Genomic DNA, 57,671 nt, shown 5'->3' with positions numbered 1-57,671 from the left:
GCCTACGAGGCGCGCGTCGAGAACGAGGACGACGCCCTCAACCGGCAGGGCGCGGGCGACCAGGGACTGATGTTCGGGTACGCCAACCGTGAGACCCCCGAGCTCATGCCGCTGCCGATCAAGCTGGCGCACTCGCTCTCCGAGCGCCTGTCCGAGGTCCGCCGCAACGGCACGGTGCCCTACCTGCGCCCGGACGGCAAGACCCAGGTCACGGTCGAGTACGAGGGCCAGACCCCGGTCCGCCTCGACACCGTCGTCGTCTCCAGCCAGCACGCCGCCGACATCAACCTCGACGAGATGCTCGCCCCGGACGTGCGCGAGCACGTGATCGAGCCGGTCGTGTCCGCCTTCGGCCTGGAGGCCGACGACTACCGGCTGCTGGTCAACCCCACCGGCCGCTTCGAGATCGGCGGCCCCATGGGTGACGCCGGTCTGACCGGCCGCAAGATCATCGTGGACACCTACGGCGGTTACGCCCGCCACGGCGGCGGCGCCTTCTCCGGCAAGGACCCGTCGAAGGTGGACCGCTCGGCCGCCTACGCCACGCGCTGGGTCGCCAAGAACATCGTCGCCGCCGAGCTCGCCGAGCGCGCCGAGGTCCAGGTCGCCTACGCCATCGGCAAGGCGCACCCGGTCGGTGTGTTCATCGAGACCTTCGGGACCGAGAAGGTCGCCCCGGAGCTGATCGAGAAGGCGGTCAAGGAGGTCTTCGACCTACGGCCCGCCGCCATCGTGCGCGACCTCGACCTGCTGCGCCCGATCTACGCCAAGACCGCGGCCTACGGCCACTTCGGCCGCGAGCTGTCCGACTTCACCTGGGAGCGGACCGACCGCGCCGCCGCGCTGCGGTCGGCTGTCGGCGCCTAACGTCGCACGGGTGGATCCCCTTCCGACCTGGAAATATCACACATTGCGACATACTATGTGCGCATAGTGATTCTGGTTGTCGGAGGGGGATCCGTCATGTCCGTGTTCACGGCGTTGTCAGCCGGGGGGCTCTCGGCTCTCCTGATGGTGCCCGTTCCGGGGGCCGACACACTCCACGTCGTGGTGGAGGCCGTGGTCGAGGAGGAGCCCCTGCGTGAGGGAAACACGGTCGACCTCACCATCCGGGTCCGCAACTCCGGCGGCGACCACCTTCCCGAGGCGCAGGTGGTGCAGTTCGTCCCGCCGACCATGACGATCACCTCCACCTCGCCCGAGGCCGCGGTCGAGGACGGGCGGCTCGTCTGGTCCGGTTCCCTGGAGCCCGGGGAACGCGCGGTACTGACCGCGGTCGGCGAGATCACCGGGGTCCCGGACGGGAACCGTTCGGTCACCACCGTGTGCGTGCGCCCCGCCCCCGACGCCACACTGGCGTCGTGCTCCTCGGCGGTCCACACCCTGCGCGGTCCGGTCATCGCGCCGTGGGTCGCCGGGGGCGCCGCCCTGACGGCGCTGCTGGTGGCGGGCGCGGTCGGACTCCGCCGACTCCTGCGGCGATCCGGGCCCGCCCAGGCGGAGGAACCCGCGCCGCCCGGGCCGGAGCCCGAGGAGACCGCCGAGCCCGCTCCCGCGAACGTCTACCACCTGGACTCGCGCCGCTGAACGCCGCGGCGGCCGGACCCGCGGGACACGACCGGTACGGGGGATGTACCCGTCAGCCGAGCGGCAGCAACACGCGGAACAGCGTGCCCTCCCCGGGTTCGCTGACCACCTCCAGGACCCCGTCGTGCGCGGACACGACGGCGGCCGAGATCGCCAGCCCCAGACCCGCGCCGCCCGTGTGGCGCGAACGGCCCCCGTCCGCCCGGAAGAACCGGTCGAACAGGCGTTCCCGGTCCTGCGCCCGGATCCCGGGGCCCTCGTCGTGCACGCACACCGCGGCCACACCCCGCACCTTCGACGGCAGCGCGCCCACCCGGACGCCTCCTCCGACGGCGCCCACCGGTCCGGGGCCTCCAGCACCTCCACCCACACCCGGACCGGGGTTCCGGGCGGTGTGTGCACCTGCGCGTTGCCGATCAGGTTGTCCAGCACCTGTCGCAGGCGCGGTCGGTCGCCGACCACCCGGACCCCGGGCACCGCGCCCGACGCCGCCCGGTCCGGCGCGTCCCCCTCCCGGGCCCGCGCCGCCGCATCCAGTCGTCCGCCACCGGGTCGGCCGAGAACCGACCGCGCTCCCGCCCCAGCTGGAACAGCTCCGCGAACCCCCGGATCGACGCCAGGGGGTGCGCAACTCGTGCGAGGCCTCGGCCACGAACCGTCGCATCCGCTCCGCCGTGGCCTCCCCTTCCCGCAACGCCTCCGACAGCCTTCCCAGCATCGTGTTGAGCGCGGCGCCCAGGCGCGCGGTCTCGGACGCGGAGCCGTGTCGACCGTCCTCGGGAACGCGTGCCGCGAAGTCACCGCCGGCGATGGCGTCGGCGGCACGCTGCATGCGCGCCAACGGGCGCAGCTGGACACGGACGATCGCGACCGTTCCCGCGGCCAGCGCCAGCAGCACCACCGTGCCCGCGCCGACCTGCACCCACGTCAGCAGGGCCGGTGTCGTGTCCACCCCGGACAGGGACTGCGCCACCATCGTCACGGTCCCGTCCGGGGGCGGCCTCTCGCGCTCGACGGACGGTGCCGCCATCCGCTCCAGCCGCTCGTCCACCTCCGCCGTCAGGGACCGGCGCAGCAGCACGGACCCGGCCACGCCGAACACCACCATCGCCACCGTGGTCAGCACCAGTACCGACAGCACCAGCCGTCCCACAGGCTCGCGGGCGGCAGACGACGCCCACGCTCAGCCACGGTCCCGGCTCCGCCGCAGGCTGTACCCCACACCCCAGACGGTGTGGATCAACGGCGGCCCGCCCACGTCCACCCTGCGCCGCAGGTAGCTGATGTAGGTCTCCACGGCCCGGCTGTCGTCGCCGTCCGGGAGCATGACGTCCACGACCGCCAGCGCCGGTCCGTGCGCCCGCCGCGTCCCCGGCCCGGACCACGGTGAAGCCGTCCAGTTCCAGGGAGGCGGCCAGGAGCTCGCGGATGTTCGGTTCGTCGTCCACGACCAGGACGGTCGGTGACGGCGGGGCGGGGTCGGGCATGCGGACCTCGGAGCGCGTCGACGGGCGGCCGGTCCCGGTACGGCCCCGGACCCCCTCCGTCGTCACCAACACGGGCGGGCCGCGCCCCCCGTCGGGGGACACGGCCCGTCGTGCCGAACCGTCAGCTCAGCTCGCTGAGCGCCTTCTCCGCCTCGGCCAGCCAGGAGCGCCGCGCCTGCAGGGCGTCCTCGTGCTCCTTGACCCGCCGGGCGTCGCCGCGCTCGCGCGCCTTCTCCAGCTTGGCCTCCAGGTCGCTGATCGCGGTCTCCAGCTGCTCGACCGTGGCCTGGGCGCGGGCCCGGGCCTCGGGGTTGGTCCGCTCCCACTCGGCGTCCTCGGCGCGGCGCACACCCTCCTCGATCTGGCGGAAGGCGCCCTCCAGCTGGTCGCGTACGTCGCGCGGCAGCTCTCCGGCCTCCTCCCACGCCTCCTGGAAGTCGCGCAGGCGCGCGCGGGCCCGGCGCGGGTCGGAGATCGCGGAGATCTCCTCCCTGGCCTCCGCCAGGATCCGCTCCTTGGCCTCGGCGTTGACGCGCAGCTCGGCGTCACGCTCGGCGAAGACCGCGTTGCGCGCGTCGAAGAACGTGTCCTGGGCCGCCTTGAACCGAGCCCACAGCCGGTCCTCGCTGGCCCGGTCCGCGCGCCCGCTGTTCTTCCACCGCTGCATCAGGTCGCGGTAGGCGCGGGCCGTGGGGCCCCAGTCCTGCGAGTCCGACAGGGCCTCGGCCTCGGCGACGATGCGCTCCTTGGCCGCGCGGACCTCCTCGCGCTGCTGGTCGAGGTTGGCGAAGTAGGCCTTGCGCCGCTTGGAGAAGGAGTTGCGCGCCGCCGACATGCGCTTCCACAGCGCCTGCTCGGTCGGGCGGTCGGCGCGGGGCGCCTTCTTCCACTCCTCGATGAGCTGGAGCATCCGCTCGCCGCCGGACTTCCAGTGCGTCGTCTCCACCGCGACCCGCTCGGCCTCGGCGACGATGCGCTCCTTGATCTCGCGGGCGTGTCCGCGCGCCTGTTCCTGGGCGTGCTTCTGCTCGACCTTGCGCTCCTCGGCGCGTTCGGCGAGCGCGTCCAGCCGCCGGGAGAGGGCGTCCAGGTCACCGACCGCGTTCGCCTCGCGGACCTGGGAGCGCAGCTTGTCGATGCTGGACATCGCCGACGACGCGGACAGGTCGGTGCTGCGGAGCCGCTTCTCCAACAGCTCCACCTGGGTGACCAGCGCGTCGTACTTCTGGCGGAAGAAGGCCAGGGCCTCCTCCGGGGCCCCCGCCTGCCACGATCCGACGACCCGCTCGCCTTCGCTCGTGCGCACGTAGACCGTGCCGTCGTCGTCTACGCGGCCCCAAGGGTCCGTGGTCACCGTGTCCTCCTGCTGTCGTGAGCCCGGCCGTAGGCGGGTTCGGGTCGTCGCGGCGTTCCGCACCGGTTCGTGACGGGTACCACCGTGCTCAGCACGATATCCATACGATTGGGTGGGCATCGACGCGCCGTGGTTCACACTTGCGCAGATCACCGTGTCTGCGGCGGCGCCCTCGTGCGTCCGGCCGGGCCGGGGACCCCGCCGTGGAGAGGCGCTGGTCGGCGGACGCGGCGCACACGGCACCGGTGACCAATATGGCATTACCACGCGGTTTGGCAAAGAGGCCCGACGCGTGCGGTGATCGAATGGTGATCAAAGCCGCGCACCCCCTCACGGGCCGGTTCGCCGTCCCCGCGCGCGTCGGTAGGCTCTGTACTCGTAGGGTACGTCCGCCCGGTCAGTCGCGACGGGCGGATCGCGTGCCGGGCGGCGCCCCGCCGGCCCCGCACCCCGAACCCAGCAACCGGAACCGACCGAGGACAGGACGACGCCGTGCTCATCGCCGCACTCGCCACCGGGCCCCTCGCCGCGAACTGCTACGTGCTCGCTCCGGCCCCGGGCGGTGACTGCGTCCTCGTCGATCCGGGGCAGGACGCCACCGAACAGGTGGGCAAGGCCCTGGCCGAACACGGCCTGACCCCGACCGCCGTCCTGCTCACCCACGGCCACTTCGACCACGTGTGGTCGGCCGCCGAACTGGCCGACCGGTCGGGCCTGCCGGTCCACCTGCACGCCGCCGACCGGCGTCTGCTCACCGAGCCCGCCGCGGGCGTCGACCCCGGCTTCGCCGCGCAGCTGTCCGCGCTGCTCGGCCCGGGCCCCTTCCGCGAGCCGGAGAACCTCGTGGCGGTCGACGGCGGTGACACCCTCCCCCTCGCCGGACTGGAGTTCACCGTCGAGCACACCCCGGGCCACACCCCGGGGTCGGTCGTCTACCACCTGGCCGCCGGCGCCGGGCAGCCCCCGGTCATGCTCGCCGGGGACCTGGTCTTCGCCGGTTCCATCGGCCGGACCGACTTCCCGGGCGGCGATCCGGCGGCGATGAACGCCAGCCTCTCCTCGGCCGTCCTGGCGCGCGCCGACGACACCCAGATCCTGCCCGGCCACGGACCGGCCACCACCGTCGGACGCGAGCGGGCCACCAACCCCTACCTGCGCGCCCTGACCGGGTGACGTCCCCGGCCCGGGGCGTTCTCGGCCGGGCGGCCCGGCCGAGCCGTTGGCGGTAGGATTCCAGATGTCAAGGGGCATGCCGTGCCTCCAGTCGGGCCCGCCTCCGGGAAACCCGGCATCCTCGCCCAGCCGTGTAGTTAGTGGACTTGGTAACTCATGCATCGTTACAGGACTCATTCGTGTGGTCAGCTCCGTAAGGAGCACGTCGGGCAGCAGGTGCGCCTTTCGGGCTGGGTGCACAACCGCCGTGATCTCGGTGGGCTGCTCTTCGTCGACCTGCGCGACCACTACGGCATCACGCAGCTCATGGCGCGCCCCGAGTCCCCGGTGTTCGAGCAGCTCAGCCGCATCTCCAAGGAGTCGGTGATCCAGGTCACCGGCCGGGTCGCGGCGCGCAGTGACGAGAACGTCAACCCCGGGCTCCCCACGGGGGAGATCGAGATCGAGGCCACGGAGATGGAGGTGCTGGGCACCACCGAGGAACTCCCCCTCACCGTCTTCCCCGAGGACAACACGTCCGAGGAGCGTCGTCTCACCTACCGCTTCCTCGACCTGCGCCGTGAGCGGATGCACCGCAACATCATGCTCCGCTCCCAGGTGGTGGCCTCGATCCGCCAGAAGATGACGGACCTGGGCTTCAACGAGTTCCAGACCCCCATCCTGACCAGCTCCAGCCCCGAGGGCGCCCGCGACTTCCTGGTGCCCTCGCGGCTCCACCCGGGCCAGTTCTTCGCCCTTCCCCAGGCGCCGCAGCAGTTCAAGCAGCTCCTGATGATCGCCGGGTTCGACCGCTACTTCCAGATCGCGCCCTGCTTCCGTGACGAGGACAGCCGCGCGGACCGCTCGCCCGGTGAGTTCTACCAGCTCGACGTCGAGATGAGCTTCGTCGAGCAGGAGGACGTCTTCGAGGTCATCGAGAAGGTGATGACCGACGTCTTCCGGGAGTTCTCCGACGGCTGGGAGATCACCTCCCCCTACCCCCGCATCGCCTACCGGGACGCCCTGGAGTGGTACGGGACGGACAAGCCCGACCTGCGCGTGCCGATGAAGATGCTCGACGTCACCGCGCTGTTCGACAAGACCGACTTCCGTGCCTTCGAGGGCAAGAAGGTGCGTGCCCTCGCCGTGCCGCGGGTCGGCGACAAGCCGCGGAAGTTCTTCGACGGCATCGGCGACTTCGCGGTCGAGCAGGGGGCCAAGGGGCTGGCCTGGCTCAAGGTCGGAGAGAACGGCGAACTCACCGGTCCCATCGCCAAGTTCGTCACCGAGATCAGCGACGAACTCCTGTCGACCCTGGGCGCCGGCCCCGGTTACGGCCTCTTCTTCTGCGCGAGCGAGGACGAGGCGGAGATCAACCGCATCATGGCGCCGGTCCGCGTCGAGGCGGGTAAGCGCGCGGACCTCTTCGAGGAGAAGGCCTACCGCTTCTGCTGGATCGTCGACTTCCCGATGTTCGAGATCAACGAGCAGGGCGACGTCGCGTTCAGCCACAACCCCTTCTCCATGCCGCAGGGCGGTATGGAGGCCCTGAACACCCAGGACCCGCTGGACATCCTCGCGTGGCAGTACGACATCGTCTGCAACGGTGTCGAGCTGTCCTCCGGAGCGATCCGGAACCACTCGCCCGAGATCATGTACAGGGCCTTCGACATCGCCGGATACGACAAGGAGGCCGTCGAGGCCGAGTTCGGCGGCATGCTCAGGGCCCTGAAGTTCGGCGCCCCGCCGCACGGCGGCATCGCGCCCGGCATCGACCGGATCGTCATGCTCCTCGCGGACGAACCCAACATCCGCGAGACCATCGCCTTCCCGCTCAACCAGAACGCCCAGGACCTGATGATGGGCGCGCCCTCCACGGTCTCCGACCAGCAGCTGCACGACGTGCACATCCGCACGGTCCTGCCCCCCGAGCACCAGAAGAAGCAGTGACGGCCGGACGCGGGTCAGGCCCACGGCGGTGACCGCCGAGCAGGGGCGGTGGGTACCGGGACGGCGATGACGGTACCCCGGGGGCGGTGCGCGACGCGCACCGCCCCCTCGTCCTCGGGGACCGCGGACGCCGCGCCGCGCGGTGCGGGGGCGGCGCCTCAGCGCTTCATCGCTCCGCAGTGCTGGCAGCAGATGTCCTCGTCGTCGGGGTTGCTGTGGTTGCAGAGTCGGCAGGTCCAGTTCCAGGTGGTGCCGTGGGCGGCCAGGTCCACGACGGCGGCCTCGCGTACCGGGTACATGAATGCGTCCTTGGGGCTCCGGCGAGTTTTCGAACCTGACATGTTCGGTGCCCGGATTCGCGCGACTTTGAACCTGCCGTATTCGGTCACTTGGCGATATTCGGGGATTATTCGGAGTAACCTTGGTGCGGGAATTGTGACCGGTCTCGGTCTCCGCCGCCCGTGGTGGGCCGCTACGGATGCGGCGGGCACCCTCATCCCCTACGGTTGGGGGCGAATCACCCTTTCCGAACCGCGGTTCGCACGTGTTGTGGAGTGAGCACGGTGAAACGGTGGGTCCGCCCACTTTCGCGGTCGGGTCGGTGGCCGAGCGCATTGTGCGCCAATGAGTCACACGAGCGTAACGATTTACGCCCTGGGGTCGGTCAAAGCCCCACCTCAGGCGGGGTCGGCAGCTCCCCCTGTTCCCAGCCAGCCGTGATGCGCCGCGCCTGCCCAGGTCACGCGGGTGGTGAGGGGGTCGACCGGCGGCCACGGCCGTCGGTTCCCCACCTGAGGCGCCCGGTCCCGGACACTAGAATGGGCCGAATGGGAACGTTCCGGGGGTACCGCGTCCGGGCGCGGGTGTGACGTCCGAGACGACATGAGGATGAGTCATACGTGAACGGAAAACGCGCCTCAGGCGATGGCTCCGAGTACGCGCTCGCGGGGGCGTTCTCCCACGCCCCCGAACCCATGGTCCTCACCCGGGACGACGGCGCGATCCTGCACGCCAACCTGGCCTTCGCCGAGCTGGTCGGGCTCGACGCCGCGGAGTTGGCCGGGCGCGCCTGGTACGACCTCCTCGACGGTGACGACGCCGCCCGTGGGGCGCGGGCCCACGCCAGGGCCCTCGACGGGAGCCGGACCGGGCGGATCCACCTGCGCCTGTCCCCCGACTCCGCGCGCCCCCACCTGGTCGAGGTCGACCTGCGGCCGGTGCCCTCCGCGGGCGGCCATGCGCCGGAACCCCGTGTGGTCGTGCTCCTGCACGTCCTCTCCGCCGACGACGCGGACCTGCGCGTGGTCGGCGAACTGCGCACGGACAACTCCGACTCGGTGCTCTGGAGCCTGGACCTGAGCACCGGGCGCCTGCGCGAACTGTTCGGGCCCACACCCCTGGGCGACCTCCTCGCGGGCGGGGAACGCCAGCTCGAACACATCCTGGAGCGCGTGCACCCCGACGACATCGCCCGGGTGCGCGACGCCATGTCGGCCGCCTTCCGCGGCCGCGACTACGAACAGCGCTTCCGCGTCTTCGACCGCCTCGGCGACGAGCGCTCCCTCCACGTGCGGGCCCGCTTCGTTCCGGGACGCCCCGACCGGCTCGTCGGCATCGTGGACGACGTCACCGAACACGTGCAGCTGGTCCGCCGCCTGGCGGACCGCCGCCGCACCGAGGCCGAACACGGCCGCCTGGTCACCGAGCTGTCGTCCAAGCTCGTGTCGGCCACCACCGTCGACAACGTCATGGACCTGCTCAGCGAGGAGTTCCTGCCGATCTTCGGCGGGATCAACGCCGCCGCCCTCTACGTCGAGGACGGCCTGCTGCGCACCTCGCCCGGGGCCCGCACGCGCGGGGGCAACATCGAACAGCTCGACGGCCGCCGGGCCGACGACACCGACTTCCCCATGGGCGCGGTCATCCAGGACCGCCAGCCCCGGTTCTTCGAGAGCCGCGCCGAGATCATCAGCCGCTTCCCCGCCGCGGTCGAGCTCATGCGCAACGTCAGCGGCCAGGCATGGGCGACCGTCCCGATCTTCGGCGACGGCAAGGTCGCCCTGGGCGTGTGGCAGATGACCTGGGACCGCCCCCACCACGCCAGCCGCGACGAGCGCGCCCTCATGCTCACCTTCGCCGGACTGGCCGGTCAGGCGTTGCAGCGGATCAAGGCCCAACAGGCCGAGCTCGAACTCGCCGACGCCGTCCAGCGCCGCATGCTGCCGCGCCAGGTCGCCAGCTTCCCCGACATGGCCATCGCCACCAAGTACCTGCCCTCGCGCGCCGACTGGCGCATCTGCGGCGACTTCTACGACGTCATCGAACTCCCCGACAACCGCGTCGGTCTGCTCGTCGGCGACGTACAGGGCCACGGTGTCGAGGCGGCCGCCGCCATGGGGCAGATCCGTGTCGCCTTCCGCGCCTACGCCACCAACCAGTCCGACCCCGGCGTGGTCCTGGGCGAGACCAACCGTCTGCTCACCGAGACCGGCGAGATCGTCTTCGCCACGTGCGGCTACCTGGTCCTGGACCGGGAGACGGGGGTCATGCAGGCCGCGTGGGCGGGGCAGCCGCCCGTCGTCCTGGCCTCCAAGGGCAGCTACGAGCTCTGGGAACCCGAGACCGGGCCGCCGCTGGGCGTCCTGCCCGACACCGAGTACGCCGTCACCACGCGCACCCTGCCGCCCGGCGGCACGCTGCTGCTCTGCTCGGACGGGCTCGTGGAGAGCTCGGAGCTGCCCATGAACGAGGGGCTCGCCCTGGTCGGGGAGGCCCTGGCCGAGCACGGTGAGGACCCCGAGGCGGCCGCGCACGTCCTGGCGGAGATGGCACCCGCCGGCCGCGGGGACGACATCGCCCTGCTCATCACCCGCATCAGCGAGGACGCGGACGCCGAACCCGGCACCGACCCCGACGGGGCGAACCGGCCGGTGGCCTGACCCGCGTGCCCTACCCTGGGTGGGTGTCCGAAACACTGTTCGACGACGCCGGAGCCGAAGCCGCCCGGGGACAGGAACCGCTCGCCGTGCGTATGCGGCCCCGCACCCTGGACGAGGTCGTGGGCCAGCGCCACCTCCTGGGCGAGGGCAGCCCGCTGCGCCGCCTGGTCGAGGACGACGCGCCCATGTCCGTGTTCCTGTGGGGTCCGCCCGGAACCGGCAAGACCACCCTGGCCACCGTGGTCAGCCACGTCACCAAGCGCCGCTTCGTGGAGCTGTCGGCGGTCAGCGCCGGGGTGAGGGACGTGCGCGCCGTCGTCGACGAGGCCCGACGCCGGCTGGGGATGCACGGCACCCGGACGCTCCTGTTCGTCGACGAGGTGCACCGCTTCAACAAGACCCAGCAGGACGCCCTCCTGCCGGCCGTGGAGAACCGCTGGGTGAGCTTCATCGGCGCCACCACGGAGAACCCCTTCTTCTCCGTGGTCAGCCCCCTGCTGTCCCGTTCCCTGCTGCTGTCGCTGGAGTCCCTGGACGACTCCGACGTGCGCGCGCTGCTCGACCGGGCGCTGACCGAGGAACGCGGTCTGGGCGGTCGCTACACGCTCACCGACGAGGCCGTCGAGCACCTGGTCCGCCTGGCGGGGGGCGACGGTCGCCGTTCCCTGACCTACCTGGAGGCCGCGGCGCTGGTGGCCGGAACTGCGGGGCCCGAGCCCGTCACCGTCACCGCCGAGCACGTCGAACGCGCCGTCGACCGGCACGCCGTCCGCTACGACCGCTCCGGGGACCAGCACTACGACGTCGTCAGCGCGTTCATCAAGAGCATGCGCGGCAGCGACCCCGACGCCGCCCTGCACTACCTGGCGCGGATGATCGAGGCGGGGGAGGACCCCCGGTTCATCGCGCGGCGCCTCGTCGTGCACGCCAGCGAGGACGTGGGCATGGCCGACCCGACCGCCCTCCAGACCGCGGTGGCCGCGGCGCAGGCGGTCGACCTGGTCGGTCTGCCCGAGGCGCGGATCAACCTCGCCCAGGCGGTCATCCACATCAGCCTGGCGCCCAAGTCCAACGCCGTGATCACCGCCATCGACGAGGCGATCGGCGACGTGCGCGCGGGCAACGCCGGCCCGGTCCCCGTCCACCTGCGCGACGGCCACTACAAGGGCGCGGCCGAACTCGGCCACGAAGAGGGCTACCGTTACGCCCACGACTACCCGGGCGGGGTCGCTCCCCAGCGGCACGCCCCCGACGGGCTGGTCGACCGCGAGTACTACCGGCCCACCGGACACGGCGCGGAACGCCGGTTCGGCGAGGTCCTGCGCCGGATCAAGGACGTGCTGCGCGGCGTCAGTCCGTGAACAGCTCCGTGACCGCGACGATCTCCCGGGGCTCGTCCTCCCCGCCGCCCTCGGCGAAGGTGACCTCGACGATCATCACCGGACCCCACGACAGGTAGTCGATGAAGTCGGAGCCGGTGAGCTCCCAGGTGCCCCGCCCGTCCGCGTCGATGAACAGGTGGTCGGGGGCGGCGCAGAACTTCGCGCACAGCACCTCGGCGTCCTCCCGGATGACCGCCTCCCGGGGCTCGCCCGCCACGTCCCACTGCTCGGCCCACTCCTCGTGGGTCGGCACCCCCTGACCGCGCACGGGGTCGTCCTCGCGGTCGACGGGGGTGAACACCCACGGGCCCTCCACCGGGTCCTCCTGCTCGGCGGGGTCGAACCGGACCACCAGGGTCAGCGGTTCGGCCTCCTCGCTCGGTGAGGGCGAGGGCTCCTCGGCCACCTCGGAGACCAGTGCCTCCTCGGGCTCGTCGTCGGAGAACAGGCCGGTGAGGACCCACCCGCCGCCGCCGATCATCCCGAGGGCGAGCGCCACCGTCCCGGACAGGAACAGGGCCCGGCGCGGCCGGTGCCGGGACAGGCGCCCCTCCAGCCGTACCACCTCGGGCACGCGCGCCGGCGGTTCGAGGGCCTCCCACTCGTGCCCCAGCAGCCGCAGCAGTTCCGCGCGGTCGGGGGCGGGGCGCCCCACCGTCCCGCCGTCCTCGCGTTCCTCGTCCTCCTCGGCGGCCGCGGCCGCCGCGAGCTCGGCCGTCCACACGTCCAGTACCGCCTCGACCGCCTCCGCCACGGTGGGACGGCGGTCCGGATCCGGGTCCAGCGCCCGGGAGACGATCGGACGCAGACCCGCGTGCAGGTCGCCGAGGTCGAAGCGGCCCGCCGCGGCGCGTTCGGCGATCTCCTCCGGCTCGCGGGAACCGAAGGGCAGGCGTCCGGTTCCCGCGAACGCCACCAGGGCGCCCCAGGCGAACACGTCCGCCGCCGGGGCGGCGGCACCGCCCCGGGCCCGCTCGGGGCTCGTCCAACTGGCCGCCGTGTGGCGCAGGCGCTCCGGCGAGGCCGCCACGGCGCACTCCATCACCCGAGGCCCGTCCGGTCCCACCACGATGTCGCTGGGGCGCAGCGACCCGTGGGCGACGCCGCGCGCGTGCAGCGCGGACAGGGCCTCGGCCAGGCCGACGGCCAGGGAGATCAGCTTGCCGCTGCCGAGGCCGCCGCGCCTGGTGACGTAGTGCGACAGGCGTTGCCCGCCGACGTAGGGCATGGCCAGCCACGGGGGGTTGGCCTCGGAGTCGAAGGTCAGGGGCGTGACCACGCGTGTCGAGTCGACCCCGGACAGCGCGCGCAGGCGCCGGTCGAGGGCGGGGTAGACCTCGGGCTCGTCCAGTTCCGGGCAGACCAGTGTCTTCACGGCGACCAGGCGGTCACCGGGGGACGGCGAGGTCACGTCGACGGCGGCGTAGACGGTACCGGTGGCTCCCTGGCCGAGTCTGCCCAGGACCAGGTAGGGGCCGATCCGCTCGGGATCGGCGGGGTACAGGGGAGACAGGTCCGGGGGTACCAGTACGGAGATCTCTCGGGGAGGACGAGCGCTCATGGGGGTCCTGTCGGTGCTTCCAGCGCGGGGGAGTGTCTGGACTTCATAGGGAAGATCCCATTCTGTAGTGATTCTCCCGGACGAGTGGGCGACCGTCGATCCCCCACCGTGCCCACCAGCGGATTGGTGATGCACCCGTGACCGTTCCGTCCCGAGGCGCGCGGTGGTTCCCTCCGCCGGACGGCGGCCGGACGCGATAGGGTCAGCCGAAACCGGCGAGCTCCGACCCACCCCGGGGCCCCGGTCACGATCCCGGCGGCCCGACCCGGCGCAGTCGACGCCCGCACCCGGGAGCCCCCCTCGACGCCCCCGCGTGAGGGACCGTTCACACCCTCGAAGTCATCCTCTATCTGCTCACGGAGCCCGCATGCTTACCGGAGGAGAGGTCGCCGCGCTCGTCGCCGCGGTGGTCTGGGCGGTGCTGGCCACGTTCATGTGCGTGGCGCTCGTCAAACTCATCAAACTCATCAACGCGGCCACCGCGGTGGTCTCGGAACTGGGGGACCGGACCCCGCCGTTGCTGGAGGACGTCGCCTCCACGGTGGAACGGACCAACTCCTCGCTCGAACGCGTCGAGGAGATCACCGCCAACGTGCAGGCCACCTCCGAGGACGTGTCCACGATGACGGCGCTGACCCGCTCGGTGGTCACCGGGCCGCTGGTGCGCGTGGCCTCGTTCACCTACGCGGTGCGCCGGGTCATGGGGCAGCGCCGAGCCCTGGCGGTCGTGCGCTCCCGCAGGCGGAAGGAGAACCGGTGATCGGCAGGCTGTTCTACCTCGCGGCGGGGGCCGCGCTGGGCGGGTACGTCGTGCATCGGGTCAACCGGGCGCGCCGCGCGCTCACCCCCGGCGGGATCGCCGAACGGGTCGAGGGCCAGGTCACCGAGTACCGAGGGGCCCTGCGCGAACTCAACGAGGACCTGGCCGAGGAGGTCCGGGAGCGGGAGGCCGAGCTCCTGGCGCGCTACGCGCCCATGAGGGGGCGTGCGGCGCTGCCCGCGCGGCAGGAGGCGCCGGAGCGTCTGCCCGGCCGGTGACGGGCACCGGGTCGCGCACGGTGCTCCCCGTGCGCGACCCGTACTTTTCGTGATTCGTCAGGAACACTCAGTAGGGTTCTCGGGTCCCGATCCCACACCACGAGAAGGTACGCAGTGAACCCCAACCCCTCGCAGGGGCAGTTCCCGCACGAGCCGGGCCCCGTGCCGCGGCCCCCGCGCCAGTCCGGCCCCGCCCCTCACGCCGGACCCCCGGCGTACGCGGGACAGCCGGTCCATCCCGGCCGGGCTCCGGCGCCCGGCCACGCGCCCCAGCCCGGTTGGACACCCGTCCCGGGGTACCAGTACCCCATGTCACCGCGGGTGCCGGGAGCGGTCAAAACCGTCCAGGTGCTCCTGTTCGTCTACGCCGGGCTCAGTCTGCTGGGCGGAGTCTTCGTGCTCCTCACGGCCCCGCTGGCCCCCGACGACATGCCCGCGGAGGTGTTCGTCAGCACTCTCGTGGGGGCGGTCGGGGGCATCGTCCTCGCGCTGGTCGCCCTCACACTGGGGTTCCTCGCACGCCGCCGTGGCCCGGTCGTCAGGTGGTCCCTCGTGACCTTCTTCGCCCTGGGCCTGATCCTCATGGTGGTGACGTTCGCCCTCAACGTGGAGGCGGGGCTGGATCCGCCTGGTGAGACCGGGCCGGTCACAGTGTTCTGGCTCCTGAGTCTGATCCTCGTTCTCCTCCCGTCCACGGGGAGCTACTACCGCAAGGCGTCGGAGCGGGCCGCCCCGGCTCCGTGGGGACACGGACCGGCCCAGCCGCACGGCGGACACCCGGCCCACCCCCAGCCGCCGATGGCCACTCCCAACGGCCACGGTCCGAGGTAACCCCCACCCCCCACACCACGGACCGCGGCGGCTACCGGCTTCGCCCGGCGGTCACGGGCCGCCGGGCGGATACCCGTGGTCGTGACGACGGCCGGGACCGTGATGATCGTCGGAGCCCTCCTGGAGCTGCTGACCGCCGGGGCGTACGGTTCGTACCTCCTCCATCCGGGCAGCGCCTTCCTGGCCGGTGTGGAAACCGATCCCCCCACAGGCGCTCGTCGTGCTCCTGGCCACGTCGGGGTGGGGGATCACCTCCGGTTCCCCGGCCTCCCCGCTCAGGGGCGGCGGGCCGATCGTGCGCTGGTCCGCGGTCGCCTTCCACGCCCTGTCGATTCCGTTCGCGCTGCTCCTCGCTGTGCTCGGCTTCCTCCCGGCCGCCACCTTCGGGTTCTTCGCCATCCCGGCCGTCGCGCTCCTGATGACCTCGGACGGTCGCGCGTACTTCCGCCGAGGCCGCCGGGGACCCGCGCGGTAGCCAGCGGCGATAGCCTTGGACCAACACCCGAAGCCTTGGAACAACCAGGCTGCCGCCGTTGTCGTCATCAGCACGGGCCCCGGCGGCCACCGCAGACCACGCGCGCGTGCGGTGCGGTCCCCTCTACGATGGGCCGGTCACCAGATCACGCGTCACGACGGTCCCGAGGGACCCCCACGCCGCCCCGGGCGGCGCAGGCAAGCACAGGAGGGCATCAATGGAGACGGCAGAGATCGCGCGCCGCTTCCTCAGTTTCTTCGAGAAGAACGGACACACCGTCGTGCCCTCGGCAAGCCTGATCGCCGAGGACCCGACCCTGCTGCTGGTGCCCGCAGGCATGGTCCCGTTCAAGCCCTACTTCCTGGGCCAGCGCACGCCCCCGTACTCCACCGCCGCCAGCGTCCAGAAGTGCATCCGGACCAAGGACATCGAGGAGGTCGGCAAGACCTCCCGACACGCGACCTTCTTCCAGATGCTCGGCAACTTCTCCTTCGGCGACTACTTCAAGGAGCGGGCGATCCCGCTCGCGTGGGAGCTGGTCACCACACCCGTCGAGGACGGCGGCTTCGGTATCGACCCGGAGCGGCTGTGGGTGACCGTCTACCTCGACGACGACGAGGCCGAGGCCATCTGGCGGGACAAGGTCGGCGTCCGGCCCGAGCGCATCCAGCGCATGGGCATGGAGGAGAACTACTGGTCCATGGGCGTCCCCGGACCCTGCGGCCCGTGCTCGGAGATCTTCTACGACCGCGGCCCCGAGTACGGCGCCGAGGGCGGTCCCGCGGCGGACGACAACCGCTACATCGAGATCTGGAACCTCGTCTTCATGCAGTACGAGCGGGGTGAGGGCGGCGACAAGAGCGGCTTCCCGATCCTCGGCGAACTGCCCAAGAAGAACATCGACACCGGTCTGGGCCTCGAACGGCTCGCGGCGGTCCTCCAGGGCGTCGACAACATCTACGAGACCGACATCATCGGCCGTGTCCTGCACCGCGCCGCCGAGCTCACCGGCACCCGCTACGGCGAGAACCACGACGACGACGTGATGCTCCGCGTGGTCGCCGACCACGTCCGCAGCGCCGTCATGCTCGTCGGCGACGGCGTCAAGCCCGGCAACGAGAAGGCGGGCTACGTCCTGCGCCGCATCCTGCGCCGCTCCGTCCGCAACCTGCGCCTGCTGTCCGGGGAGAGCGACACCCTCTTCCTGCACGAGCTGACCGACGTCAGCATCGACGCGATGAAGGACATCTACCCCGACCTGCTGGACAAGGCGGAGGTCATCCACGGCGTCATCGACACCGAGGAGCGCAACTTCGCCGACACCCTGCGCGCGGGCACGGCCCTGTTCAGCCGGGCGGCCGAGCGCACCCGGGCGGGGGGCGGCACCGTCTTCTCCGGCGCGGACGCCTTCCAGCTGCACGACACCTACGGCTTCCCCATCGACCTCACCCTGGAGATGGCGGCCGAGCAGGGCCTGAGCGTCGACGAGGGCCAGTTCCGCGAGCTCATGCAGCGCCAGCGCGAGACCGCCAAGGCCGACGCGCGAGCCAAGAAACTCGGCAACGCCGACATCTCCCTGTACGCGAAGCTGCACGAGAACGCGGGGGACACCGACTTCCTCGGCTACACCGACTCCGAGAGCGAGTCGCTCGTACGCGGCATCGTGGTCGACGGCGAGGGCGTGCCCGTGGCGCGCGCCGGACAGAAGGTCGAGATCGTCCTCGACCGCACACCGTTCTACGCCGAGAGCGGCGGTCAGATCGCCGACACCGGCACGCTCACCGTCGACGGTCGCGGCGTGGTGGAGGTCGAGGACGTCCAGAAGCCCCTGCCGGGCCTGTTCGTACACCGGGGCACCGTGCGCTCGGGCGAGGTCGTCCTGGACGACACCGTGCACGCGGCCATCGACACGGGCCGCCGCCACGCGATCGAGCGCTCCCACTCGGCGACCCACCTCATCCACTCCGCCCTGCGCAACGCGCTCGGCCCCTCGGCGGGCCAGGCGGGGTCGGAGAACCGCCCCGGCCACCTGCGGTTCGACTTCACCGCCGACAACCCGCTCGGCGGGGAACGGCTGGCGAGCGTCGAGGAGGAGGTCAACCACGTCCTCTCCGGCGACATCGACGTCCAGACCGAGGAGAAGAGCCTGGACGAGGCGCTGAGGATGGGCGCCCTGGCCATGTTCGGCGAGAAGTACGGCGACCGCGTCCGCGTGGTCGAGATGAGCGACTACTCCATCGAGCTGTGCGGCGGCACCCACGTCGGCTCCACCGGCAAGCTGGGCATCGTCAAGCTGCTCGGCGAGTCCTCCGTCGGCTCGGGCGTGCGCCGTGTCGAGGCCGCCGTCGGCGTCGACGCCTTCCGCCGCCTGACCAAGGAGTCGGCCCTGGTCGGGCAGCTCTCCGAACAGCTCAAGACGCCGCGTGAGGAGCTGCCCGAGCGGATCGACGCCATGGTCTCCCGCCTGAAGGCCGCGGAGAAGGAGATCGAGCGTCTCCGTGCCGCCCAGGTGCTCCAGGCGGCGGGATCCATCGCCGACGGCGCGCGCCGCCACGGCTCCGCCCGGGTGGTCGCCACCCCGGCGCCCGACGGTGCGAGCGCCGACGACCTGCGCAAGCTCGTCCTCGACGTGCGCGGGCGGCTCGGCGAGGACGAGCCCGTCGTCGTCGCCATGACGTCGGTGCCCAAGGACCGTCCGGTCGTGGTGATCGCGGTGAACAAGGCGGCGCAGAAGTCCGGGATCAAGGCGGGCGAACTGGTCGGCCTCGCGGCGCGCGCGCTCGGCGGCGGCGGCGGCGGCAAGCCGGACATCGCCCAGGGCGGCGGCAGCGACCCGGGCAAGGTCGACGAGGCGCTGCGCGCGGTGGAGGCGCGCGTGGCCGCCTCCTGAGGTCCCAGGGGTCTGACGTTCGGACGCCGTTCGGGGTGCCCGAACACGGTCCGAAGCGCGGCGGAGGACCACGACGAACACGACACGCCAGGCGGGTGCGGAACCGGTTCCGCACCCGCCTTCGCGTTCCCGTGTACCAGCGCGTGCCGGGCCACCACGGTACGTAGTGGAACACTCCGTCAGAAAGCGGCCTGCCCGGACATCCCACGTGGGTGGCATACACTCGGACGGGACATGCGGGCCGCCGGAACCGCTGCCCGTGTGGGCGAGACCGCGGTCTCCGCTCCACGGGGAGCCGCCGACCGGTCACCACCTGCGAGGCTGCGCACTGTCACCGAATCGGGCATACTGTGGCGCGTCACAGCCGATCACGCGGCTGTCCACGCGGCGATTCCCGCGATCCAGCTGACGAACAGGACCACCGTGTTGAGGATTTCCCGACCGCGGTGCCGCGCCGTTCATGGCGCGGCCCGCCCGTACGCCGTCCCCGGTCCGGGGGAGACACGCCCTTGAGGCACGGTGTACGCCTGGCGATCGACCCCGGTAACGCCCGTATCGGCGTCGCGGCGAGCGACCCGAGCGGCGTGCTCGCCAGCCCGGTGGAGACCGTCCGACGCGGCAGGGGCGACATCCGTCGCATCGCCCAGCTGGTCGTGGAGCGTGAGGCACGCGAGGTCGTCGTGGGCTACCCCGCGTCGCTGTCCGGCGAGGAGGGACCCGCCGCCCGGTCCGCCCGCGAGTTCGCGACCGCACTCGCCGCGACCCTTCACCCCATCCCCGTACGCCTGGTCGACGAGCGCCTCACCACGGTGACGGCCCAGGCACAGCTGCTCTCGGGAGCCGCCTTCGCCAAGAAGGGCGCCAAGGGTGGCAGGGCGCGCCGGTCGGTGATCGACCAGGCCGCGGCCACCGTGCTCCTCCAGAGCACCTTGGACCAGGAACGGTCAACAGGCCACCCCCCGGGCGAGATCGTCCGCTCCAGCCAGGGAGAATCATGAACGACAGGGATTCCTACCCCGACGATCCCTCTCGTGGACGCGTCGACCGCGGTTACGACTACGATCCGCTGACCGACCCCGTCCCCACCCAGCCGAGGCCGCGCGGACGCCGGGCCCGCCCCGAACCGGAGACCCCGAACGAGCGGTTCGACGGCGACGGCCGCCCCCAGCCGCGCCGCGCCGCGGGCGACCCCCGAGCGCGGGGTGACCGTCGAGCTCCCGGAGAGCCCCGTACGCCCGGCCGCGCTCCCCACGGTGGTGCGGCCGAGGACCCCCTGGGCCCCGGTGCCCCGGCCCCCGGGCGCCGCCGCAAACCGGGCCCTCCCCCCGGTGAGCCGCCGCGCCGCGGCGGAGCCGCCGACGCCCTGCGCGGCGGACGTGCCGCCCGCTCCGCCACGGGCCGCCCCCGGGGACTCGAGGCGGACCGCCCCCAGCCGCCCGGCACCCCCGACCACCAGCCACCCGCTGCCGCCGAGCCCCGACGCGGGGCCGCCGACCCGACCCGGGACGCGCTCGCCGCCCTGGCCGACCTCGGCGGTCAGAACCCCCCGACGGCACCCTCCGCGCCGCCCGAGGACCCGCCCCGACGCGGTCGGCGGGCCCGTCCAGCCGAGGAGCCCGGCTCCCCGTCACCGCTGTGGGGCGAGGACGACGGCCCCATGCCCTCCTTCCTCGCCGACGAGCCCGAGGAGGAGCGCCGTCCCCGGCGTGGCCGCCGCAAGCGTGAGGCGCCCGACGGCCCCCCGGCCGCCGGACGCGGTCGGCGGCCGGCCCCCGACCCCCCCCAGGAGGAGGCCGGACCCCCCTCCGAGGCGTTCGACGGCCCCGCCACGGGCCCCACACCGGTGGTCGACGGACCCCGCCGTGGTCGGCGCAGGCGTGCCCGCCAGGAGGAGCCGCACACCCCGCCGCCCGCCGAGGAGCCCCCGGGCCGCCGCGGTCGGCGCCGGGCCTCCCGGGGCGCGGCCCCGGAGCCCGCCGCCGAGGAGACCGGTTTCCTCGCCGACGTCCCCGCCGACACCGCCGCCCTGGCCGCGTTCGGAGCCGGGGAGGAGGCCCCGTCCGACCCCCGCCGCGACGAGGGCCGGACCGACGCGTCCGCCGATGACTCCGCGGCCTACGACGCCTACGAGGACCACGACGCCCGCGACGACACCGCTGCGGCCGAGGAGGAGGCGTCCGGCGACGACGAGCCCGCCGGCCGTCGGGGCCGCCGGCGCCGACGCGGTCGCGGCGACGAGGAGCCCGCCGGCCGTCGGGGTCGCCGCAGGCGCGGCGGTCGGCGCGCCGCGGCGGCCGCCGAACCCGAGCCCGCCGACGAACGGTCCGACGCGGTGGACGACGAGGACGACGGGTACGAGGAGCCCAACCTCAACGACATCGCCGAGGCCTACGGCGGCAGCCGCAGGAAGCGCAAACAGCTCAAACAGGCGCAGAAGTCCAGGCGTGCGGGCGGATCCAGGGGCCGCGGACGCCGGAGCGGGAAGCTGACGGCCGCCGCCGTCGTGCTCGTCCTCGTCATCGGCGCGGGCGGCTACGGAGCGTTCCGCTACCTCGTGCCCGCCGACTACAGCGGGGAGGGGACGGGCGAGGTCGTCTTCGTCATCGAGAGCGGCCAGTCCGGCTCCGCCGTCGGCGAGGCCCTGGTCGAGGCCGGTGTGGTCGCCAGTGTCCGCGCCTTCACCGAGGCGCTCGGTGACGCCGAGGCCGAGGGCGGGGGCGGGCTGGAGCCCGGCACCTACTCCCTGGCGGAGAACATGAGCGCGGAGAGCGCCGTGGCCGCCCTGCTCGACGACACCAACCGCCTCGGCGGACGGGTGACCGTGCCGGAGGGGCTGCGCGCCCAGGCCGTCGAGGGCGGTGACGGGATCCTCCAGAGCCTCTCGGAGCAGTTGGGCATCCCGGTCGCCGACCTGGAGGCGGCCTACGCCGACACCGACTCCCTGGGGCTGCCCGAGTACGCGACCCAGGGCCCCGAGGGCTACCTGTTCCCCGAGACCTACCGGTTCGACCCCGGGGCCGAACCGGGGGCGGTCCTGCGCACCATGGTCACGCAGTTCCGCCAGGTCGCCGAGGAGGTCGAGCTGGAGCGGCGCGCCGAGGCGATCGGGTACGACCCCAACCAGGTCATGGCGATCGCCTCCATCGTCCAGGCCGAGAGCGGTCGGGAGGAGGACATGGCCAACATCTCCTCGGTCGTGCACAACCGTCTGGACCAGGGCATGCCGCTCCAGATGGACAGCACGTGCTTCTACGTGCTCGGCACCCACGGTCTCGCCCTCACACAGGAACAGCAGATCGCCTGTGAGAACGACCCGGGGGAGTACGGCACCTACGGCAGGGTCGGTCTGCCCGCCGGGCCGTTCGTGGCGCCGGGGAGGGCCGCCATCGAGGCCGCGCTGGAACCGGCTGACACGGACTACCTCTACTTCGCGCTCATCAACCCCGAGACCGGGGAGACCGGGTTCTCCAGGACCCTGGACGAGCACACACAGATGGTGAACGAGTACAGCGACAGCTGGTAGGGAAGGGAGACGCCCGTGCGCGCCGCGGTCCTGGGTTCACCGGTGGCCCACTCACTCTCACCGGTCCTGCACACCGCCGCCTACGCGGCGATGGGCCTGGACGGGTGGTCCTACGGCCGATACGAGTGCGACGAGGCGGGTCTGGCGCCCTTCCTGGGCGGACTCGGACCGGAGTGGGCCGGGTTGTCGTTGACCATGCCGCTCAAGCGCCGCGCCCTGGACCTGGCCGACGGCGTCAGCGACCTGGCCCGCCGGGTGGGCGGGGCCAACACCCTCGTCCGTGCCGACGGGGGCTGGCAGGCCCACAACACCGACGTCGAGGGCGTGGCCGCAGCGCTCGCCGAGGCCGGGATCGGCGCGCCGCGCGAGGCGGTCGTCCTGGGGGCGGGGGCCACGGCGGCCTCCGCGCTCGCGGCGCTGCTCCGGATGGGCCTCACCTCGACCGTCACCGTCCTGGCCCGGGACACGTCCCGCACCGGCGAGGTCACCGCGGCGGCGGAGCGGCTCGGGCACCCCGTGCGGGTCGCGCCGCTCTCCGAGATCGACGCCCACCTGGACGTGGACCTGGTCGTGTCGTCCCTGCCCTCGGGGGCTGCCGACCGCCACGCCGACCTCCTGTCCGCCTCGCGCGCCGACCTGTTCGACGTCGTCTACTCGCCGTGGCCCACCGCCGCCGCCCGTGCGGTGGCCGGACGCGGCGGTCATGTGGTCGGTGGCTTCCCGATGCTCCTGCACCAAGCGGTCGCCCAGGTCCGGTTGATGACCGGGATCGCCGACGTCCCCGTCGCGGCCATGCGCGCCGCGGGTGAGGCGGAACTGGCCCGCCGCTCGGAGACCGCCGCGTGACCGAGCACCCCGGGCGTGGTGCTAAAGTGGTGCAGTATCGACTTGGTCCGGTGTGCGCGCACACCGGAACCGCAAGCGGAGAATGATCCTCCCACCTGCCGGGCTCGGTCCGTGTGGGTTCCGGTTCGATGACAGGCAGCCGCGTCGTGCTCGCCGGGGTTCCCCAGGGGATCCGGCGCACATGCGTGCCCGTTGTCGGGAACATCGGTCGGATCGCCCCGCTTGCACATGCTGGCGGGGTTTTCGCTTTTCGAGGACCCCGACGAGGCCGGGAGGCCCGACGGGTTCGGGCACCTCGGCCGCACAGGCCGTCCTCCGCCCGGCGGACGGCCGGTCCCAGGTAATCCGAGAAAGCTAGGGAGGGGTCTCATCAGCGCCGAGCCCCGCATCAATGACCGCATCCGGGTGCCCGAGGTCCGTCTTGTCGGACCCAACGGTGAGCAGGTCGGCATCGTCTCCGTGCAGGACGCGCTGCGTCTGGCCCAGGAGTCCGACCTCGATCTCGTCGAGGTCGCGCCGACCGCCCGCCCGCCGGTCGCCAAGCTGATGGACTACGGCAAGTTCAAGTACGAGTCCGCGGTGAAGGCGCGCGAGTCGCGCAAGAACCAGTCGAACACGATCATCAAGGAGATCAAGCTCCGCCCGAAGATCGATCCGCACGACTACGAGACCAAGAAGGGTCACGTCGTCCGGTTCCTCAAGAGCGGGGACAAGGTCAAGGTGACGATCATGTTCCGCGGGCGCGAGCAGTCCCGGCCCGAACTCGGCCGTCGGCTGCTGGCGCGGCTGGCCGAGGACGTCCAGGATCTTGGCACGGTCGAGTCCCAGCCCAAGCAGGACGGCCGCAACATGGTCATGGTGATCGGTCCGCACAAGCGGCGGTCCGAGCACAAGGCCGAGGCCCGTGCAGCGGCGGGGGACAGGACCCGCCGCCAGCAGCGCGAACAGGCGTAGCGGCGTCAGGGGAAGTCCCCCACCGCCCGGTCGCCGTGTGAACGGAAGCCGGGTGGTGGGGTGGGCTGTGCGCGAACGGCCCGGACGCGTCGGTAGGACGGCGTGCTGGGGGCCCGCCATAGCAGCGGAAGAACCGCGTCACCAGCCCACCGCTGGTGGTGCGCCGACGGAGTAGGAGACGACGGCGACATGCCGAAGAACAAGTCCCACAGTGGAGCCAAGGACCGCTTCAAGGTCACCGGTTCCGGCAAGATCATGCGCCGCCGTGCCAACAAGAACCACATCCTTGAGCACAAGACCTCCAAGCGCAAGCGCAAGCTTGGCAACGAGGCCGTGCTTGCTCCCGCCGACACCAAGAGCATCAAGAAGCTCCTCGGCAAGTAGGCCGAACCCTTCCCCCTCCCGCGGGAGTGCCCACGCGCCCGGCGCGACGACGGCACCCGGAGGGGGACCACCTGAAGCGAACACGGCCGCCGGGCTCGTCCGAGCCGGGCGCCTCCGTGCGCCGTGCGCGCCGGAAGAGACAACGAGGGAGTCACAGTGGCACGCGTGAAGCGGGCTCTCAACGCCAAGAAGAAGCGCAAGGTCGTCCTCGACCGCGCCAGTGGTTACCGCGGTCAGCGCTCGCGCCTGTACCGCAAGGCCAAGGAGCAGATGCTCCACTCGATGACCTACTCCTACCGGGACCGCAAGGACCGCAAGGGGCAGTTCCGTCGTCTGTGGATCCAGCGCATCAACGCCGCCTCCCGCGCCAACGGCCTCACCTACAACCGCCTCATGCAGGGCCTGAAGCTGGCCGGCATCGAGGTCGACCGTCGCATGCTGGCCGAGCTGGCCGTCAACGACGAGGCCGCGTTCGCCGCCCTGGTGGAGAAGGCCAAGCAGGCCCTCCCCGCCTCCGCCGCGGCCTGACGCCCCTGGGAGACGACGCGATGGCGAGCCACGAGTTCACGAGTATCCGTTCACCCAGGATCAAGGGGGTTCGGCGGCTCGCCAAGCGCACCTTCCGCCAGCGCGAGCGGCGCTTCCTGGCGGAGGGGCCGCAGGCGGTACGGGAGGCCCTGGCCGCCGCGGCCGACGGTGCTCGGTCCCCGGAGGGGCCCGGCGCCGGGGTGGTCGAGGTCTTCGCCACGGCGGAGGCCATGCAGCGCCACCTCACTCTGGTGGACGCCGCCCGGGAGGCCGGTGTCCCCACCCACCGGGTCAGTCTCGACGTGATGTCGGAGCTGGCCCAGACCGTGACCCCCCAGGGGATCATCGCGGTCTGCGAGTTCGTCGACGTGCCCCTCGACCGTGTCGGCGACGTCCGCCTGGCGGTCGTGCTCTCCCATGTGCGCGATCCCGGCAACGCGGGCACCGTCCTGCGGACCGCCGACGCGGCGGGGGCCGACGTCGTCGTCTTCACCGACGCCTCCGTCGACCCCTACAACGGCAAGTGCGTGCGCGCCTCCGCCGGGAGCCTGTTCCACCTGCCGGTGGTCGTCGGCGTCCCGGTCGCCCGTGCGGTGGAGTTCCTGCGCGAGCGCGGCGCCACGGTGTGGGCCGCCGACGGGGGAGGCCCCCGCGACCTGCACGAGGTCGCCGACGGCGGCGACCTCGACGGTCCCGTCGGCTGGGTCTTCGGCAACGAGGCATGGGGACTGCCCGAGGAGACGGTGCGTCTCACCGACGGAGCGGTCAGCGTTCCGATCTACGGCGGGGCCGAAAGCCTGAATCTGGCCACCGCCGCGGCGGTCTGTCTCTACACCACCGCCCGTCAGCAGCGACGATCCCCGAACACGGTGGTCTGACCAGGACGTACCCCGACCACGGGGTGCGCCCTCACTCTCCGTGTCCTCCGGAGTCCGCGCGGGCCGGACGTGCGCGCGGTCGGTCGCGCGTTCCACCCGAAACGCACATCCTCGGACGGCCGGTGCCGATAGGGTCGTCCTCGGGCCACGGAAGGCCCATGCGGATTCCGCGTAGGCGGCCGCGCGCCCACCCGCGTCACGGGTGGGCGGTGGGGTGAACCGTCGTCGCCGGGCAGGCTTGACGACACCGTGTGAGCACGCGCCGCGCCAGCCGGACGGAGGATCCCCGTCCACGGAGGGTGGGGTGCTCGGGGAGTGCTTGTACGCTCGTCTACCGTCGGACGGCCCGATCCCGGTCCACAAGGCGTACCAGGTCGGAGTGCAGGGTAGACAACCTGCGGTGGTGCCCGCGGACGTGGGGCGGACACCGCCGGTCAGCGGTCCTCGGCCCGGCGCACGTACGGTCGTGGATCTTCAAGGGGAGCGGGGAGAGGCGTGGGCAGCGGCCGGCAGGCGGATCACCCGGCGGAGGACTCAGGCGGTGGAACCGGGCACACCACGGGGGACCCCGGGCGGGGGGCCGAACCAGCTACCGATATTCCCGTTGATTCGGAGAATACGCCCGATTCGGGCGTTCGTTTCGCCCGTGCTCCGGAAACGGACACCGCCGCCCTCTGGGAGGTCGACGGAGTCTCCGGCGGACCCGGTGGCGCCCCCCTGCACGCCGACGACCTCCCCGACGGCGTGGTCGTCGCCGACGCGCGTGGTCGTGTCGTCCTGTTCAACGCCCAGGCGTCCCATCTGACCGGCACCCCGGCCCGTTCCGCCCTCGGCCGCGACTTCCGCGAGGTCCTCCCCCTCATCGGTCCCGACGGCCACGACTGGTGGGAGGCCAGCGACCCCTACGGCGGTGACCGCGAGCGCGTCCGCCAGGCCGAACGCTCCCTCTACCTGCCCGACGACCGCGAGATCCTGGTGGCCGCCCGGTACGTGCGCGCCCGGCCCGGCGGCGACCTCGTCCGTCTGGTCATCACCCTCAGGGACGCCGCCACCAGCGCCGACCGCAGCCGCGCCGACCTCGTCTCGGAGGTCGCCCACGAACTGCGCTCCCCGTTGACCAGCGTCAAGGGGTTCACCTCCACCCTGCTGACCAAGTGGGAACGGCTCACCGACAAGCAGAAGCTGTTCATGCTGGAGACGGTCAACGCCGACGCCGACCGCGTCACGCGCCTCATCCACGACCTCCTCGACGTCTCCCGGATCGAGTCCGGTCGCCTGGAGGTGCGCCGCCAGGTCGTCGACCTTCCCGACGCCGTGCGCCGGGTCGTCGCCGGGCGTGTGGCCGCGGGAGAGCCGGAGGGCCGCTTCCGGGTGGAGACCCGCGGCGAACTCCCGCAGATGTGGCTCGACGCCGACAAGATCGACCAGATCCTGGCGAACCTGGTGGAAAACGGGGTGCGGCACGGCGCTGGTACTGTCAGTATCGTGATCGAGCCGTGTGAGGGAGGAGCAGCGGTGTCGGTGCGCGACGAGGGCCAGGGCATCGCGCCCGAGACCATTCCGCGCGTCTTCCGCCAGTTCTGGCGCAGCAAGCACCGGAGCGGGACCGGCCTCGGGCTGTTCATCGTCAAGGGCCTCGTCGAGGCCCACGGCGGCACGATCACCGTCGGGCGCGCCCCCAGCGGCGGCGCCGAGTTCCGATTTACCATGCCCGCCGGGACCCCCGAGTTCGTCTGAACCCTCAGACTTCGGCCCCGGTGGGCGTCCCAGCGTGCCCGGGCCACGGTGGTGGACCCGTCACCCGGGCCGCCCGCAACCCGCCTGTGCTTGTCCTGTCGGCTTCGTCCGCCCCCCGAGGGCGGACCGTGACTGCCGCCCACCCCCGTCGCGGGGTCCGGCGGCGAGGCAACCAACCATGTCTGCACCGAACGATTCCTTCGACCCCGTCGAGGTGACCCCCCTGCACCCCGACGAGGTCGCCCGTATGCGTGAGGAGGCTCTGGCCGCCATCGAGGCCGCCAAAGACCTCGCCGAACTCAAGGAGGTCCGGCTCGCGCACGCCTCCGACCGCTCGCCGCTGGCGCTCGCCAACCGGGAGATCGGCGCGCTGCCCCCGGCCGCCAGGGCCGACGCGGGCAAGCGCGTCGGCGGCGCCCGCCGCGACGTGGGCCAGGCGCTCAAGGCCCGCCAGGCGGTCCTGGAGGCCGAGCGCGACGAGCGCGTCCTCGTCGAGGAGCGGGTCGACGTCACCCTGCCCTGGGACCGCGCGCCGCGCGGGGCCCGGCACCCGCTGACCACCGTCGCCGAGCGGATGGCCGACATCTTCGTCGGTATGGGCTTCGAGGTCGCCGAGGGACCGGAGGTCGAGGCGGAGTGGTTCAACTTCGACGCCCTCAACTTCCTGCCCGACCACCCGGCCCGCACCATGCAGGACACGTTCTTCGTCGAGAGCCCCGACGGAGGCGAGACCGGTCTGGTCATGCGCACCCACACCTCCCCCGTCCAGGTGCGCGCCCTGCTCTCGCGTGAGCTGCCCGTCTACGTGGTCGCGCCCGGCAAGACCTTCCGCACCGACGAGCTCGACGCCACGCACAGCCCGGTCTTCCACCAGCTGGAGGGCCTGGTGGTGGACAGGGGCATCACCCTGGCCCACCTGCGCGGCGCCATCGACGCCTTCGTGCACGGCATGTTCGGCGAGGGCCTGCGGACCCGGTTCCGCGCCTCCTACTTCCCCTTCACCGAGCCGTCCGCCGAGGTGGACATGGAGTGCTTCGCGTGCCGCGGCGCGTCCGTGGGCAACCCGGAGGCGCCGTGCCGTACCTGCTCCAGCGAGGGGTGGATCGAGATCGGCGGTTGCGGTGTGGTCAACCCGCGCGTGCTCACCGCCGCGGGGGTGGACCCCGAGGTCTACAGCGGATGGGCCTTCGGTCTGGGAATCGAACGGACACTGATGTTCGCGCACGGGGTGCGCGACATGCACGACATGGTCGAGGGCGACGTTCGCTTCACCTCGGCGTTCGGGAGTGAGAACTGATGCGCGTCCCCATGAGCTGGCTGCGGGAGTACGTCGCCCTGCCGTCCGACGTCACCGCCCGCGACCTCGCCGCCAAGCTGACCCTGGCCGGCCTGGAGGTCGAGACCGTCGACGAGCTCGGCTCCGACATCAGCGGCCCCGTCGTCGTCGGCCGTGTGCTGGAGATCGAGGAGCTCACCGGTTTCAAGAAGCCCATCCGCTTCTGCCGGGTGGACGTCGGACCGGCCAACGGAACCGGTGAACCGCAGGAGATCGTCTGCGGCGCCCGCAACTTCGGCGAGGGCGACCTCGTCGTGGTGTCCCTGCCCGGAGCGGAGCTGGCCGGCGGCTTCCGCATCGGTGCCCGCAAGACCTACGGCCGGATGTCGGCCGGCATGATCTGCTCCGCGCCCGAGCTCGGGCTGTGGGAGGACCCCGACGGCATCATCGTCCTGCCCGAGGGCTTCGGGGAGGTGGGGACGGACGCCATCGGTCCGCTCGGCCTGCGTGAGGACGTCCTCGACATCGCCGTCACCCCGGACCGCGGCTACGCCCTGTCCATGCGCGGGGTGGCCCGGGACGTCGCCGCCCTGTACGGGGTGGACTTCCGCGACCCCGCCGCCGTCGAGACCGCCGAGCCCACCGGCGGGGGCCACCCGGCCGAGGTCGACCCGAAGGTGTGCGACCGCTACGTCCTGCGCGGCGCCACCGGTTTCGACCCGCAGGCGCCCACGCCGATGTGGATGCGCCGTCGGCTCCACCACAGCGGCGTGCGTCCGATCTCCCTGGCGGTCGACGTCACCAACTACGTGATGCTCGAACTCGGACAGCCGCTGCACGCCTGGGACCGCGGCCGACTCAGGGGCGCCCTGACCGTGCGTCCCGCGGCGCAGGGGGAGAAGCTGGAGACCCTGGACCACGTCCAGCGCGCCCTGGACCCCGACGACATCGTCATCGCCGACCAGACCGGCCCGGTCAACATCGCGGGCGTCATGGGCGGACTGTCCACGGAGATCTCCCTGACCACCACCGAGGTCCTGGTGGAGGCCGGGCACTTCGAGGCGATGCACATCGCGCGGACCTCGCGCCGCCACCAGCTGTCCTCGGAGTCCTCCCGCCGCTTCGAGCGCGGTATCGACTCCGCCGTGCAGCTGGCCGCCGCCACCCGCGCGGTCGAGCTCCTCGCCGAGCTGGGCGGCGCCACCGTCGAGGGCGCCTACACCCACGTCGACCAGACCACACCCCGCACGCCGATCCGCGTCGGTGCCGCCCACGCGGGCGCCGTCGCCGGGGTGGACTACCCCGAGGGCACCACGGAGAAGTGGCTGCGCCTCCTGGGCTGCGAGGTCGAGGCCGACGGCGACACCCTGGCGGTCACCCCGCCCACCTGGCGGCCCGACCTGACCGACCCCAACGACCTGGCCGAGGAGGTCATCCGGCTGGAGGGGTACGAGAACATCCCCTCGGTCCCGCCGCGGGCCCCCGCCGGACGCGGGCTGACCGCCAGCCAGCGGCTGCGCCGCGCGGTCGGGCGGACCCTGGCCGCCACCGGCTACAACGAGGTGCTCAGTTACCCCTTCGTGGGCGAGCGCGACCTCGACGGGCTCCAACTGGAGGCCGACGACGCCCGCCGGGTGAGCCTGCGTCTGGCCAACCCGCTCAACGACGAGGAGCCGCTGCTGCGCACCACGCTGCTGCCGGGCCTGTTCAAGGCCCTGGTGCGCAACGTGGGCCGCGGCTTCCCCGACGTCGCGCTCTTCGAGATGGGCCTGGTCTACCGGCCCAAGCCCGGATCGACCCGTGCGCCGCTGCTGCCGGTCGACCGGGGGCCCAGCGCCGAGGAGCTCCGCCAGATCGACGCCGCCCTGCCCGACCAGCCGCGCCGGGTCGGCGCTGTCCTGGCGGGCGACGTCGAACGCGCGGGCTGGTGGGGGCAGGGCCGACGGGCCTGCTGGGCCGACGCGATCCAGGTGGCCCGGGACATCGCCCGGGTCGCCGGGGTCGAGCTGGAGGTCGAGGCCGACCAGCACGCCCCCTGGCACCCCGGCCGCTGCGCCGCGCTCTACACGCGGGTGGACGGTGAGCGCGTGCTCGTGGGTCACGCCGGTGAGCTGCACCCGCGCACGGTCAAGGCGTTCTCCCTGCCCGAGCGGAGCGCGGCCGTCGAGGTCGATCTGGACCGCATGGAGGGCGCCCGCGCCGAGACCGTCGCGCCCGAGGTGTCCACCTATCCGGTGGCCACCCAGGACGTCGCCCTCATCGTGGACGAGGCGGTCCCGGCCGGAGCGGTCGGCGACGCCCTGGCCGCGGGCGCGGGAGACCTGCTGGAGAGCGTCCGCCTGTTCGACGTCTACACCGGCGAGCAGGTCGGGGAGGGACGTAAGTCGGTCGCCTTCACCCTGCGGTTCCGGGCCGCCGACCGCACGCTGACCGCCGAGGAGAGCGCCGCGGCGCGTGACGCCGCGGTGGCCGAGGCGGTCGAGCGCACGGGGGCGACCCCGCGGGCGTAGTTTCTCGTTCTCCTGGAGCGGTCACTCGAGGGGGTCTTCCGTTCGGGCGCCGGCAGGGTGCTGCAAGACGAGGCAAGCCGCGTAGCGAGGAACGAGCGACAGGCGCCGCCGAGGATGAAGCACCCCTGCCTTGAGGGCGCCCGAACACGGTCCAAAGCGGAGCGGAGGACCAGAACAAACACGGCGGGGCCGGTCGACCCCTCACGGGGGACCGGCCCCGCCGCCGTGTCCGGGGGATGCCGCGCGCGTGAACCGGGACACCCGGAGCACGGCGAAAACGTCGATCGGAGGGGATCGGATCCCGACTGATTTTCGCCCTGTTTTTCCTGCGTATCAGGGGTTTTGGCGATGGTCACCGAGGGTAGCCCGCATGAAGTTTGGGTTTCGGGGCATGAAGCATCGTTTTGGCTCTTGCCCACCGGTGGGTGGAGAACTTAGCCTGCAAGCACCTGACACACTCTGGGCGCCCAAGTGTGGGTCGGTTCAACCTGAGTTTTCCGCTGCGCTCATGCGCATGACTCGGCTCGGAGGTCGCCATATGACCGAAACGGTTGTCTCGTCCGCGCTCGTCCCCAAGGAACACAGGGAACCCAGCCGCCTCTGGCACACCTTCTGCGACATGAACGCCGTGGCCACCGGCCCGGAGTTCGTCGTGGAGCGCGCGGAGGGAGTGTGGCTCTGGGACGCGTCCGGCGACCGATACCTGGACGGGACGTCCAGCCTCTGGTACTGCAACGTCGGACACGGCCGCACCGAGATCGCGGACGCGGTCCACCGGCAGATCAACACCCTGGAGGCGTACACCGTCTACGGGGACTTCAGCAACCGGCCCGCACGGGACCTGAGCGAACGTCTGGCCGCGCACGCGCCGGTCGACGACCCGAAGGTCATCCTGACCTGCGGGGGAGGCGAGTCGATCGAGACCGCCGCCAAACTGGCCCGCCGTTACTGGGGGGTCGTCGGGCAGCCGCAGCGCACCCACATCATCACCCGGACCGGCGGTTACCACGGGCTGCACGGCTTCGGGACCAGCATCATCGGGATGGAGCGCTTCCGCGACGGCTACGGGCCGCTGGTCGAGGACGCCTCCGTGGTGCCGCACGACTCCGCGGCCGCGCTGGAGGCCGAGATCCTGCGTGTGGGACCGGACCGGGTGGCGGCCTTCTTCGCCGAACCGGTCATCGGGGCCGGGGGCGTGTTCGCGCCGCCGGAGGGCTACTTCGCCGAGGTGGCGAGCGTCTGTCGCAGGTACGGGGTGCTGTTCGTCGTCGACAGCGTCATCTGCGGCTTCGGACGGATGGGCAACTGGTTCGGCATCGAGCGCTTCGGCGTCAGCCCGGACATGATCGTGTTCGCCAAGGGTGTCTCCAGCGGGTACCTGCCTCTCGGCGGGGTGGTGGTCAGCGGACGGATCGCCGACCCGTTCTGGAACGAACCGGGGAACCCGTTCATGCACGGCACCACCTACGCCGGGCACCCCGCGTGCTGTGCCGCGGCCATAGCCAACCTGGACATCCTGGAGCGCGAGGACCTGTTCACGGTCTCGCTGGAGGTCGAGCGCCACCTCGACAGCGCGCTGCGCACCCTGGCCGACCACCCGCTGGTGGCCGAGGTCCGGTCGGGCGTGGGCGTCATGGGCGCGGTGGAACTCACCGAGGAGGCGCTCACCGAGCGGGGGATCACCACGGCGGAGGTGTTCGCCGAGGCGCGCTCCCGCGGGGTCATCCTGCGTCCGGTGCCCCGGGCGCTGCTCGTCTCACCGCCCCTGATCATCGCGTGGGAGCAGATCGACCACATGGTCTCCACCCTCACGGCCTCCCTGGACGCGGTGGCCGCGAGGCACTGAGCGATCGTGTCCCTGCCGTTCCCGAGGCACGGCAGGGACACGATCGAAGACGAACCCCCTTCCTCAACCCCCTCCTCCCCACCCCCGACCCCCACTGGATGCCCGGTCCGACGGGTTTCGTCGTGTTTCGGGCGCACTGCCCGAAACGCACTGGCCCGGATCTCAGCCATCGAGTAATATTTTCTGGGAAGATATTTCTTGAGGGTGAGAAGCGTGAGCGACCCACCCTCGGACGACGGGGGAGCGGGACATGACGGCACGGACGGCGGACGGCGCGACGGGCGCGAGCCCCAGCGACGACGACCTCATCACCGCCTGGGGGCTGCTCCACGAGGCGATGAACGCGCTCCAGCCCAAACTGCTCGGCGGGGTGACGCCCGACGGCAGGGACATGGCGGGCCCCTGGTTCGAGGTGCTCATCCGTCTCCAGCGCACCCCCGGCCACCGGCTGCCGATGAGCCGCCTCGCGCGCGAGGTCAGCCTGAGCACGGGCGGGTTCACCAAGCTCGCCGACCGGCTGGAGCGCGAGGGCTACCTGGAACGGGCGGCCTGCGACTCCGACCGCCGGGTCGTGTACGCGACTCTGACCGACGCCGGACTGGCCTTCATCGACCAGGTCCGCGTCAAGCACGTCGAACGGCTCCGCGAGCACGTCCTGGACCCGCTGGGCGCCGACGGAGTTCGACAGCTGGCCTCGCTGGCGCGTACCCTTCGTGACAGTGCGTGCCGCTGACGGGGTGCCCGGCCTGGACGCTGCGTAGTCGTTTCCCTCCGACGCTCCCACACCGATCCGCCCGAACGTGTCGAAAACATCCCACGCGCCTCCGTTCCCGTGTAGGTTGGCGAGAGTTCTGGGGTTCCACGCGGGGTGGGCCGTGGGCGATGAGGTTCCGGGGGGAATGATGAGACTTTTCACCACTGCCGCGCAGATGAGGCCGATTCCCCGATCCTCGCGCTTCTGCAACGGCGCCGTCTCGTTCTGGTTCCGCGAGTCCGGGCTGCCCGATCGCAGGGCGGCGCTGCCCGGCGACGCCGACTACGACGTCTGCGTCGTCGGAGCGGGTTACACCGGGCTGTGGACCGCCTACTACCTCAAGAAGGCCCAACCGGACCTGAGGGTCGCGATCGTCGAGCGCGAGTTCGCCGGATTCGGAGCCTCCGGGCGTAACGGAGGGTGGCTGTCGGCCGAGTTCGCCGGCTCCCGCGAACGTTACGCGCAGTCACACGGCAAGGCCGCCATGATCGCCCTGCAACGCGCGATGATGGCCACCGTCGACGAGGTCGTCTCCGTCGCCGAGACCGAGGGGATCGAGGCCGACATCGTCAAGGGCGGTATGCGCCTGGTCGCCACCAACGCCGCCCAGCGCGACCGCCTGGTCGAGGAGATCGAGTACCTCCAGGAGTGGGGCTACTGGCCCGACGATATCCACGTGCTGGAGCCCGAGCACGAGCCCCGGCTGGCCGTCCACGGCGCCGTCGCCTCCGCCTACTCCCCGCACGCCGCCCGCGTCCAGCCCGCCAAACTCGTCACGGGCCTGGCCCGTGTGGTCGAGTCCCTGGGCGTGGACATCTTCGAGGGCACCTCCGTGGAGGAGATCCGCCCCCGCCGCGACGCCGACCGCCCCGCCGCCGTCACCGACCACGGCACCGTGTACGCCGACCACGTCATCCGCGCCACCGAGGGGTTCACCTCCACCCTGCGCGGCCAGCGCCGCGAGTGGCTGCCGATGAACTCCTCGATGATCGCCACCGAGCCGATCGCCCCCGCCCTGTGGGAGAAGATCGGCTGGAACGGGCGCGAGGTCCTGGGCGACACCGCGCACTCCTACGTCTACGCCCAGCGCACCGCGGACGACCGCATCGCCATCGGCGGCCGGGGCGTGCCCTACCGTTTCGGCTCCGCCCAGGACCGGGACGGAGCCACCCAGCCGCAGGCGATCGCCGAGCTCTGGCGCGCGCTCACCCGCATGTTCCCCGACGTGGCCGACGTCCCGGTCGAACACGCCTGGTCCGGCGTGCTGGGCGTGCCGCGCGACTGGTGCCCGACCGTGGACCTGGACACCGAGACCGGTCTGGGCTGGGCGGGCGGCTACGTGGGCAGCGGCGTGGCCACCAGCAACCTCGCCGGGCGGACCCTACGCGATCTCGTCCTGGGCCGGAGCACCGACCTCACCCGTCTGCCGTGGGTGGGCCACCGGGTCCGCGGCTGGGAGCCCGAACCCCTGCGCTGGGTGGGCACGCAGGTCATCTACGGCCTGTACCGCACGGCCGACCGCCGTGAGTCCCGCACCCCCGAGGAGCGAGCCCACACCTCCCGGTTCGCCGGACTGGCCACCCGCATCGCCGGTCGCTGACCCCGAAGCGGGAGCCCGGCCGGACCGGCCGGGCCTCTTTCGTGTACGTTTGCATAAACTTGCAGTGGCGTGCATGATAGTTCAGTCAGCTTCGAATGGGGGAGCACCATGGGATACACCGCCGCGATCGCCGGAGCCAGCGGATACGCGGGAGGCGAGCTGCTGCGCCTGCTGCTCGGCCACCCGGAGATCGAGATCGGCGCCCTCACCGCCGGAGGCAACGCCGGGTCCCCCCTCATCGAACACCAGCCGCACCTGCGCCCGCTCGCCGACCGCGTGCTGGCCCCCACCACCGTGGCGGAACTGCGCGGCCACGACGTCGTCTACCTCGCCCTGCCGCACGGCCAGTCCGCCGACATCGCCCAGCAGTTGGGCGACGACGTCCTGGTCGTCGACTGCGGCGCCGACTTCCGCCTGAACGACGCCGCCGCCTGGGAACGCTTCTACGGCACCCCGCACGCGGGCACCTGGCCCTACGGCCTCCCGGAACTGCCCGGACAGCGGGAGCGGCTCGCCGGAGCCCGGCGGGTGGCCGTGCCCGGCTGCCACGTCACCGTCGCCACCCTCGCCCTCTTCCCCGGCCTGGCGGAACAGCTCGTCGAACCCGACCTGACCGTCGTCGCCGTCACCGGCACCTCGGGCGCGGGCAAGGCACCCAAGCCGCACCTCGTCGGCAGCGAGATCATGGGCGCCCTGAGCCCCTACGGGGTCGGCGGCACCCACCGCCACAACCCCGAGATCGTGCAGAACCTGACCTCCGTGACCGGCGAGCCCGTCCGCCTGTCCTTCACCCCGGTCCTCGCCCCCCTGCCGCGCGGCATCCTCGCCACCTGCACCGCCCCCCTGCGCCCCGGCGTGACCGCCGCGCGGGTCCGCGCGGCCTACGAGACCGCCTACGCCGACGAGCCCTTCACCGCCCTCCTTCCCGAGGGCACCTGGCCCAGCACCGCCATGACCCTCGCGGCCAACACCACGCTCGTCCAGGTCACCGTGGACCCCGACGCGAACCGGTTGGTCGCCGTCGCCGCCCTGGACAACCTCACCAAGGGCACCGCGGGCGGCGCCGTCCAGAGCACCAACCTCGCCCTCGGTCTGCCCGAGACCACCGGTCTGCCGCTCACCGCGGTCGCCCCGTAGACAGAACAGAAAGGCACACCGTGAGTGTCACCGCACCCCGGGGCTTCCGCGCCGCGGGAGTCGCCGCGGGTCTGTCCACCGACGGCGCACGGGACGTCGCCGTCGTCGTCAACGACGGCCCCTCCCGCGCGGCCGGGGCCGTCTTCACCGACGGAACCGACCGTGCCGCACCGGTCCTGTGGTCCGCGCAGGTCGCCGCGGGCGGGCGGGTGCGCGCCGTCGTGCTCAACTCCGACGGCGCCAACGCCGGCACCGGACCCCTCGGCTTCCAGGACGTACACGCCGTCGCCGAACACGCCGCCGACGCCCTGTCCGACTCCGCCGCCGAGATCGTGGTGTGCTCCAGCGGCCCCGCCGACGTGCGCCCGCCCCTGGACGTCCTGCGCGACGGCGTCACCGCCGCCCTCGACGAGGCGAGCCGCGGCGGGGGACTGGCCGCCGCCGACGCGATCCGCACCACCGACACCGTCGCCAAGATCGTCTTCCGGCGCGGCGACGGCTACACCGTCGGGGCGATGGCCAAGGGGCCCGACCCCTCCGTCTCCACCGTCCAGTGCGTGCTCACCACCGACGCGGAGCTGACCGCCCGACAGTGCCAGGAGCTGCTGGTCCCGGCCCTGTCGACGTCCTTCGCCCCGCTGACCGCCACCAACGACGCCGCTCTGCTCATGGCCAGCGGCGCCAGCGGTGTCCGCCCCGACCAGGACGCCTTCGCCGCGCTGCTCACCGAGGTCTGCGCCGACCTGGCCGCCCAGGTCGGCACCGACACCGGCGCCACGAGTGACGACGTCCCCGCCACCGACCACGGAATCCCCACATGATCTCCCGCCCACCCCAACACGGCACGAGCCCCGAGACCGACCCGGCACCCGTGGACGACCGGGCACGCGCCATCGACAAGGCCGCCAACCTCATCGAGGCGCTGCCGTGGCTCTCCCGCTTCCACGGCCGCACCGTCGTGGTCAAGTACGGCGGCAACGCCATGGTCAGCGAGCAGCTGCGGGTCCGCTTCGCCGAGTCGATCGTGTTCCTCCACTACGCCGGTCTGCGCCCCGTCGTCGTCCACGGCGGCGGCCCCCAGATCAGCGCCGAGCTCGACCGCGCCGGGGTGGAATCCACCTTCACCGCCGGGCTGCGCGTGACCACCGACGATGCCATGAACATCGTGCGCATGGTCCTCACCGGCCAGGTCAACCGCGAGATCGTCGGCCTCGTCAACCAGCACGGCCCCTTCGCCGTCGGCCTGTCCGGGGAGGACGCCAACCTTCTCACCGCCGAGCGCAAGACCGTCACCGTCGACGGTGAGCCCGTGGACATCGGGCGGGTCGGTGAGGTGACCGCCGTGGACCCCGGAGCCGTCGCCGCGCTCCTGGCCGACGGCCGCATCCCGGTGGTCTCCAGCGTCGCCCGGGCCGACGACGGGGGCGTCTACAACGTCAACGCCGACACCGCCGCGTCCGCCCTGGCCGTCGCCCTGGGGGCCAGCAAACTCATCATGCTCACCGACGTCGAGGGCCTCTTCGCCGACTACCCCGACAACACCGAGCTGATCAGCCGTCTCAACGTCGACGAGCTGCGTTCCCTCCTGCCGACCCTGGCGTCCGGCATGCTGCCCAAGATGGAGGCCTGCCTGCACGCCGTCGAGGGCGGCGTGCCCCAGGCGCACATCATCGACGGCCGGGTCCCGCACTCCCTGCTGCTGGAGGTCTTCACCGACCAGGGCGTGGGCACCATGGTCGCCGACGAGGAACTCGAAGCCGCCCTGCTCGCCGGGAACGGCCACCACCCGCGCCCCTGGCGCCCCACCGACACCACCACCCACAGCACAGGAGACGCACAGTGACCAGCGGTGCCGACCTGCGCGAGCGGTTCTCCGCCGCGCTCATGCCCACCTACGGGGTCCCGCCCATCGCCCTCAGCCTCGGGCGCGGCTGCGAGGTCTACGACGTCGACGGACGCCAGTACCTCGACCTCATCGCCGGGATCGCGGTCTCCAGCCTCGGCCACGGGCACCCCGCCCTCGTCAAGGCCGTGGCCCACCAGGCGGCCACGCTCGCCCACACGAGCAACCTGTTCGTCCACGAACGCGAGGTCGAGCTCGCCGAACGGCTCGTCACCCTCCTCGGCGGCGACGCCAAGGTCTTCTTCGCCAACTCCGGCACCGAGGCCAACGAGGCGGCCCTCAAACTCGTCAAGCGCGCCGCGGGCCCCGGCCGCCACTACTTCGTCGCCGCCACGCGCGGCTTCCACGGCCGCACCTCCGGCGCCCTCGCCCTCACCGGCAAGGACTCCATCCGCGAGCCCTTCGGCCCCTACGGCATGGACGTGCGGTTCGTCCCCCACGGCGACATCGACGCCCTCACCGAGGCCGTCGATCCGGGCTGCGTCGCCGTGTTCACCGAGCCCACCCAGGGCGAGGCGGGGGTCATCCCCGCGCCCGAGGGCTACCTGGCGGGCGTGCGCGCGGTGTGCGACGCGACCGGGGCCGCCTTCGTCCTCGACGAGATCCAGAGCGGCATCGGGCGCACCGGCCGGTGGTTCGCCCACCAGGACGCGGATGTGCGTCCCGACGTGCTCACCCTCGCCAAGGGCCTGGGCGGCGGGTTGCCCATCGGCGCCTGCGTCGGCTTCGGCGACTACGCCGACGCCTTCGCCAAGGGCGACCACGGCTCCACGTTCGGCGGCAACCCCGTGGCGTGCGCGGCCGCCCTCGCCGTCCTCGACACCATCGAGGGCGAGGGCCTGCTCGCCCACACCGCCGTCATGGGCGAGCTGCTCGCCGAGCAGCTCGACGAGATCGGCCACCCGCTCCTGGCGGGACAGCGCGGCAGCGGACTCTGGCGGGCCCTCACCCTGACCGCCCCCGTCGCCGCACACGTCCAGGAACAGGCCGCCGTCCGCGGCTTCCTCGTCAACGCCGTGGGGCCCGAGACCATCCGCCTCGCCCCGCCCCTCGTCATCACACCCGAGCAGATCGGCGTGTTCATCGAGGCCCTGCCGACCGTCCTCGACGCCGCCGAGGCCGCCGCCACCAAGGAGACGCAGCAGTCATGACCCGGCACTTCCTGCGCGACGACGACCTGTCCCCGGCCGAACAGGCCCGGGTGCTCGACCTCGCCGACGCGATGAAGAAGGACCGCTTCGACCACCGCCCGCTCGCCGGGCCGCGAACCGTCGCCCTCCTCTTCGACAAGCCCTCCACCCGGACCCGGCTGTCCTTCAGCGTCGGCGTCGCCGACCTCGGCGGCACTCCGCTGGTCGTGGACACCGCCACCACCCAGATGGGTCGCGGCGAACCCCTGGCGGACACCGCCCGCGTCCTGGAACGTCAGGTCGCGGCCGTCGTCTGGCGAACCTTCGCCCAGGCCGACCTGGAGACCCTCGCCCGCTCCATCTCGGTGCCGGTGGTCAACTCCCTCACCGACGAGTTCCACCCCTGCCAGATCCTCGCCGACCTCCAGACCGTCCGCGAGCACAAGGGCACCCTGAGCGGCCTCACCCTCGCCTACCTCGGCGACGGCGCCAACAACATGGCCCACTCCTACCTGCTGGGCGGTGCCACGGCCGGACTCCACGTGCGCGTCGGAGCTCCCGAGGGCTACCACCCCGACCCCGCCGTCCTCGCCCGCGCCGCCGAGATCGCCGAGGGCACGGGCGGCTCGGTCACCGTCACCACCGACCCCCGCGAGGCGGCCGACGGCGCCGACGTCCTGGCCACCGACACCTGGATCTCCATGGGCCAGGAGGACGAGGCGGGCGACCGTGAGGCGCTCTTCGGCCCCTACACCGTCGACACCGCCCTCCTGGCCGCCGCGCACCCCGAGGCGATCGTCCTGCACTGCCTGCCCGCCTACCGGGGCAAGGAGATCGCGGCCGAGGTCATCGACGGCCCCCAGAGCGTGGTGTGGGACGAGGCGGAGAACCGCCGCCACGCCCAGAAGGCCCTCCTCGCCTTCCTCCTGGACTCCGACGCCAACGCCGGGGGCGAGCGACGATGACCAACGACGGCGGCACCGCCCCCATGACCAAGGCGGCCCGGCACGCCCGGATCACCGACGTCCTCACCCGCGAGGACATCCGGTCCCAGGGGGAGCTGGCCAAGCGCCTGGCCGCCGCGGGGGTCCAGGTCACCCAGGCCACCCTCTCCAGGGACCTGGACGAACTCGGCGCGGTCAAGCTCCGCACCGCCGACGGCCACCTCGCCTACGTGTTGCCGGGGGAGGGCGGCGAACGCCTGCAACGCACCCGCCCCGACACGCTCGACCTGTCGGAGGCGTCCGGCGCCCGCCTGACCCGCCTGGCCGAGGACCTGCTGGTGTCGGCCGAGGCCTCCGCCAACATGGTCATCGTCCGCACCCCGCCGGGGGCCGCCCAGTTCCTGGCCTCCGCGATCGACCACACCGACTTCCACGCCATCCTGGGCACCATCGCCGGGGACGACACCATCCTGGTGATCTCACGCGACCCCCAGGGCGGCGAGGAACTGGCCGAGGCGCTGCTGCGCCTGGCCGACCGCAGACCCTGAGCCGTGCGTGCCTTGAGCTTCCGCTCCGCCTCGACTCGTGTCCGGGTGCCCGAAAGGCCGGGGACTCCTCATCCTCGGCGGCGCCCGCCGCTCGTTCCTCGCGCGCGGCTCGCCTCGTCGTGCACAACCCTGGCCGGTACCCGAACGAAACCCCCTCGGGTCGGCCACCCCAGGAAGTAGCTTGGGGCCCACCCCCCGCCCGTCCACGTCCACGTTCCACCGAAGGAGACCACCATGGCCGATCAGCCCGGCACCGAGACGCCAGGCACCGGCCAGCCCGAGGCCCTGCGTCTGTGGGGCGGCCGCTTCGAGGGCGGCCCCGACCAGGCGCTGGCCCGGCTCTCGCTGAGCACCCACTTCGACTGGCGGCTCGCCCGCCACGACATCGCCGGGTCCCGCGCGCACGCCCGCGCGCTGCACCGGGCCGGACTGCTCACCGCCGACGAACTCGACCGGATGATCGAGGGGCTGGACCGGCTGGAGGCCGACGTGGCCTCGGGCGCGTTCACCCCCGTCTTCGAGGACGAGGACGTGCACACCGCCCTGGAGCGCGGATTCATCGAGCGGGTCGGCCCCGAGCTGGGCGGACGGCTGCGCGCCGGACGCTCCCGCAACGACCAGATCGCCACCCTCGTGCGCATGTACCTGCGCGAGGAGGCCCGTTCCATCGCCGACGAACTCCTGTCTGTGGTCCGCGCCCTGGCCGACCAGGCCGCCGCGCACCCCGACGCCGCCATGCCCGGCCGCACCCACCTCCAGCACGCCCAGCCCGTGCTCCTCGGCCACCAGCTGATGGCGCACGCCTGGCCGCTGCTGCGCGACGTCGAACGACTGCGCGACTGGGACCGCCGGGCCGCCGTGTCCGCCTACGGCTCGGGTGCGCTGGCCGGGTCGTCGCTGGGACTGGACCCGGAGGCGGTCGCCGCCGAACTGGGCTTCCCCGCCTCGGCGGAGAACTCGATCGACGGGACCGCCGCCCGTGACGTCGTGGCCGAGTTCGCGTTCGTCACGGCCATGATCGGGGTGGACCTGTCCCGCCTGTCGGAGGAGGTCATCCTGTGGGCGACCAAGGAGTTCTCCTTCGTCACCCTGGACGACGCCTTCTCCACCGGTTCGTCGATCATGCCGCAGAAGAAGAACCCGGACGTCGCGGAACTGGCCCGGGGCAAGGCGGGTCGGCTCGTGGGCGACCTCACCGGCCTGCTCACCACCCTCAAGGGGCTCCCGCTCGCCTACAACCGGGACCTCCAGGAGGACAAGGAACCGGTCTTCGACGCGGTCGACAGCCTCCACCTGCTGCTGCCCGCGATGACCGGCATGGTCGCCACCCTCACCTTCCACACCGACCGCATGGCGGAGCTGGCACCCCAGGGATTCTCCCTGGCCACCGACATCGCCGAGTGGCTGGTCCGAGAGCGGGTGCCCTTCCGCGAGGCGCACGAGATCGCCGGGGCCTGCGTGCGCGTGTGCGAGGAGCGCGGGATCGACCTGCCCGACCTGACCGACGACGACTTCGCGGCCGTCTCCGAGCACCTGACGCCGAAGGTGCGCGAGGTCCTCACCGTCCAGGGTTCCCTCGCCTCCCGCGCCGGCAGGGGCGGCACGGCGCCGGTCCGCGTCGCCGAGCAGCTGGAGCGTCTGCGCGCCGGGGTCGCCGAGCACCGGGACGGCTGGCTCGCCGCCCCGCTCGCGGAGTAGCGGCACACGGCGCCACGGGCGGGCGGGTCCCTCCGGAGGGACCCGCCCGCCCGTCGTCCTCGCTCCGGCGACCACCGCGTATCCATTTCCGCGTTCCCCCGGCAGCGGACCCCCGAGTGCGATAGCGTCCTGAGTCTGCGGGCACCAAACGTGGCCTTGCCTGTACTCCCCGCGTACAGCGGGATCGCGCGTGCCTCCACGGGCTCGGCCCGCCACGCGACGGACCCTCGGACGGTCGGTCCGACCGGGTGCGGAGGGGCCACATCGATCGGCGCCCGCGACCAGTCGGTGGGGAGGAGTGCGATGGGACAGCCGGGCACCACCGGTCACGGCATCAGAGCACAGCTCAACAGGATGGTGCTGATCCCCAGCATCACCTTCCTGGTCCTGTTCGTCGTCCTGAGCGCGGCCACGCTCGTCCAGGCGGTCTCCCTCCGAGCGGCCGTCGGCGACGGCCGCGACGGCATCGAACTCGCCGACGCGCTCGCCCGGCTCCAGGAGGAGCGCCGACTCAGCGTCGAGTACCTGGCGGACCCCGGACCGCGGACACGCCGCCCCCTCGTCGACGCCGCCGACTCCACGGACGCGGCCCTCGACCGTGTGCGGGACCTGCGCGGCAGCCTCGGCGCACGCGACGAACCGGGCGTCCCCGAGCTCGCCGACGCGTTCTTCGCCTCGTTGGACGAGGTCGAGCGGACCCGCGCCGACAACCTCGCCGATCCCGGCGGGATCGAGGACACGATCGCGAGCTACACCTCCTCCGTCCACCAGGGCATCCGGCTCTACGCCAGCATCGCGCGCGCCCTCGACGACGGACCCGCCTCCGCCGAGGCCGCCGCCGCCACCGATCTCATGTGGGCCCTGGAGAGCTTCAGCCACGCCGACGCCCGCGTCAGCGCGATCCTCGCCCGGGACCGCCTCACCCGCACGGACCAACTGCGCGTCGCCGAACTCGCCGCCGACGCCCGCCACCGGGTGACCACCACCGGTCCCGGTCGGGCCGCCCCCGACCCCGCCGCCCCCACCGCGCGAGCCCTCGCCGAGAGCGACGCCTGGCGCGAGGCCCTCGACATCACCGACACCCTCATCCACCACGACCCCGCGGTCACCGTCGACCCGGTGACCGCGGAGCGGACCCGCGACACCACCCCGCCCCCCGGGACCGACGCCTGGCGCGCGGCGGCCGACCGGGTCACCGACGATCTCGAGGCCGTCATCGGCGCCCGAACCGGATCCGTCGTCGCCGCCGGGGAGGAGGCCAGCTCCTGGATGCTCACCCTCGCCCTGGGCGGCGGCATCGTCTCCCTCTTCGCGGGCACCGTGGCCTACGGCGTGGCCGCCCGCTCCGCCAGCCGGCTCACCTACCGCCTGGCCAAACTGCGTTCCGACACCCTCGGCACCGCACGCTCCGACCTGCCCCGCATCGTGCGGCGGCTGGAGGCGGGCGAGACCGTCGACCTCGACACCGAGATGAAGCAGCTCGACCACGGCGACGACGAGGTCGGCCAGGTCGCCGACGCCTTCAACATCGCCCAGCGCACCGCCGTCAGCGCCGCCGTCAAGCAGGCCGACCTCCGGGCGGGCGTCAACCGGGTCTTCCTCGGCATCGCCCACCGCAACCAGTCGCTCGTGCAGCGCCAGATCCAGCTCCTGGACCGGGTCGAACGCGAGGAGGAGGACCCCGACCTGCTGGAGAGCCTCTTCCAGCTCGACCACCTGGCCACCCGCGGGCGTCGCCACGCCGAGAACCTCATCATCCTCGGCGGGGCGCAGCCCGGTCGGCGCTGGCGCCATCCCATCCCCCTGGTGGACATCCTGCGCGGCGCCATCTCCGAGACGGAGGAGTACGCGCGGGTGCGGGTGACGTCCGTGCCCGAACTGTCGCTGGCCGGCGCCGCGGTGGCCGACGTCATCCACCTGTTGGCCGAACTGGTCGAGAACGCCACCGCCTACTCCCCGCCGCACACCGAGGTCACCATCGCCACCGAGACCGTGCCCAAGGGGGTCGCCGTCGAGGTCGAGGACCGCGGACTCGGCATGACCGAGGACGCCCTGGCCAAGGCCAACACCACCCTCAGCGAGGCGCCCGAGTTCGACGTCATGGGCCCGGGCACCGACGCCCGGCTGGGCCTGTTCGTCGTCGCCCGCCTCGCGCACAAACACGGCATCGGAGTGCAGCTGCGTTCGTCCCCCTACGGGGGCACGCGCGCCGTCGTGCTCATCCCGTCGGCGCTCATCACCTCCGGTTCGGCCGGGGGGACCGAGCGGCCCCGGATCGGCGGCGTCGCGCGTGCGGGGGTCAACGCCGCGCCGGAGCGGCGGGATCGGGGGGACACACACGACCTCCTCGCCACCGCGGGCGGGGCCTCCGGTCGTCAGCGGCCCCTGCTGCGGCCGGTCCCCCCGCACTCCGACGGTGACGCCAGCGTGGCCCGGTCCCCGCGCGGCACCGGCTCGCCCGTGCTCCGGCAGGTTCCCGACCTGGCGGTCTCGGGCGCTGACGGAGCCGGTACCGGTGAGGTCGCCGACCACGGCAACGGTCGCGTGGGGGCCGGCTCCGACCGGCCCGGCCTGCCCAGACGCAGGCGGCAGGCCAACCTCGCACCGCAGCTCAGGGAGGACCGGGGCACGGGCCCCGCTCCGAGGTCGGCGGGCCGGAGCCCGGAGCAGGCACGCCGGATGATGAACGCCTTCAGCGCGGGTACGCGCCGTGGGCGGGCCGAGGACGTCGACGGGAGCGAACACGGAATTGACGGTCAGGTCGGTGCGGACACCGACGATCACACGGGAGAGAGCGACTGAGATGGTGGGCAAGAGCAAGGCCGCGGACAACCTGGACTGGTTGTTGGACGATCTGGTGGATCGCGTGGTCGGCGCCGACCACGCGATCGTGCTGTCGGCTGACGGGCTGTCCCTGGGGCGGTCCCGCGGGTTGGCCCCCGAGGACGCCGAGCACCTGTCGGCGCTCGCGTCCGCGTTCCAGAGCCTGGCGCGGGGGACGGGACGGCACTTCGGCGGGGGAGAGGTCCGCCAGACCGTGGTCGAGATGGAGCACTCCTACCTCTTCGTCACCGCGGCGGGGTCGGGGGCCTGTCTGGCGGTGCTGGCCAGCGAGGACGCCGACGTCGGTCTGGTCGCCTACGAGATGAACCTGCGGGTCAAGCGGGTGGGGCAGTTCCTCACGGCCGCGCCGCGGCGGTCCGCGGGGCTCAGCGCCATGGGAGGGACAGGTTCGTGAACACATCGGGCGAACAACGCGACGCCGTCCTTCCGGGACCCGTACCCGCGGAGGGGGCGGGTACCGGGGCCTCCGGCCTGGAACCCGGCGGCGACCGCTCCGAGCCCTGGTACCGGGGGAGGACCCATCCGACCTCCGAGGGGCCCTCCCCGGGCGTCCTGGCGGGTGACGCGCCGGGGGGGTCCCTGGTCCGCCCCTACACGATGACGCGGGGGCGCACGCGCCCCCGCGACCACGGGCCGCGGCTGGACATGATCACCATCGTGGTCGCCGTCCGCGGCCGGGACGCGCGACCCCTGGAACCCGAGCAACGGGAGATCCTGCGGTTGTGTCGGCGGCCGATCTCGGTCGCGGAGATCTCGGCCCGGCTCGACATCCCCATGACCGTGGTGAAGGTGCTCCTGAGCGACCTCGTCGCCGAGGGAGACGTCCGCACACGGGCCTCCGTGCCCGTGACCCAACTTCCCGAGAAGAAAGTACTTCAGGCGGTACTCGATGGCATCCGCAGACTCTGAGACCCGGCCGGGGGCGCGGGAAGCGGCCCAGCAGGAGCCGATCCCGCAGGCAGTCAAGATCATCGTCGCCGGGGGGTTCGGCGCGGGCAAGACCACCCTGGTCGGCTCCGTCAGTGAGATCGCCCCGCTGAGTACCGAGGAACTCATGACCGAGGCCAGTTGCGGGGTGGACGACACCGGAGGCGTGGAGGACAAGACCACGACCACGGTCGCCCTGGACTTCGGCCGCATCACCATCAACCCGGACATCGTGCTGTACCTGTTCGGGACACCGGGCCAGGACCGGTTCTGGTTCATGTGGGACGAGCTGTCCGCGGGGGCGCTGGGCGCCGTGGTGCTCGCCGACACGCGCAGGCTCGACACCTGCTTCCACGCCGTCGACTTCTTCGAACGGCGCGGCGTGCCGTTCGTCGTGGCGGTCAACCGCTTCGACGGCGCCGAGGACTACCGGGTGGAGGAGGTGCGCGAGGCGCTGGACGTCAGCGAGGGGGTCCCGATCCTGATGGCCGACGCCCGGGTGCGCACGTCGTGCAAGGAGGTCCTCGTCGAGTTGATCACGCACGTCCTCAGGGTGCGGAGTCCGGCCCTGAGCGGATGAGGTCCGGCGCCCCCGCGCCGGGCCGACGGGGCGGTCCGGTATACGTTCGGGACACACACCCTCGAATGCGGTGTTGAACGCTACAATGTCGCGGCAGTGACCTTGGCCGTGATCTGCCCCGATCGCCCCATCCGCCTCTTATCTGAATCCTGGTATGCGAAACTCAGACCGACTTCCTCCACGCGAACTCCCCAAGCGTCGTTCCGGTCGACACCGCAACCCGCTGTCCTTCGACAACTGGTTCGGTACGCCCGCGCTCGTCATGGCGGTCCCGGGAACGGCCGAACAGGCCAGGGACGCCGACGGCGGGTCGATCGGTGCCCGGATGGCCGATCTGGTACGCGCCTACCGCCCCGAGGTCACGATCCGCTTCGGGCACACCGAGGGTGACGAACAGACGCTCGCCGAGGCGCTCACCGGCCTGGACGAAGGGGAGGACCGTCCGCTGGCCGGTGTCGTGGTGCCCCTGGTCACCGCCCCGCACGAGGCCGCGTCCGCGGCGATCTCCGCGGCCGTGGCCGACTCGGGCGCGAACGTGCGCGTCACCGAGGGGCTCGGCCCCCACCCGATGCTGGCCGAGGTCCTGCACCTGCGGCTGGCCGAGGCCGGGTTCGTGCGGGCCGACCGCATGCGCCTGATCAGCGTGGTGGCGCGGGACACGACGATGGCCGACGGCGTCGTCGTCGGCGCGGTCGGCGGTGAGGGCGCGGTGGGCGCGGCCGGGGTGAGCGCGGTCCTGCTCGCCGCCCGTCTCGGACTGACCGTCCTGCCCGCCGACCTGGACAGCGCGGAGTCGGTGGAACAGACCGTCGCCCAGCTCCGCCAGGGCGGATGCCAGCGCCCGGTGATCGCGCCGAGCGCCCTGGGCCCCGAGCTGCCCCGCGCGGAGCTGGAGGCGCTGGCCGAGCGCGTCGGGGCGCGCCTGGGTACGCCGCTGGGGGCGGACAGCCTGCTGGGCAAGATCGCCGCCCTGCGCTACGCCGAGATCCTCAACTCGCTGGGGGTCGAGCAGCCGCCGACCGTCGACGAGCTCCCCGCACCGGTGGGTTCCCGGCACCGCCCGGAGTCCTGATCCGGGACGTGACACGAGGTCGCGACACGCCGGGTTCCACGGGAGGACACACGGGGCCATCCGTTCCACGGGTGGCCCCTTCGCGTGCGTACCGGTGTGACCTGGGTTTTCGAAGTGAACACGGGTTCCGTAGCACATCGAGGGAGTCCGTTTCCGCCTCGAAGGATAACTATTCGTGATTGTTTGACAGCGTAGGGCAATGAAACTCCGATAGCCTCGCAACGACCGCACTCCGTCGAAGCGCCCGCCAAGGAGCACGGCGGATCCACAGGTTGGAGGGGGCCATGCGTAGAACCCGCGACCGCGCGCCCACGATCCGCGCGCAGCTCACCCGTATCGTGCTGATCCCGAGCCTGTGCTTCCTGGCGCTCTGGCTCGTCGTGGCCGCAGTGGGGACGGCCCAGGCGGTCCAGCTGATGAGCGCGGTCGCCCAGGCGAGGGAAGGGGCCCGCGCCTACTCCGCCGCCGCCAACGAACTGCGGGCCGAGCGGCGGCTGACCGTCGTGCACCTCGGCCTCGGCGAGCGGGAGGCGGCCGACGCCGCGCTGCGGGCGGAGCTCGACGCCCAGCGTGAGCGCACCGACGCGTCCCTGACCCGGGCGGTCACCGCGGTGGGCGCCCCGCCACCGCCGCTCGAGGAGGCGCCCACGGCGGTGACCGAGTTGCGCACGGACATCGACGAGGGGAACGCCGGTCGAGGGGAGGCGCTGATCCGGTACGGCGACGTCCTCGACGCCCTCCAGGACGCCACGACCGCGCTCCTGCACTCCACCGACGGCGGCGAGAACCTGACCGACGCGATCCTCACCCAGGAACTGCTCGGCGCCCGGTCCGCCTTCGCCCGGGCGGACGCGCTCCTGGCCGGGGTCATCGCCGCGGGGGAGATGAGCTACGAGGAGACCGCCCACTTCACCTACCTGACCGCCTCCTACCGCGACGCCCTGGAGAACGCCGAACCCGCCATGCACCCCACGGTGAGGGAACGCTACGAGGCGATGGTCGCCCAGGACGCCTGGGCGCGGACCGAGAGAGTCAGCCGCCGCGTGGTCACCCGGCCGCCGATCGCCGAATCCGCCACGGGGGAGGGCGACCAGGCGGTCGAGGGCGCACCCCCCGGATGGAACACCCGCATCGACGTCACCGACGTCGAGTGGGACGCCTCCTCGGCCGCCGCCGCGCTGGTCCTGGACGGCCTGACCCGCGCCCAGATCGAACGCACCGTCGACCTGGCCTGGAGCACCGCGCTGCTGCGCGTCTCGCTCGGCGTGGCGGCCGGGGCGGCCACCCTCGGCGCGGGCGTCGCCGCGATCGCCGTCGTCAGCCGTTCGTCGCGCCGGCTCACCGACCGGCTGGCCCGGCTCCGGGAGCAGATCCTGGACCGCGACGAGGATCTGCCCGCCATCCTGGACCGGGCCCAGCGGGGGCACCGGGTCGACGTCCACGAGGAACTGCCCCTGCTGGACGAGTGCGGGGACGACGAGATCGGGCAGGTCGCCGAGGCCCTGGACAGCGCCCAGGTCGCCGCGGTGGAGGCGGCGGTCCGCCAGGCGGAGATCCGACGCGGCGCCAACCGGGCGTTCCTCGGCGTCGCCTTCCGCAACCAGACGCTGGTCCAGCGCCAACTGCGCCTGTTGGACGAGATCGAGTACCACGAGCAGAACCCGGAGGCACTGCACCGCCTGTTCCGGCTGGACCACCTGGCCACGCGGGCGCGCCGCTACGCCGACAACCTCATCATCCTCGGGGGTGGCCAGTCGGCCCGCCGGTGGCGCCAGCCGCGTCCGCTCGTGGACGTGCTGCGCGCGGCCATCGCCGAGACGGAGGACTTCGAACGGGTACGGCTGACCTCGGCGCCGCGGGCGCTCCTCCAGGGGCAGGCGGTCGAGGACATCGTCCACCTGCTGGCGGAGCTGGTGGAGAACGCCACCCAGTTCTCACCGGCCGGAACCCCCGTGGACGTCGGCTGCGCACCCGTGGCGGACGGTCTGACGGTGGAGGTCGAGGACCGGGGGGTGGGCATGTCCGAGCACGGGTACGCGGCCGCCGAGCGGACGCTCAACCAGCCCCCGGAGTTCGACGTGATGGCCCTGCCCGACGACCCGCGCCTCGGACTGTTCGTCGTGGCCCGGCTCGCCGGACGGCACGGGGTCCGTGTCTGGCTGCGTCCGTCCCCCTACGGAGGGACCCGGGCGACCGTGCTCATCCCGGACACCCTCCTCGAACCGCTGGAGAACGCGGCGCCGGTCGCGGGGCGGGGGACCCCACCGTCGGGTGTGCCGACGGGCGGCCGGATACCGGACCCCACACGCCACCCCGAGGAAGGGGGAGGGGTGCCCGTGACCGACCCCGGGCACGGCGGGCCGCCGGTCGCCGCTCCGCCGGGCGGGGTCCCACCCCACCCCACCCACCCCAGCGGACCCCAGGTCATCCCGCCTCCCCACCCGCCGCACGGGGGCCACGGTGAGCGCTGAGGGATCGAAGGCCGGGGGCGGCCACGGGCACCTCCCCCACCCCGACACCGGTCCGGTCCCGGTTCCGGAGGTCGCCGTCCCGCCCGCAGCGGAGGCCGAGGCCCCCGACACCGTGTGGCTCGGCCTGGACAGCGCCGGAGCCGGGAGGGAGAGGTTCCTGCGCCCGTTCGCGGTCGACGCGGGTGACCCCGACGCGGTGCGGTCGCACGGTACCGCGCGCGGGCGCGGGATCGACCTGCTCGGGCACGTCGTCGCCGCCCGGACCCCCGGACGGCGGGAACGGCTGCGGCCCGAGCGCGGCGCCATCCTGGAGCACGCCCGGCACGCGCGGACGCTGGTCGAACTGGCGGCGGAGGTGCGGTTGCCGGTGGGCCAGGTCCGGGAGATCGTCGCCGACATGGTGGGCGAGGGGGCGCTCCAGCTCTGTGGCCCCTCACGCCCGCTGGCCCACCAGGACATCCTGCACGCGGTCCTGGTGGGGCTGAAGTCGCTCTGACCGACCCTGCCCGGGGCGCCCGCGGGCGGTGTTGCTAGCGTTCCGCCATGCGCAGCACCGAACACGTCGGCGTCGTCGGCGCCGGAATCGTCGGACTGGCCCTCGCCCGGCGGCTCTCCCTGCACAGGCCGGGTGCCCGCGTCACGGTCCTGGAGAAGGAGGACCGGGTCGCCGCGCACCAGACCGGCCACAACAGCGGTGTCGTCCACGCCGGTCTGTACTACCGGCCGGGGTCGCTCAAGGCCACCCTGTGCCGTCGCGGGGTCGGCCTGCTCAGGGAGTACTGCGCGGAGCACGGCCTGCCCTACCGGGAGGTCGGCAAGGTCCTGGTCGCGGTCGACGACGAGGACACGGCGCGGTTGGCGGACATCGAGCGGCGGGCCAGGGACAACGGCGTGCCCGGGGTGGTCCGTCTCGGCCCCCGGGGGCTGCGCGACGTCGAGCCGCACGCCGCGGGCGTGGCGGCGCTGCACTCGCCCACCACGGCGATCACCGACTTCGTCGCCGTCGCCGAGCAGCTCGCCGACGACGTGCGCCGCTCCGGTGGGCGCGTGCTCCTGCACACCCCCGTCATCGACATGCGGCAGGACCACGACGGCGTCGAGGTCCTCACCGGCGACCCCGACGGCGAGCGGCGCATCCACCGCTTCGACCGCCTCGTGGTCTGCGGTGGGCTGCACGGCGACGAACTCGCGCGGATGGCGGGGGCGGGCGCCGACCCCAGGGTCGTGCCGTTCCGCGGCCACTACCACGAACTCGTCCCCGAGCGCCGCCATCTCGTGCGCGGGCTGGTCTACCCGGTCCCCGACCCGCGGTACCCGTTCCTCGGGGTGCACCTGACCCGGCACGTCCACGGTGAGGTCATGGCCGGTCCCAACGCCATCCTCGCGGCGGCACGCGAGGGCTACCGGGCACGTGACCTCGCCCCGGACGACCTCGCGCGGACGCTCTCCTGGCCCGGCTTCTGGAAGCTGGCCCGCCGCCACTGGCCGATGGGCGCCCGCGAGGTCCTCGTGTCCTCCTCGCGCGCGGTGTTCGCCCGCCAGGCGCGTCGGCTCGTACCCGAGATCAGCGCCGCCGACCTGCGTCCCGCCGGATCCGGGGTCCGGGCGCAGGCGCTGGGCCGGGACGGCACGCTGCTCGACGACTTCCGTGTCGACACCCACGGGCGGGTGGTGTGCGTGCGCAACGCGCCCTCGCCCGCGGCCACGTCGTCGCTGGCGATCGCCGAGTTCCTCGCCGACCACCACGTCCCCGAACGCTGACGGGGGCGGTTCCACGGGGGCGTCCGCAGGCGAGCCCGGGGTGCCCGGGGCGTGTCGGAGCGGAGTTGTCCACAGGTTCGGGCGCACCCTGGTGAGGTGCCCCGAGCGCTTCGATCATGGATGGGGACGGGGAGTCGGGAAGGGCCCGGAACCACCGTCGGAGGTGCCCATGACCATGCTCGGACGGCTCGTGGCGGCGGTCACCGCCCTGATCGCACTCGTGTTCACCGCGGCTCCGGCCGCCGCCGACCCTGGAGGAGACGTGGACGGTTTCACCGTCGGGTACCTGCCCGCTCAGGTCGACGATCAGACGTCGGTCGACGAGTTCGACTACGAGTGGGGCGACGTGTCCTTCTCCACCCGTGTGTGGGAGAGGGCGTTGGAGGGCGGAGGCGCCAGGGTCGTCCTCCAGGTCCTCGTGATGCGCGGGGACCGGCTCTCGGACCTGGACGCGGTCCGCGCGTTCCTGGCCGAGTACCACGAGCGCTCCCCGGACGGCTGGGAGCTCACCCCGTTCGACAACCGGGGGGTCCCGGCCCTGCACGGGGAGACCGAGGCCTTCTGGTGCCCCGAACCGGGGGTCGCGGTGGAGGTCCGGGACGCCTTCGGCCTCCTCGGCCAGGAGGAGCTGCTGGCGACCGCTCGGGGGATCAGCCAGCGTCCCCTCGGCTGAGCGGTCGGCCACGGCCGCCCGTCCGTGGTGGCGGACGGCAGCCGTGGCGACGGTTCGACGCGGAGGTTCAGCAGCCGGCGAGCACCTCGCGCAGGGACTCCGCCTCGTCCTGGTCCACGGTCAGCTCCCAGACGTGCTTGACCTCGATCCAGGACACCGCGTAGTCGCAGTGGAAGGACTCCAGCGGGGGCAGCCAGTCACCCGGGTCCTCGTCGCTCTTGGACCGGTTGCTGGAGGCGCTGACCGCCCACAGCTGGGGAGAGGCGTCGAGGTCGTTGGCGAAGCGTTCGCGCTCGGCGGTCGTCCACTCGCTCGCGCCCGAACGCCACGCCTCCTTGAGCGGAACCATGTGGTCGATGTCGAGGTCACCGGCCTCGGTGAGGGTCTCGCCGTCGTAGACGCTGTACCAGGTACCCGACACCGGCTGACAGTCGTCGTCGACCTCCACGTCCTCACCGTCGCGCAGCAGGACCACCTGGCGGGTGGTGCAGCCGTCCCGCACGCCGGAACTCCAGTGCGGGAACAGGGAACGGTCGTAGCCGGGCGGGTCGGTCTCCGCCACGACGTCCAACTCCTCCAGCCACCGGAGCGCCTCCTCCACGTCGGGGGATCCGCCCGCCGACGTTCCGTCGGCGGGGGGAGCGCTGGCACCGGTGTCGGGTCGGGGCGAGCCCTGGGTCGGGAGGTCGATCACCCCCAGTTGGTACAGGGCGACTACCGCGACGACGACGAGGGCACCGGCGGCACCGGTGAGGATCTTCTTGGGCACGGAGAACTCCAACGCGGTCCGGGTTCCCCGGACGCGGGGTGCTCCGGGGCGCTCCACCAGCTTGACGTACGCGGAAACGGTACCGGGCTGGTGGGGATCCACGCGCCGGGCCCTGACCACCTCCGTGACGCCGAGGCGGCCGGCCGGCATCAGGGTCCCCCTCCGGGGCGGCCTCCGCCGTTCCTCTCCTCCCCGAACCGCGCGGAGACGGTGTCGGGCCAGCTCCGGACGGCCCGCACGGACCCCTCCACCAGGAGTTCGTAGCTCTCGTCGACGTCCTCGGGCAGGCCGAAACCGCCCCGGCTCTCCAGGTCCACGAAACCGTGCAGGGCGCTGCGCAGGGTACGGACGGCGTGCACCGCCTGGTCACCGTCGATCCCGAACCCGCGCAGGACGGCCGTGAGCACCTCCACCGGAACGGCGTAGATCCGCTGGGCCTCGGTGTCGTCCGCGGCGGGGGCCCGTTGGAGCGCGGCGTACCGTCCCGGGTGGGTGTGCGCGTAGCGGCGGTAGGCCACGGCCACGGCGCGCAGCGCGTCGGGCCCGGCGAGTCCGGTGGCGGACACGCGCAGCCGGTCACCGAGTTCGGCCGCCGCGAGCAGGCCGATCTCGCGTCGCAGTCCCGTCAGGCCGTCGACGTGCTTGTACAGGCTCGGGACCGCCACCCCGAGCCGTTTGGCGACCGCGGCGAGGGAGAGGGCGTCGAGCCCCTGCTCGTCGATGAGCAGGGCCGCCTCCTCCGCCACCAGCCGCGGGGTCAGTCCGGCCCTAGGCACCGGCACGCACCTCCTCGACCAGGTCCAGGAGGGCGGGTACGACGAGATCGGGGCGCTGGGACTGCGGGTAGTGGCCGCACTCGGGGACCATCCGCACGGATCCGCCGACCACCGAGGCCACCCACGCGGCCTCGGCCGCGGGGTCGGGCCAGTCCGGGTCCTGCTCACCGACCAGCACCACGGCCCTCGCGCTGAGGCCGTCCGCGTCCAGGACCTCTTCGTGGGGTGCGTGGATGGTGGAGCGCACGGCTCGGAAGCGGTCCGGGGGACGCAGCATCGCCATGACGCGTGCCTTCTGTTCCTCGTGCCCCTCCGGCTTTCGGCCGGTGTGCAGGCTGTCGTAGTAGGACGTCAGCGCCTTGGGCCCCCAGGGGCGCAGGAGCAGCAGCCGCAGCATGACCCTGGTGAACAGGTTCGGCGTGGCGCTGCGCAGGAACGGACCCAGCAGGGCGATTCCGGCGACCAGCTCGGGGCGTTCCCCGGCGGCGATGGTCGCCGCGGCCCCGCCCATCGAGCAGCCGACCACGACGGCGCCGGTCCCGTCGAGTTCCTCGATGAGGGCGAGCGCGTCCTCGGCGGCCGCGCGGTTGTCGTACCGGTCGAACGTGGTGTCGCTGTCACCGTGGCCGCGCAGGTCCATGACGGCGACCCGGTGTCCGGCGTCGGCGAGGGCGGCGCCGACGAATCGGAAGGAGGCGCGGTGGTCGAACATCCCGGGGACGCAGACGACGAGGGTGCCGTCGTTTCCGGGGCCGTAGAGGTCGTAGGCGATCCGTCCCCGCGGACGGTGGAGGTGGTGCACGGTCGGCTCTCCCCAGTTGGCTATGGCCTATAGCCCAAAAGCTAATACTATTAGCTTTTGTATGTCAAGGGCCTCGGACGCCGAGGAGGGCGCCGGGGACTCTTCCCGGCGGCCCCCGGCGTTGTGTGTGACGGATGCTCAGTCCGGCGGGCCCGATAGCGTGGGGTACGAGGAAAACCGGGTGATCGTCCGCAATGACCCGGCCTACACTTCCAGGCAGATCGGGCCCGGGGCCCGCCCTAGCGACAGAGAGACGACAGTGACCGACATCATCGACGAACTCCAGTGGCGCGGCCTGCTCGCGCAGACGACCGACCTTGACGCACTCCGCAAGGCGCTCGCCGATGGTCCGATCACCCTGTATTGCGGATTCGACCCGACGGCGGGCAGCCTGCACGTCGGCCACCTCACCCAGATCCTCACCCTGGCCCGTTTCCAGCAGGCCGGTCACCGTCCCATCGCCCTGGTCGGCGGCGGCACGGGGCTCATCGGTGACCCCAAGCCCACCGCCGAGCGGCAGATGAACTCGGTCGAGACCGTGCGCGGTTGGGTCGACAACCTGGGGGCGCAGCTGTCGGCCTTCCTCCGGTTCACCCCCGAGGGGGAGCAACCGCGGCCGACCGACGCGATCCTCGCCAACAACGCCGACTGGCTGGGCGAGATCAACGCGATCGAACTGCTGCGCGACGTCGGCAAGCACTTCAGCATCAACCAGATGCTCGCGCGCGAGACCGTCCGCAGCCGCCTCGACGGCGAGGGGATGAGCTACACCGAGTTCAGCTACGTGCTGCTCCAGTCCTACGACTACGTCCAGCTCTACCGGCGCTACGGATGCGTTCTCCAGACCGGCGGTTCGGACCAGTGGGGCAACATCACCGCGGGTCTGGACCTGATCCGCCGGATCGACGGCAACGAGCCGCACGGTCAGGCGCACGCCCTGACCACCAACCTGCTCACCAAGGCCGACGGCACCAAGTTCGGCAAGACCGAGTCGGGCAGTGTCTGGCTCGATCCCGAACTGACGTCGCCGTACGCCTTCTACCAGTTCTGGTTCAACGCCGACGACCGTGACGTCATCCGGTACCTCAAGGTGTTCAGCTTCCTCAGCAGGAGCGAGATCGAGGACCTGGAGCGCCAGACCGAGGAGCGGCCGCAAGCCCGTGCCGCCCAACGCGCCCTGGCGCGGGAGCTCACCACGCTCGTGCACGGCGAGGAGGAGTGCCGCAAGGTCATCGACGCGAGCCTGGCCCTGTTCGGCCGTGCCGACCTGGCGGAGCTGGACGCCCGCACCCTGGACGCCGCGCTGTCCGAGGTGCCCAAGGCCGAGGTCTCGGGGCCGGTCGAGGAACTGCCGACCGTCGCCGAGCTGTTCGCGCAGAGCGGCCTGACCAACAGCAAGTCCGCCGCCCGCCGCGCCATCCAGGAGGGCGGGGCGTACGTGAACAACGTGAAGGTCACGGACGTCGAGGCGCGGATCGGTGCGTCCGACATCCTCCAGGAACGGTTCGTCGTGCTGCGCAAGGGCAAGCGCAACATCGGTGGAGTCATCCTCACCCGGGAGTGACCAGCGCCGTCTCCGTACCGGTCGGGGCCGACGTCCTCCGCGGCGTCGGCCCCGACGTGTGCGCGGAGTACCGCACGGACGAGGGAGAGCGGGCTGTTGTTGGCGGGATGAGGGTTTCGATGAGGAATGTCCTGGGCAGATAACATGTTGACAGTGACAGAGCCGACGCGGTTAGTCGGTCCAGGTGTGTGGACCGGACGCGTCAGGGGCCTGAAGATGCCGCCCGGACAGGGGCGACAGGGCCCCGGATCCACGGGTTCCCACCCGATCCGGGGTCTGGTTTGACGTTCAGGGAACACGTCCCTATACTCGAAAGAGTCGCTGCGGGACGGCGAGCGGCCCTCATAGGTCGACTCGGAACCGGGCCGTGACACACCTTCCTCTCGCCATCGTGGTTCGAGCACTCGCTGGAGCCCGGTAGGCTCGGGGGGTCGCTTTCCACACCGGTGAAACAGCCGAGACGGACGAGCGACAGATGGAGTGACAGACGGGTGCTTTACCCCGTTCGGTTGATCCGAAACCGCCGGTTTGGCGGGACACGGAACACCTGATAAAGTAAAGACACAACAAAGCGGAAACGCAGACGCCTT

The 57,671-nt window shown here is 72.4% G+C and carries 49 protein-coding genes and 1 pseudogene (1 of these 50 running past the window's edge); 42 read left to right on the top strand and 8 right to left on the bottom strand.

Going from position 1 to position 57,671, the window contains the following annotated elements:
- Both metK and DVR05_RS03560 read left to right on the top strand, forming a co-directional pair.
- Window positions 1–867, top strand: the 3' portion of a protein-coding gene (gene metK, locus DVR05_RS03565; protein ID WP_116244362.1) for a methionine adenosyltransferase. The gene continues 327 nt to the left of window position 1, outside the view; 867 of the gene's 1,194 nt are visible here — the last part of the coding sequence; its start codon lies beyond the left edge, outside the window; it ends in the stop codon at window positions 865–867.
- Between the two features lie 96 nt (window positions 868–963).
- Window positions 964–1,587 (top strand): DUF11 domain-containing protein, encoded by a 624-nt coding sequence (locus tag DVR05_RS03560; RefSeq protein WP_116244361.1) that lies wholly within the window; start codon window positions 964–966, stop codon window positions 1,585–1,587.
- A gap of 52 nt (window positions 1,588–1,639) precedes the next feature.
- Here the strand turns inward: DVR05_RS03560 and DVR05_RS03555 are convergent, their stop codons facing one another.
- The gene (locus DVR05_RS03555) at window positions 1,640–2,728 is read right to left on the bottom strand and encodes an ATP-binding protein (RefSeq protein WP_232831963.1); all 1,089 of its coding nucleotides are present in this window, start codon (window positions 2,726–2,728) and stop codon (window positions 1,640–1,642) included.
- 42 nt (window positions 2,729–2,770) lie between these two features.
- Window positions 2,771–2,896 (bottom strand): annotated as a pseudogene (locus DVR05_RS27255) (winged helix-turn-helix domain-containing protein); the annotation flags it as partial.
- A 16-nt stretch (window positions 2,897–2,912) separates the two neighbouring features.
- Between DVR05_RS27255 and DVR05_RS27250 the strand changes: the two are divergent.
- Entirely contained in the window at window positions 2,913–3,053 is a 141-nt protein-coding gene (locus tag DVR05_RS27250) for a hypothetical protein (protein ID WP_232831962.1), read from the top strand.
- Window positions 3,054–3,195: 142 nt separating this feature from the next.
- Here DVR05_RS27250 and DVR05_RS03545 read toward each other — a convergent pair whose 3' ends face one another.
- Window positions 3,196–4,428 carry a DUF349 domain-containing protein gene (locus DVR05_RS03545; RefSeq protein WP_116244360.1) on the bottom strand — a complete coding sequence of 411 codons (1,233 nt, stop codon included), beginning with the start codon at window positions 4,426–4,428 and terminating at the stop codon, window positions 3,196–3,198.
- A 492-nt stretch (window positions 4,429–4,920) separates the two neighbouring features.
- On the opposite strand from DVR05_RS03545, the gene DVR05_RS03540 reads away from it, so the two are divergent.
- Together DVR05_RS03540 and aspS are read left to right on the top strand one after the other, a co-directional pair.
- Window positions 4,921–5,601, top strand: coding sequence for an MBL fold metallo-hydrolase (locus DVR05_RS03540; protein WP_116244359.1), 681 nt, complete (start codon window positions 4,921–4,923; stop codon window positions 5,599–5,601).
- 156 nt (window positions 5,602–5,757) lie between these two features.
- On the top strand, window positions 5,758–7,530 hold the full coding sequence (aspS, locus tag DVR05_RS03535; protein ID WP_116244358.1) for an aspartate--tRNA ligase: 1,773 nt from the start codon (window positions 5,758–5,760) through the stop codon (window positions 7,528–7,530).
- Between the two features lie 158 nt (window positions 7,531–7,688).
- Here the strand turns inward: aspS and DVR05_RS26895 are convergent, their stop codons facing one another.
- Window positions 7,689–7,829, bottom strand: coding sequence for a hypothetical protein (locus tag DVR05_RS26895; protein WP_198659026.1), 141 nt, complete (start codon window positions 7,827–7,829; stop codon window positions 7,689–7,691).
- A 600-nt stretch (window positions 7,830–8,429) separates the two neighbouring features.
- Between DVR05_RS26895 and DVR05_RS03530 the strand changes: the two genes are divergently transcribed.
- Entirely contained in the window at window positions 8,430–10,469 is a 2,040-nt protein-coding gene (locus DVR05_RS03530; RefSeq protein ID WP_116244357.1) for a SpoIIE family protein phosphatase, read from the top strand.
- A gap of 23 nt (window positions 10,470–10,492) precedes the next feature.
- Window positions 10,493–11,830: a replication-associated recombination protein A gene (locus DVR05_RS03525; RefSeq protein WP_116244356.1), complete on the top strand. Its 1,338-nt coding sequence runs from the start codon at window positions 10,493–10,495 to the stop codon at window positions 11,828–11,830.
- Here DVR05_RS03525 and DVR05_RS03520 read toward each other — a convergent pair.
- The gene (locus tag DVR05_RS03520) at window positions 11,820–13,412 is read right to left on the bottom strand and encodes a serine/threonine-protein kinase (RefSeq protein WP_116244355.1); all 1,593 of its coding nucleotides are present in this window, start codon (window positions 13,410–13,412) and stop codon (window positions 11,820–11,822) included. The genes DVR05_RS03525 and DVR05_RS03520 overlap by 11 nt on opposite strands.
- A gap of 367 nt (window positions 13,413–13,779) precedes the next feature.
- On the opposite strand from DVR05_RS03520, the gene DVR05_RS03515 reads away from it, so the two are divergent.
- The 34 genes from DVR05_RS03515 to DVR05_RS03345 all read left to right on the top strand — a co-directional run bounded on the left by DVR05_RS03515 (window position 13,780) and on the right by DVR05_RS03345 (window position 53,170).
- Window positions 13,780–14,172 carry a DUF948 domain-containing protein gene (locus DVR05_RS03515; RefSeq protein ID WP_116244354.1) on the top strand — a complete coding sequence of 131 codons (393 nt, stop codon included), beginning with the start codon at window positions 13,780–13,782 and terminating at the stop codon, window positions 14,170–14,172.
- The gene (locus DVR05_RS03510; RefSeq protein WP_116244353.1) at window positions 14,169–14,450 is read left to right on the top strand and encodes a hypothetical protein; all 282 of its coding nucleotides are present in this window, start codon (window positions 14,169–14,171) and stop codon (window positions 14,448–14,450) included. Before DVR05_RS03515 ends, DVR05_RS03510 begins: the two co-directional genes overlap by 4 nt.
- A gap of 309 nt (window positions 14,451–14,759) precedes the next feature.
- The gene (locus DVR05_RS03505; protein WP_116244352.1) at window positions 14,760–15,281 is read left to right on the top strand and encodes a tetraspanin family protein; all 522 of its coding nucleotides are present in this window, start codon (window positions 14,760–14,762) and stop codon (window positions 15,279–15,281) included.
- Window positions 15,282–15,468: 187 nt separating this feature from the next.
- Window positions 15,469–15,756 carry a hypothetical protein gene (locus DVR05_RS03500; RefSeq protein ID WP_157982380.1) on the top strand — a complete coding sequence of 96 codons (288 nt, stop codon included), beginning with the start codon at window positions 15,469–15,471 and terminating at the stop codon, window positions 15,754–15,756.
- A gap of 217 nt (window positions 15,757–15,973) precedes the next feature.
- Entirely contained in the window at window positions 15,974–18,646 is a 2,673-nt protein-coding gene (gene alaS / locus DVR05_RS03495; protein WP_116244350.1) for an alanine--tRNA ligase, read from the top strand.
- Between the two features lie 509 nt (window positions 18,647–19,155).
- Window positions 19,156–19,644: a Holliday junction resolvase RuvX gene (ruvX, locus tag DVR05_RS03485; protein WP_116244348.1), complete on the top strand. Its 489-nt coding sequence runs from the start codon at window positions 19,156–19,158 to the stop codon at window positions 19,642–19,644.
- Complete coding sequence (gene mltG / locus DVR05_RS03480) at window positions 19,641–22,169, top strand: endolytic transglycosylase MltG (RefSeq protein WP_116244347.1); 2,529 nt, start codon at window positions 19,641–19,643, stop codon at window positions 22,167–22,169. Before ruvX ends, mltG begins: the two co-directional genes overlap by 4 nt.
- 15 nt (window positions 22,170–22,184) lie before the next feature.
- Window positions 22,185–23,015 (top strand): shikimate dehydrogenase, encoded by an 831-nt coding sequence (locus DVR05_RS03475; RefSeq protein WP_116244346.1) that lies wholly within the window; start codon window positions 22,185–22,187, stop codon window positions 23,013–23,015.
- A 369-nt stretch (window positions 23,016–23,384) separates the two neighbouring features.
- Window positions 23,385–23,969 carry a translation initiation factor IF-3 gene (gene infC, locus DVR05_RS03470; RefSeq protein ID WP_083924251.1) on the top strand — a complete coding sequence of 195 codons (585 nt, stop codon included), beginning with the start codon at window positions 23,385–23,387 and terminating at the stop codon, window positions 23,967–23,969.
- Between the two features lie 189 nt (window positions 23,970–24,158).
- The gene (rpmI, locus tag DVR05_RS03465) at window positions 24,159–24,353 is read left to right on the top strand and encodes a 50S ribosomal protein L35 (RefSeq protein WP_116244345.1); all 195 of its coding nucleotides are present in this window, start codon (window positions 24,159–24,161) and stop codon (window positions 24,351–24,353) included.
- A gap of 156 nt (window positions 24,354–24,509) precedes the next feature.
- Complete coding sequence (gene rplT, locus DVR05_RS03460; RefSeq protein WP_198659025.1) at window positions 24,510–24,881, top strand: 50S ribosomal protein L20; 372 nt, start codon at window positions 24,510–24,512, stop codon at window positions 24,879–24,881.
- A gap of 20 nt (window positions 24,882–24,901) precedes the next feature.
- Window positions 24,902–25,759: an RNA methyltransferase gene (locus DVR05_RS03455; protein ID WP_116244344.1), complete on the top strand. Its 858-nt coding sequence runs from the start codon at window positions 24,902–24,904 to the stop codon at window positions 25,757–25,759.
- 495 nt (window positions 25,760–26,254) lie between these two features.
- Complete coding sequence (locus tag DVR05_RS03450; RefSeq protein ID WP_198659024.1) at window positions 26,255–27,496, top strand: PAS domain-containing sensor histidine kinase; 1,242 nt, start codon at window positions 26,255–26,257, stop codon at window positions 27,494–27,496.
- Between the two features lie 178 nt (window positions 27,497–27,674).
- A complete protein-coding gene (gene pheS / locus DVR05_RS03445) occupies window positions 27,675–28,793 on the top strand; it encodes a phenylalanine--tRNA ligase subunit alpha (protein WP_116244343.1) in 1,119 nt (372 codons plus the stop codon).
- Window positions 28,793–31,282: a phenylalanine--tRNA ligase subunit beta gene (gene pheT, locus DVR05_RS03440; RefSeq protein ID WP_116244342.1), complete on the top strand. Its 2,490-nt coding sequence runs from the start codon at window positions 28,793–28,795 to the stop codon at window positions 31,280–31,282. Before pheS ends, pheT begins: the two co-directional genes overlap by 1 nt.
- Window positions 31,283–31,901: 619 nt before the next feature.
- On the top strand, window positions 31,902–33,128 hold the full coding sequence (locus tag DVR05_RS03435) for an aspartate aminotransferase family protein (RefSeq protein WP_116244553.1): 1,227 nt from the start codon (window positions 31,902–31,904) through the stop codon (window positions 33,126–33,128).
- A 250-nt stretch (window positions 33,129–33,378) separates the two neighbouring features.
- On the top strand, window positions 33,379–33,861 hold the full coding sequence (locus DVR05_RS03430) for a MarR family winged helix-turn-helix transcriptional regulator (protein WP_116244341.1): 483 nt from the start codon (window positions 33,379–33,381) through the stop codon (window positions 33,859–33,861).
- A 196-nt stretch (window positions 33,862–34,057) separates the two neighbouring features.
- A complete protein-coding gene (locus DVR05_RS03425; RefSeq protein ID WP_232831961.1) occupies window positions 34,058–35,482 on the top strand; it encodes an FAD-binding oxidoreductase in 1,425 nt (474 codons plus the stop codon).
- A gap of 108 nt (window positions 35,483–35,590) precedes the next feature.
- The gene (argC, locus tag DVR05_RS03420; protein ID WP_116244340.1) at window positions 35,591–36,619 is read left to right on the top strand and encodes an N-acetyl-gamma-glutamyl-phosphate reductase; all 1,029 of its coding nucleotides are present in this window, start codon (window positions 35,591–35,593) and stop codon (window positions 36,617–36,619) included.
- Between the two features lie 20 nt (window positions 36,620–36,639).
- The gene (locus DVR05_RS03415) at window positions 36,640–37,440 is read left to right on the top strand and encodes a bifunctional ornithine acetyltransferase/N-acetylglutamate synthase (protein WP_116244339.1); all 801 of its coding nucleotides are present in this window, start codon (window positions 36,640–36,642) and stop codon (window positions 37,438–37,440) included.
- Window positions 37,437–38,462, top strand: coding sequence for an acetylglutamate kinase (gene argB / locus DVR05_RS03410; protein WP_116244338.1), 1,026 nt, complete (start codon window positions 37,437–37,439; stop codon window positions 38,460–38,462). The genes DVR05_RS03415 and argB overlap by 4 nt, the downstream gene beginning before the upstream one ends.
- Window positions 38,459–39,673, top strand: coding sequence for an acetylornithine transaminase (locus DVR05_RS03405; protein ID WP_116244337.1), 1,215 nt, complete (start codon window positions 38,459–38,461; stop codon window positions 39,671–39,673). Before argB ends, DVR05_RS03405 begins: the two co-directional genes overlap by 4 nt.
- A complete protein-coding gene (gene argF, locus DVR05_RS03400) occupies window positions 39,670–40,617 on the top strand; it encodes an ornithine carbamoyltransferase (RefSeq protein ID WP_116244336.1) in 948 nt (315 codons plus the stop codon). The genes DVR05_RS03405 and argF overlap by 4 nt, the downstream gene beginning before the upstream one ends.
- Entirely contained in the window at window positions 40,614–41,144 is a 531-nt protein-coding gene (locus DVR05_RS03395) for an arginine repressor (protein ID WP_116244335.1), read from the top strand. Before argF ends, DVR05_RS03395 begins: the two co-directional genes overlap by 4 nt.
- 234 nt (window positions 41,145–41,378) lie before the next feature.
- Window positions 41,379–42,842, top strand: a complete 1,464-nt coding sequence (gene argH, locus DVR05_RS03390; RefSeq protein ID WP_116244334.1) for an argininosuccinate lyase — start codon at window positions 41,379–41,381, stop codon at window positions 42,840–42,842.
- A gap of 303 nt (window positions 42,843–43,145) precedes the next feature.
- A complete protein-coding gene (locus tag DVR05_RS03385; RefSeq protein WP_116244333.1) occupies window positions 43,146–45,644 on the top strand; it encodes a sensor histidine kinase in 2,499 nt (832 codons plus the stop codon).
- A 1-nt stretch (window position 45,645) separates the two neighbouring features.
- Window positions 45,646–46,080, top strand: coding sequence for a roadblock/LC7 domain-containing protein (locus DVR05_RS03380; protein ID WP_116244332.1), 435 nt, complete (start codon window positions 45,646–45,648; stop codon window positions 46,078–46,080).
- 77 nt (window positions 46,081–46,157) lie between these two features.
- A complete protein-coding gene (locus DVR05_RS03375) occupies window positions 46,158–46,595 on the top strand; it encodes a DUF742 domain-containing protein (RefSeq protein WP_116244551.1) in 438 nt (145 codons plus the stop codon).
- Window positions 46,576–47,193 (top strand): ATP/GTP-binding protein, encoded by a 618-nt coding sequence (locus DVR05_RS03370; protein WP_116244331.1) that lies wholly within the window; start codon window positions 46,576–46,578, stop codon window positions 47,191–47,193. The genes DVR05_RS03375 and DVR05_RS03370 overlap by 20 nt, the downstream gene beginning before the upstream one ends.
- A 154-nt stretch (window positions 47,194–47,347) precedes the next feature.
- Entirely contained in the window at window positions 47,348–48,265 is a 918-nt protein-coding gene (locus tag DVR05_RS03365) for a sirohydrochlorin chelatase (protein WP_116244330.1), read from the top strand.
- Window positions 48,266–48,549: 284 nt separating this feature from the next.
- Entirely contained in the window at window positions 48,550–50,736 is a 2,187-nt protein-coding gene (locus tag DVR05_RS03360; protein WP_116244329.1) for an ATP-binding protein, read from the top strand.
- A complete protein-coding gene (locus DVR05_RS03355) occupies window positions 50,726–51,232 on the top strand; it encodes a DUF742 domain-containing protein (RefSeq protein WP_369974492.1) in 507 nt (168 codons plus the stop codon). Before DVR05_RS03360 ends, DVR05_RS03355 begins: the two co-directional genes overlap by 11 nt.
- Before the next feature lie 47 nt (window positions 51,233–51,279).
- On the top strand, window positions 51,280–52,497 hold the full coding sequence (gene lhgO, locus DVR05_RS03350; RefSeq protein ID WP_116244328.1) for an L-2-hydroxyglutarate oxidase: 1,218 nt from the start codon (window positions 51,280–51,282) through the stop codon (window positions 52,495–52,497).
- Window positions 52,498–52,759: 262 nt separating this feature from the next.
- Window positions 52,760–53,170 (top strand): hypothetical protein, encoded by a 411-nt coding sequence (locus tag DVR05_RS03345; RefSeq protein ID WP_116244549.1) that lies wholly within the window; start codon window positions 52,760–52,762, stop codon window positions 53,168–53,170.
- Between the two features lie 67 nt (window positions 53,171–53,237).
- Here DVR05_RS03345 and DVR05_RS03340 read toward each other — a convergent pair whose 3' ends face one another.
- The 3 genes from DVR05_RS03340 to DVR05_RS03330 all read right to left on the bottom strand — a co-directional run bounded on the left by DVR05_RS03340 (window position 53,238) and on the right by DVR05_RS03330 (window position 55,517).
- Window positions 53,238–53,939, bottom strand: a complete 702-nt coding sequence (locus tag DVR05_RS03340) for an HNH endonuclease family protein (protein ID WP_232831968.1) — start codon at window positions 53,937–53,939, stop codon at window positions 53,238–53,240.
- A gap of 149 nt (window positions 53,940–54,088) precedes the next feature.
- The gene (locus tag DVR05_RS03335) at window positions 54,089–54,715 is read right to left on the bottom strand and encodes a TetR/AcrR family transcriptional regulator (RefSeq protein ID WP_116244548.1); all 627 of its coding nucleotides are present in this window, start codon (window positions 54,713–54,715) and stop codon (window positions 54,089–54,091) included.
- Window positions 54,708–55,517: an alpha/beta fold hydrolase gene (locus DVR05_RS03330; RefSeq protein ID WP_116244326.1), complete on the bottom strand. Its 810-nt coding sequence runs from the start codon at window positions 55,515–55,517 to the stop codon at window positions 54,708–54,710. Before DVR05_RS03330 ends, DVR05_RS03335 begins: the two co-directional genes overlap by 8 nt.
- 259 nt (window positions 55,518–55,776) lie before the next feature.
- Between DVR05_RS03330 and tyrS the strand changes: the two genes are divergently transcribed.
- Window positions 55,777–57,081: a tyrosine--tRNA ligase gene (gene tyrS / locus DVR05_RS03325; RefSeq protein ID WP_116244325.1), complete on the top strand. Its 1,305-nt coding sequence runs from the start codon at window positions 55,777–55,779 to the stop codon at window positions 57,079–57,081.
- Window positions 57,082–57,671: the final 590 nt, after the last annotated feature.

Source organism: Nocardiopsis sp. FIRDI 009 (assembly GCF_003386285.1).
GTDB lineage: Bacteria > Actinomycetota > Actinomycetes > Streptosporangiales > Streptosporangiaceae > Nocardiopsis.
This window is presented reverse-complemented; position numbering and strand designations above follow the sequence as displayed.

Bases quoted from the DNA above. Each gene is read 5' to 3' on its own strand.
- DVR05_RS03560 (WP_116244361.1), top strand. From the start codon at position 964: ATGTCCGTGTTCACGGCGTTGTCAGCCGGGGGGCTCTCGGCTCTCCTG.
- DVR05_RS27250 (WP_232831962.1), top strand. From the start codon at position 2,913: ATGACGTCCACGACCGCCAGCGCCGGTCCGTGCGCCCGCCGCGTCCCC.
- aspS (WP_116244358.1), top strand. From the start codon at position 5,758: ATGCATCGTTACAGGACTCATTCGTGTGGTCAGCTCCGTAAGGAGCAC.
- DVR05_RS26895 (WP_198659026.1), bottom strand. From the start codon at position 7,829: ATGTACCCGGTACGCGAGGCCGCCGTCGTGGACCTGGCCGCCCACGGC.
- DVR05_RS03520 (WP_116244355.1), bottom strand. From the start codon at position 13,412: ATGAGCGCTCGTCCTCCCCGAGAGATCTCCGTACTGGTACCCCCGGAC.
- DVR05_RS03515 (WP_116244354.1), top strand. From the start codon at position 13,780: ATGCTTACCGGAGGAGAGGTCGCCGCGCTCGTCGCCGCGGTGGTCTGG.
- DVR05_RS03505 (WP_116244352.1), top strand. From the start codon at position 14,760: ATGTCACCGCGGGTGCCGGGAGCGGTCAAAACCGTCCAGGTGCTCCTG.
- alaS (WP_116244350.1), top strand. From the start codon at position 15,974: ATGGAGACGGCAGAGATCGCGCGCCGCTTCCTCAGTTTCTTCGAGAAG.
- mltG (WP_116244347.1), top strand. From the start codon at position 19,641: ATGAACGACAGGGATTCCTACCCCGACGATCCCTCTCGTGGACGCGTC.
- rpmI (WP_116244345.1), top strand. From the start codon at position 24,159: ATGCCGAAGAACAAGTCCCACAGTGGAGCCAAGGACCGCTTCAAGGTC.
- DVR05_RS03455 (WP_116244344.1), top strand. From the start codon at position 24,902: ATGGCGAGCCACGAGTTCACGAGTATCCGTTCACCCAGGATCAAGGGG.
- pheS (WP_116244343.1), top strand. From the start codon at position 27,675: ATGTCTGCACCGAACGATTCCTTCGACCCCGTCGAGGTGACCCCCCTG.
- pheT (WP_116244342.1), top strand. From the start codon at position 28,793: ATGCGCGTCCCCATGAGCTGGCTGCGGGAGTACGTCGCCCTGCCGTCC.
- DVR05_RS03435 (WP_116244553.1), top strand. From the start codon at position 31,902: ATGAACGCCGTGGCCACCGGCCCGGAGTTCGTCGTGGAGCGCGCGGAG.
- DVR05_RS03430 (WP_116244341.1), top strand. From the start codon at position 33,379: ATGACGGCACGGACGGCGGACGGCGCGACGGGCGCGAGCCCCAGCGAC.
- DVR05_RS03425 (WP_232831961.1), top strand. From the start codon at position 34,058: ATGAGGCCGATTCCCCGATCCTCGCGCTTCTGCAACGGCGCCGTCTCG.
- argC (WP_116244340.1), top strand. From the start codon at position 35,591: ATGGGATACACCGCCGCGATCGCCGGAGCCAGCGGATACGCGGGAGGC.
- argB (WP_116244338.1), top strand. From the start codon at position 37,437: ATGATCTCCCGCCCACCCCAACACGGCACGAGCCCCGAGACCGACCCG.
- argF (WP_116244336.1), top strand. From the start codon at position 39,670: ATGACCCGGCACTTCCTGCGCGACGACGACCTGTCCCCGGCCGAACAG.
- DVR05_RS03395 (WP_116244335.1), top strand. From the start codon at position 40,614: ATGACCAACGACGGCGGCACCGCCCCCATGACCAAGGCGGCCCGGCAC.
- argH (WP_116244334.1), top strand. From the start codon at position 41,379: ATGGCCGATCAGCCCGGCACCGAGACGCCAGGCACCGGCCAGCCCGAG.
- DVR05_RS03385 (WP_116244333.1), top strand. From the start codon at position 43,146: ATGGGACAGCCGGGCACCACCGGTCACGGCATCAGAGCACAGCTCAAC.
- DVR05_RS03380 (WP_116244332.1), top strand. From the start codon at position 45,646: ATGGTGGGCAAGAGCAAGGCCGCGGACAACCTGGACTGGTTGTTGGAC.
- DVR05_RS03370 (WP_116244331.1), top strand. From the start codon at position 46,576: ATGGCATCCGCAGACTCTGAGACCCGGCCGGGGGCGCGGGAAGCGGCC.
- DVR05_RS03365 (WP_116244330.1), top strand. From the start codon at position 47,348: ATGCGAAACTCAGACCGACTTCCTCCACGCGAACTCCCCAAGCGTCGT.
- DVR05_RS03360 (WP_116244329.1), top strand. From the start codon at position 48,550: ATGCGTAGAACCCGCGACCGCGCGCCCACGATCCGCGCGCAGCTCACC.
- lhgO (WP_116244328.1), top strand. From the start codon at position 51,280: ATGCGCAGCACCGAACACGTCGGCGTCGTCGGCGCCGGAATCGTCGGA.